This window comes from Kaistia defluvii (genome assembly GCF_026343955.1).
Classification (GTDB): Bacteria; Pseudomonadota; Alphaproteobacteria; order Rhizobiales; family Kaistiaceae; genus Kaistia; species Kaistia defluvii.
In genome coordinates, this window is record NZ_JAPKNI010000009.1 from 113,876 (window position 1) to 168,533 (window position 54,658).

At 66.4% G+C, this 54,658-nt stretch carries 58 protein-coding genes (2 of these 58 cut by a window edge); 27 read left to right on the forward strand and 31 right to left on the reverse strand.

The genetic code is table 11. The annotated features are described in order from the left end of the window. The 3 genes in view from pyrF to OSH10_RS19585 are tightly spaced (at most 58 nt apart) and all read left to right on the forward strand, a layout consistent with a single transcriptional unit that may run on beyond the window. Nucleotides 1-134: the final stretch of an orotidine-5'-phosphate decarboxylase gene (gene pyrF / locus OSH10_RS19575; protein WP_266333813.1), read on the forward strand. It extends 574 nt beyond the left edge of the window; 134 of the gene's 708 nt are visible here — the last part of the coding sequence; the start codon falls outside the window, past its left edge; its stop codon occupies nt 132-134. A gap of 58 nt (nt 135-192) precedes the next feature. Then, complete coding sequence (gene dapB, locus OSH10_RS19580) at nt 193-1,005, forward strand: 4-hydroxy-tetrahydrodipicolinate reductase (protein ID WP_266333815.1); 813 nt, start codon at nt 193-195, stop codon at nt 1,003-1,005. Between the two features lie 20 nt (nt 1,006-1,025). Continuing rightward, nucleotides 1,026-1,646, forward strand: a complete 621-nt coding sequence (locus OSH10_RS19585; protein ID WP_266333817.1) for a 2,3-bisphosphoglycerate-dependent phosphoglycerate mutase — start codon at nt 1,026-1,028, stop codon at nt 1,644-1,646. 283 nt (nt 1,647-1,929) lie between these two features. Here OSH10_RS19585 and queG read toward each other — a convergent pair whose 3' ends face one another. Further along, nucleotides 1,930-3,177 carry a tRNA epoxyqueuosine(34) reductase QueG gene (queG, locus tag OSH10_RS19590; RefSeq protein WP_266333819.1) on the reverse strand — a complete coding sequence of 416 codons (1,248 nt, stop codon included), beginning with the start codon at nt 3,175-3,177 and terminating at the stop codon, nt 1,930-1,932. Continuing rightward, entirely contained in the window at nt 3,075-3,767 is a 693-nt protein-coding gene (locus OSH10_RS19595; protein ID WP_266333821.1) for a glutathione S-transferase family protein, read from the reverse strand. The genes queG and OSH10_RS19595 overlap by 103 nt, the downstream gene beginning before the upstream one ends. 155 nt (nt 3,768-3,922) lie before the next feature. Between OSH10_RS19595 and OSH10_RS19600 the strand changes: the two genes are divergently transcribed. Continuing rightward, nucleotides 3,923-4,729 carry an undecaprenyl-diphosphate phosphatase gene (locus tag OSH10_RS19600; RefSeq protein WP_266333823.1) on the forward strand — a complete coding sequence of 269 codons (807 nt, stop codon included), beginning with the start codon at nt 3,923-3,925 and terminating at the stop codon, nt 4,727-4,729. A gap of 81 nt (nt 4,730-4,810) precedes the next feature. Here the strand turns inward: OSH10_RS19600 and OSH10_RS19605 are convergent, their stop codons facing one another. Together OSH10_RS19605 and hrcA are read right to left on the reverse strand one after the other, a co-directional pair. Further along, the gene (locus tag OSH10_RS19605) at nt 4,811-5,782 is read right to left on the reverse strand and encodes a complex I NDUFA9 subunit family protein (protein WP_266333825.1); all 972 of its coding nucleotides are present in this window, start codon (nt 5,780-5,782) and stop codon (nt 4,811-4,813) included. A 77-nt stretch (nt 5,783-5,859) separates the two neighbouring features. Continuing rightward, the gene (gene hrcA / locus OSH10_RS19610; RefSeq protein ID WP_266333827.1) at nt 5,860-6,945 is read right to left on the reverse strand and encodes a heat-inducible transcriptional repressor HrcA; all 1,086 of its coding nucleotides are present in this window, start codon (nt 6,943-6,945) and stop codon (nt 5,860-5,862) included. A gap of 134 nt (nt 6,946-7,079) precedes the next feature. On the opposite strand from hrcA, the gene rph reads away from it, so the two are divergent. From rph to hemW, 3 genes are read left to right on the forward strand one after another with little or no spacing between them, the layout of a single operon-like run. Then, nucleotides 7,080-7,796 (forward strand): ribonuclease PH, encoded by a 717-nt coding sequence (rph, locus tag OSH10_RS19615; protein ID WP_266333829.1) that lies wholly within the window; start codon nt 7,080-7,082, stop codon nt 7,794-7,796. Continuing rightward, nucleotides 7,793-8,443 carry a non-canonical purine NTP pyrophosphatase gene (locus tag OSH10_RS19620; protein WP_266333831.1) on the forward strand — a complete coding sequence of 217 codons (651 nt, stop codon included), beginning with the start codon at nt 7,793-7,795 and terminating at the stop codon, nt 8,441-8,443. Before rph ends, OSH10_RS19620 begins: the two co-directional genes overlap by 4 nt. Nucleotides 8,444-8,448: 5 nt before the next feature. Then, nucleotides 8,449-9,606, forward strand: a complete 1,158-nt coding sequence (gene hemW, locus OSH10_RS19625; RefSeq protein WP_266333833.1) for a radical SAM family heme chaperone HemW — start codon at nt 8,449-8,451, stop codon at nt 9,604-9,606. Nucleotides 9,607-9,802: 196 nt separating this feature from the next. On the opposite strand, the gene OSH10_RS19630 is transcribed toward hemW, so the two are convergent. Further along, on the reverse strand, nt 9,803-11,026 hold the full coding sequence (locus tag OSH10_RS19630) for a penicillin-binding protein activator (RefSeq protein ID WP_266333835.1): 1,224 nt from the start codon (nt 11,024-11,026) through the stop codon (nt 9,803-9,805). Between the two features lie 130 nt (nt 11,027-11,156). Between OSH10_RS19630 and rsmI the strand changes: the two genes are divergently transcribed. The 5 genes from rsmI to OSH10_RS19655 all read left to right on the forward strand — a co-directional run bounded on the left by rsmI (nt 11,157) and on the right by OSH10_RS19655 (nt 16,472). Then, nucleotides 11,157-12,152, forward strand: a complete 996-nt coding sequence (rsmI, locus tag OSH10_RS19635) for a 16S rRNA (cytidine(1402)-2'-O)-methyltransferase (RefSeq protein WP_266333837.1) — start codon at nt 11,157-11,159, stop codon at nt 12,150-12,152. Then, nucleotides 12,139-12,507, forward strand: a complete 369-nt coding sequence (locus OSH10_RS19640; RefSeq protein ID WP_266333949.1) for a YraN family protein — start codon at nt 12,139-12,141, stop codon at nt 12,505-12,507. Before rsmI ends, OSH10_RS19640 begins: the two co-directional genes overlap by 14 nt. Before the next feature lie 64 nt (nt 12,508-12,571). After that, nucleotides 12,572-13,513 (forward strand): glutathione synthase, encoded by a 942-nt coding sequence (gene gshB / locus OSH10_RS19645; RefSeq protein ID WP_266333839.1) that lies wholly within the window; start codon nt 12,572-12,574, stop codon nt 13,511-13,513. A 106-nt stretch (nt 13,514-13,619) separates the two neighbouring features. Then, on the forward strand, nt 13,620-15,152 hold the full coding sequence (locus OSH10_RS19650; protein WP_266333841.1) for a YifB family Mg chelatase-like AAA ATPase: 1,533 nt from the start codon (nt 13,620-13,622) through the stop codon (nt 15,150-15,152). 483 nt (nt 15,153-15,635) lie between these two features. Beyond that, on the forward strand, nt 15,636-16,472 hold the full coding sequence (locus tag OSH10_RS19655; protein WP_266333843.1) for a GNAT family N-acetyltransferase: 837 nt from the start codon (nt 15,636-15,638) through the stop codon (nt 16,470-16,472). 97 nt (nt 16,473-16,569) lie between these two features. On the opposite strand, the gene OSH10_RS19660 is transcribed toward OSH10_RS19655, so the two are convergent. The 10 genes from OSH10_RS19660 to hisB all read right to left on the reverse strand — a co-directional run bounded on the left by OSH10_RS19660 (nt 16,570) and on the right by hisB (nt 23,536). Beyond that, entirely contained in the window at nt 16,570-17,208 is a 639-nt protein-coding gene (locus OSH10_RS19660) for a trimeric intracellular cation channel family protein (protein WP_266333845.1), read from the reverse strand. Nucleotides 17,209-17,221: 13 nt separating this feature from the next. Further along, nucleotides 17,222-17,827: a nucleotide exchange factor GrpE gene (gene grpE / locus OSH10_RS19665; RefSeq protein WP_266333847.1), complete on the reverse strand. Its 606-nt coding sequence runs from the start codon at nt 17,825-17,827 to the stop codon at nt 17,222-17,224. Nucleotides 17,828-17,949: 122 nt separating this feature from the next. Next, a complete protein-coding gene (locus OSH10_RS19670; RefSeq protein WP_266333849.1) occupies nt 17,950-18,849 on the reverse strand; it encodes a cation diffusion facilitator family transporter in 900 nt (299 codons plus the stop codon). A 120-nt stretch (nt 18,850-18,969) separates the two neighbouring features. Beyond that, entirely contained in the window at nt 18,970-19,923 is a 954-nt protein-coding gene (gene coaA / locus OSH10_RS19675) for a type I pantothenate kinase (RefSeq protein ID WP_266333850.1), read from the reverse strand. Between the two features lie 22 nt (nt 19,924-19,945). Continuing rightward, a complete protein-coding gene (locus OSH10_RS19680; protein WP_266333852.1) occupies nt 19,946-20,269 on the reverse strand; it encodes a phosphoribosyl-ATP diphosphatase in 324 nt (107 codons plus the stop codon). Between the two features lie 12 nt (nt 20,270-20,281). Beyond that, nucleotides 20,282-21,070: an imidazole glycerol phosphate synthase subunit HisF gene (hisF, locus tag OSH10_RS19685; protein WP_266333854.1), complete on the reverse strand. Its 789-nt coding sequence runs from the start codon at nt 21,068-21,070 to the stop codon at nt 20,282-20,284. Then, nucleotides 21,070-21,810 (reverse strand): 1-(5-phosphoribosyl)-5-[(5-phosphoribosylamino)methylideneamino]imidazole-4-carboxamide isomerase, encoded by a 741-nt coding sequence (gene hisA / locus OSH10_RS19690; protein WP_266333856.1) that lies wholly within the window; start codon nt 21,808-21,810, stop codon nt 21,070-21,072. Before hisA ends, hisF begins: the two co-directional genes overlap by 1 nt. Next, on the reverse strand, nt 21,810-22,460 hold the full coding sequence (gene hisH / locus OSH10_RS19695) for an imidazole glycerol phosphate synthase subunit HisH (protein WP_266333858.1): 651 nt from the start codon (nt 22,458-22,460) through the stop codon (nt 21,810-21,812). The genes hisA and hisH overlap by 1 nt, the downstream gene beginning before the upstream one ends. After that, entirely contained in the window at nt 22,457-22,933 is a 477-nt protein-coding gene (locus tag OSH10_RS19700) for a DUF2628 domain-containing protein (RefSeq protein WP_266333860.1), read from the reverse strand. Before OSH10_RS19700 ends, hisH begins: the two co-directional genes overlap by 4 nt. 9 nt (nt 22,934-22,942) lie before the next feature. Continuing rightward, the gene (gene hisB, locus OSH10_RS19705; protein ID WP_266333862.1) at nt 22,943-23,536 is read right to left on the reverse strand and encodes an imidazoleglycerol-phosphate dehydratase HisB; all 594 of its coding nucleotides are present in this window, start codon (nt 23,534-23,536) and stop codon (nt 22,943-22,945) included. Between the two features lie 197 nt (nt 23,537-23,733). On the opposite strand from hisB, the gene hslV reads away from it, so the two are divergent. From hslV to OSH10_RS19720, 3 genes are all read left to right on the forward strand, one after another. Further along, nucleotides 23,734-24,300: an ATP-dependent protease subunit HslV gene (gene hslV / locus OSH10_RS19710; protein ID WP_266333864.1), complete on the forward strand. Its 567-nt coding sequence runs from the start codon at nt 23,734-23,736 to the stop codon at nt 24,298-24,300. 17 nt (nt 24,301-24,317) lie between these two features. Continuing rightward, the gene (gene hslU, locus OSH10_RS19715) at nt 24,318-25,622 is read left to right on the forward strand and encodes an ATP-dependent protease ATPase subunit HslU (protein WP_266333866.1); all 1,305 of its coding nucleotides are present in this window, start codon (nt 24,318-24,320) and stop codon (nt 25,620-25,622) included. 194 nt (nt 25,623-25,816) lie between these two features. Continuing rightward, nucleotides 25,817-26,764, forward strand: coding sequence for a DUF1402 family protein (locus tag OSH10_RS19720; protein ID WP_266333868.1), 948 nt, complete (start codon nt 25,817-25,819; stop codon nt 26,762-26,764). 6 nt (nt 26,765-26,770) lie between these two features. On the opposite strand, the gene OSH10_RS19725 is transcribed toward OSH10_RS19720, so the two are convergent. From OSH10_RS19725 to OSH10_RS19740, 4 genes are read right to left on the reverse strand one after another with little or no spacing between them, the layout of a single operon-like run. Next, a complete protein-coding gene (locus OSH10_RS19725; protein ID WP_266333869.1) occupies nt 26,771-27,151 on the reverse strand; it encodes a helix-turn-helix domain-containing protein in 381 nt (126 codons plus the stop codon). Next, complete coding sequence (locus tag OSH10_RS19730) at nt 27,148-27,738, reverse strand: Smr/MutS family protein (protein ID WP_266333870.1); 591 nt, start codon at nt 27,736-27,738, stop codon at nt 27,148-27,150. Before OSH10_RS19730 ends, OSH10_RS19725 begins: the two co-directional genes overlap by 4 nt. Continuing rightward, nucleotides 27,735-28,787, reverse strand: coding sequence for a murein transglycosylase A (gene mltA, locus OSH10_RS19735; RefSeq protein WP_266333950.1), 1,053 nt, complete (start codon nt 28,785-28,787; stop codon nt 27,735-27,737). Before mltA ends, OSH10_RS19730 begins: the two co-directional genes overlap by 4 nt. A 60-nt stretch (nt 28,788-28,847) precedes the next feature. Further along, on the reverse strand, nt 28,848-29,570 hold the full coding sequence (locus OSH10_RS19740) for a Tim44/TimA family putative adaptor protein (RefSeq protein WP_266333871.1): 723 nt from the start codon (nt 29,568-29,570) through the stop codon (nt 28,848-28,850). 247 nt (nt 29,571-29,817) lie between these two features. On the opposite strand from OSH10_RS19740, the gene secB reads away from it, so the two are divergent. Then, nucleotides 29,818-30,303 carry a protein-export chaperone SecB gene (gene secB, locus OSH10_RS19745; RefSeq protein WP_266333873.1) on the forward strand — a complete coding sequence of 162 codons (486 nt, stop codon included), beginning with the start codon at nt 29,818-29,820 and terminating at the stop codon, nt 30,301-30,303. An 85-nt stretch (nt 30,304-30,388) separates the two neighbouring features. Here secB and dnaQ read toward each other — a convergent pair whose 3' ends face one another. From dnaQ to OSH10_RS19770, 5 genes are all read right to left on the reverse strand, one after another. Further along, a complete protein-coding gene (gene dnaQ, locus OSH10_RS19750) occupies nt 30,389-31,108 on the reverse strand; it encodes a DNA polymerase III subunit epsilon (RefSeq protein ID WP_266333875.1) in 720 nt (239 codons plus the stop codon). A gap of 72 nt (nt 31,109-31,180) precedes the next feature. Then, the gene (gene coaE / locus OSH10_RS19755; RefSeq protein ID WP_266333877.1) at nt 31,181-31,774 is read right to left on the reverse strand and encodes a dephospho-CoA kinase; all 594 of its coding nucleotides are present in this window, start codon (nt 31,772-31,774) and stop codon (nt 31,181-31,183) included. Next, nucleotides 31,771-32,649 carry a shikimate dehydrogenase gene (locus OSH10_RS19760; RefSeq protein WP_266333879.1) on the reverse strand — a complete coding sequence of 293 codons (879 nt, stop codon included), beginning with the start codon at nt 32,647-32,649 and terminating at the stop codon, nt 31,771-31,773. The genes coaE and OSH10_RS19760 overlap by 4 nt, the downstream gene beginning before the upstream one ends. Nucleotides 32,650-32,658: 9 nt before the next feature. Then, the gene (locus tag OSH10_RS19765) at nt 32,659-33,246 is read right to left on the reverse strand and encodes a Maf family protein (protein ID WP_266333881.1); all 588 of its coding nucleotides are present in this window, start codon (nt 33,244-33,246) and stop codon (nt 32,659-32,661) included. Beyond that, a complete protein-coding gene (locus OSH10_RS19770) occupies nt 33,243-34,106 on the reverse strand; it encodes a pyruvate, water dikinase regulatory protein (protein WP_266333883.1) in 864 nt (287 codons plus the stop codon). The genes OSH10_RS19765 and OSH10_RS19770 overlap by 4 nt, the downstream gene beginning before the upstream one ends. A 434-nt stretch (nt 34,107-34,540) precedes the next feature. Between OSH10_RS19770 and hemE the strand changes: the two genes are divergently transcribed. From hemE to rho, 3 genes are all read left to right on the forward strand, one after another. Then, nucleotides 34,541-35,563 (forward strand): uroporphyrinogen decarboxylase, encoded by a 1,023-nt coding sequence (gene hemE, locus OSH10_RS19775; protein ID WP_266333885.1) that lies wholly within the window; start codon nt 34,541-34,543, stop codon nt 35,561-35,563. Nucleotides 35,564-35,577: 14 nt separating this feature from the next. Continuing rightward, nucleotides 35,578-36,006 carry a protoporphyrinogen oxidase HemJ gene (gene hemJ, locus OSH10_RS19780; RefSeq protein WP_266333887.1) on the forward strand — a complete coding sequence of 143 codons (429 nt, stop codon included), beginning with the start codon at nt 35,578-35,580 and terminating at the stop codon, nt 36,004-36,006. 231 nt (nt 36,007-36,237) lie between these two features. After that, entirely contained in the window at nt 36,238-37,494 is a 1,257-nt protein-coding gene (gene rho, locus OSH10_RS19785; RefSeq protein ID WP_266333951.1) for a transcription termination factor Rho, read from the forward strand. Nucleotides 37,495-37,597: 103 nt separating this feature from the next. On the opposite strand, the gene OSH10_RS19790 is transcribed toward rho, so the two are convergent. Beyond that, complete coding sequence (locus OSH10_RS19790; protein WP_266333889.1) at nt 37,598-39,616, reverse strand: thioredoxin domain-containing protein; 2,019 nt, start codon at nt 39,614-39,616, stop codon at nt 37,598-37,600. An 84-nt stretch (nt 39,617-39,700) separates the two neighbouring features. On the opposite strand from OSH10_RS19790, the gene mnmE reads away from it, so the two are divergent. The 5 genes from mnmE (at nt 39,701) to OSH10_RS19815 (ending at nt 45,440) form a co-directional block, all read left to right on the forward strand. Beyond that, nucleotides 39,701-41,029, forward strand: coding sequence for a tRNA uridine-5-carboxymethylaminomethyl(34) synthesis GTPase MnmE (gene mnmE, locus OSH10_RS19795; RefSeq protein WP_266333891.1), 1,329 nt, complete (start codon nt 39,701-39,703; stop codon nt 41,027-41,029). A 94-nt stretch (nt 41,030-41,123) separates the two neighbouring features. Then, the gene (gene mnmG / locus OSH10_RS19800) at nt 41,124-43,004 is read left to right on the forward strand and encodes a tRNA uridine-5-carboxymethylaminomethyl(34) synthesis enzyme MnmG (protein WP_266333893.1); all 1,881 of its coding nucleotides are present in this window, start codon (nt 41,124-41,126) and stop codon (nt 43,002-43,004) included. Beyond that, nucleotides 43,001-43,636 carry a 16S rRNA (guanine(527)-N(7))-methyltransferase RsmG gene (rsmG, locus tag OSH10_RS19805; protein ID WP_266333895.1) on the forward strand — a complete coding sequence of 212 codons (636 nt, stop codon included), beginning with the start codon at nt 43,001-43,003 and terminating at the stop codon, nt 43,634-43,636. Before mnmG ends, rsmG begins: the two co-directional genes overlap by 4 nt. Before the next feature lie 27 nt (nt 43,637-43,663). Then, nucleotides 43,664-44,512: a ParA family protein gene (locus OSH10_RS19810; RefSeq protein WP_323181638.1), complete on the forward strand. Its 849-nt coding sequence runs from the start codon at nt 43,664-43,666 to the stop codon at nt 44,510-44,512. Between the two features lie 43 nt (nt 44,513-44,555). Further along, nucleotides 44,556-45,440, forward strand: a complete 885-nt coding sequence (locus OSH10_RS19815; protein ID WP_266333897.1) for a ParB/RepB/Spo0J family partition protein — start codon at nt 44,556-44,558, stop codon at nt 45,438-45,440. 35 nt (nt 45,441-45,475) lie between these two features. Here the strand turns inward: OSH10_RS19815 and holA are convergent, their stop codons facing one another. From holA to leuS, 3 genes are all read right to left on the reverse strand, one after another. After that, a complete protein-coding gene (gene holA, locus OSH10_RS19820) occupies nt 45,476-46,507 on the reverse strand; it encodes a DNA polymerase III subunit delta (RefSeq protein WP_266333899.1) in 1,032 nt (343 codons plus the stop codon). Between the two features lie 237 nt (nt 46,508-46,744). Next, nucleotides 46,745-47,317, reverse strand: coding sequence for an LPS assembly lipoprotein LptE (lptE, locus tag OSH10_RS19825; protein WP_266333901.1), 573 nt, complete (start codon nt 47,315-47,317; stop codon nt 46,745-46,747). Beyond that, nucleotides 47,304-49,937 carry a leucine--tRNA ligase gene (leuS, locus tag OSH10_RS19830; protein ID WP_266333903.1) on the reverse strand — a complete coding sequence of 878 codons (2,634 nt, stop codon included), beginning with the start codon at nt 49,935-49,937 and terminating at the stop codon, nt 47,304-47,306. The genes lptE and leuS overlap by 14 nt, the downstream gene beginning before the upstream one ends. Nucleotides 49,938-50,133: 196 nt before the next feature. Here leuS and OSH10_RS19835 point away from each other — a divergent pair, with 196 nt between their 5' ends. Then, nucleotides 50,134-50,883, forward strand: coding sequence for a YggS family pyridoxal phosphate-dependent enzyme (locus OSH10_RS19835; protein ID WP_266333905.1), 750 nt, complete (start codon nt 50,134-50,136; stop codon nt 50,881-50,883). 102 nt (nt 50,884-50,985) lie between these two features. On the opposite strand, the gene OSH10_RS19840 is transcribed toward OSH10_RS19835, so the two are convergent. Then, nucleotides 50,986-51,537 carry a L,D-transpeptidase family protein gene (locus OSH10_RS19840; RefSeq protein WP_266333907.1) on the reverse strand — a complete coding sequence of 184 codons (552 nt, stop codon included), beginning with the start codon at nt 51,535-51,537 and terminating at the stop codon, nt 50,986-50,988. Nucleotides 51,538-51,689: 152 nt separating this feature from the next. Here OSH10_RS19840 and OSH10_RS19845 point away from each other — a divergent pair, with 152 nt between their 5' ends. Beyond that, the gene (locus OSH10_RS19845; protein ID WP_266333909.1) at nt 51,690-52,373 is read left to right on the forward strand and encodes a response regulator transcription factor; all 684 of its coding nucleotides are present in this window, start codon (nt 51,690-51,692) and stop codon (nt 52,371-52,373) included. Nucleotides 52,374-52,424: 51 nt separating this feature from the next. Continuing rightward, nucleotides 52,425-52,904, forward strand: a complete 480-nt coding sequence (locus OSH10_RS19850) for a cyclic nucleotide-binding domain-containing protein (protein WP_266333911.1) — start codon at nt 52,425-52,427, stop codon at nt 52,902-52,904. A 66-nt stretch (nt 52,905-52,970) separates the two neighbouring features. On the opposite strand, the gene xth is transcribed toward OSH10_RS19850, so the two are convergent. Both xth and OSH10_RS19860 read right to left on the reverse strand, forming a co-directional pair. Further along, nucleotides 52,971-53,774 carry an exodeoxyribonuclease III gene (xth, locus tag OSH10_RS19855; protein WP_266333913.1) on the reverse strand — a complete coding sequence of 268 codons (804 nt, stop codon included), beginning with the start codon at nt 53,772-53,774 and terminating at the stop codon, nt 52,971-52,973. A gap of 376 nt (nt 53,775-54,150) precedes the next feature. Then, a protein-coding gene (locus OSH10_RS19860) for a LolA family protein (RefSeq protein ID WP_266333915.1) crosses the window boundary here: on the reverse strand, nt 54,151-54,658 show its 3' portion. Its footprint extends 167 nt past the window's final position; the window shows 508 of its 675 coding nt (coding positions 168-675); its start codon lies beyond the right edge, outside the window; its stop codon occupies nt 54,151-54,153.

A 54,658-nucleotide genomic window follows, 5' to 3' on the forward strand; every position in this document is an offset into this window, starting at 1 on the left:
TCGCGACGCCCGCCGCCGCCATTCGCGCCGGCGCCGACCACCTTGTGGTCGCCCGCCCGATCCTGGAAGCCGCCGATCCGCGCGCCGCCGCCAAGGCCATTCTCTCCGAAATCGAGGTCGCCTCGGCGATCTAGTCTCCCGCATCGGCCACCGGCCTGCTATATGCGCTCACCAACCGGGGGGAAACTCGCCATGACCGATATGGGCCTTGTCATCGTCGGTGCCGCCGGCCGCATGGGCCGGACGCTGATCCGTCTCGTCACCGAGACCGAGGGCGTCACCGTCGCCGGCGCGATCGAACGCGAGGGCTCGCCCTTCGTCGGCCAGGATGCGGGCGTCGTCGCCGGCCTGCCGGCCCTCGGCGTCGCCATCTCGCACGACCCGCTGCCGGTCTTCGCGCAGGCGCAGGGCGTGCTCGACTTCACCTCGCCCGCCGCGACGCTGGGCTTCGCCGAAATCGCCGCCCAGGCCCGCATCGTCCACGTCATCGGCACCACCGGCCTGTCGGCCGAGGACCATGCCGCCATCGACGCGGCCGCCCGCCATGCCGCCATCGTGCAATCCGGCAATATGAGCCTCGGCGTCAACCTGCTGGCGCAGCTGGTGCGCCAGGCGGCGCGTGCGCTGGACGAGGAATTCGACATCGAGGTGCTCGAGATGCACCACCGCCACAAGGTCGACGCGCCGTCCGGCACCGCGCTGCTGCTGGGCCAGGCCGCGGCCGAGGGCCGCGAGATCGACCTCGCCGAGCACGCGGTCCGCGTGCGCGACGGCATCACCGGGCCGCGCCCGCGCGGCAGCATCGGCTTTGCCGCCTTGCGCGGCGGCAGCGTCATCGGCGACCATTCCGTGATGCTCGCCGGCGAGGGCGAGATGATCACGCTGTCGCATCACGCGTCGGACCGCGCCCTTTTCGCCCGTGGCGCCATCAAGGCGGCGCTGTGGGCCCATGGCCGCAAGCCCGGCCGCTATTCCATGGCCGACGTGCTCGGCTTCACCGACTGACCCCAAAAGGAGCCTTCCGTATGGATCGCCTTCTCGTGCTCGTGCGCCATGGCCAGAGTGACTGGAACCTGAAGAACCTCTTCACCGGCTGGCGCGACCCCGAACTGACGGAACAGGGCGTCGCCGAGGCGACCGCCGCCGGCAAGCGCCTGAAGGCACTCGACCTCTCCTTCGGACTCGCCTTCACCTCCGAGCTCAGCCGCGCCCAGAACACGCTGAAGCTCATTCTCGGTGAGCTCGGCCAGCCCGACCTGCCGACGATCCGCGACCTCGCCCTGAACGAGCGCGACTATGGCGACCTCTCCGGCCTCAACAAGGACGACGCTCGCGCCAAATGGGGCGAGGAGCAGGTCAAGATCTGGCGCCGTTCCTACGACGTGCCGCCGCCCGGCGGCGAGTCGCTCAAGGACACCGGCGCGCGCGTCTGGCCCTATTACATCTTCAACATCCTGCCGCCGGTGATGCGCGGCGAAAAGGTGATCGTGGCCGCGCATGGCAATTCGCTGCGCGCCCTGATCATGGCGCTGGAAGGCCTGACGCCGGCCGAGATCCTCGAACGCGAGCTCGAGACCGGCGTGCCGATCGTCTACCGCCTGAACGCCGACACGACCGTTGCCGAGAAGAAGGTTCTCAAGGGCTGAACCGATGAGCCGGCGGCTGGAACGCATGCGCGAGAACCCGGCCGCCGACTGGACCCTCTGAGGGTCGAAGACGACACCGGTTGGTGAAGCCGAAAGGGAAGTCCCAGCAAGCCCCTCACCCCAGCCCTCTCCCGCAAGCGGTAGGGGGTCACCTGCACCCGATCCGTCTGCCTGCGCTTAAGGGGCCGTCTCCCGGAGAGTCGCCGGCCCAAAGCCCGCTCGCGGGAGAGGGTTGGGTGAGGGTCTTGCTTGCCTTATGGCCGCGCTTTTCTTCCCGCCATCTTCAGCTGGCTGACGGATAGGCCCATTCGGCCCGCACGCTCTCGTCTGTTTCCCTCGCCATCGCGGCCAAGCGGGACGCGTCGAACTCGGCCGAAGCCAGGCGTGAGAACGCCCAGACAGCAGCGCCCCGGACGACCGGGGCCGAATCGTCCAATAGCGTCCGTACCGCCGGGAGCAGGCTGGCCTCACCGGAATTGCCGATCGCCACCAGGACGTTGCGCACGAACCGGTCGCGGCCGATGCGCTTGACCGGCGAACCGGAAAAGAACGCCCGGAACGCCGCGTCGTCGAGCGCCACGAGATCGGCGAGCCTCGGCCCCTCATATTCCGGCCGCGCCTTCAGCTTCATTTCCGAGGCGGCCTTGGCGAACTTGTTCCAGGGACAGGCAGCCAGGCAATCGTCGCAGCCATAGATGCGGTTGCCCATGGCGACGCGGAACTCGCGCGGGATCGGCCCGGCATTCTCGATCGTCAGATAGGAAATGCAGCGCCGCGCATCGATCCGGTAGGGCGAGGGGAAAGCATTTGTCGGACAGGCGTCGAGGCAGGCGCGGCACTTGCCGCAATGGTCCGTCTCGGGCGGATCGACGGGCAGTTCCAACGCCGTGAAGATCGAGCCCAGAAACAGCCAGGAGCCGAATTCGCGCGAGACGAGATTGGTGTGCTTGCCCTGCCAGCCGAGGCCGGCCGCCTCGCCGAGAGGCTTTTCCATCACCGGCGCCGTGTCGACGAAAACCTTGACCTCCGCGCCCGTGCGCGAGGCGAGCCGGCCGGCGACCTGCTTCAGCTTGCCCTTGATGATGTCGTGATAGTCGCGGTTCCTGGCATAGACGGAGATGTTGCCACGCTCGCGCGCTTCGAGCAGGGCGCGCGGATCGTCTTCCGGGCCATAATTGAGGCCCAGCATGATGACGGAGCGGACATCAGGCCAGAGAATCTTGGGATCGGCGCGCCGTGCGGCGGTCTCTTCCATCCAGGCCATCGAGCCATGGTGTCCGTCGCTCAGGAAGGCATGCAGGCGTTCCGGCGCCAGCGGGATGGCGTCCGGCCCGGTGACGCGGACGACGCTGAAGCCCTCGGCCCGCGCATCAGCGATGAGCCGCGCCTTCTCGGCCGCCCGCTGTTTCGGTGTCGACGGCGCGGGAATCAGAAATCCAGATCGACGTAATGCGGTGCCGGCAGCACGCCCCGCACCACGTCGTTCAGCAGCGGCCGGAACGACGGCCGCGACTTCACCCGCGCATACCATGCCTTCGCCGCCTCGTCCGCCTCCCATGGCACCTCGCCAAGATAGTCGATGCAGGAGATCTCGGCCGCCGCCGCGAAATCGGCCAGCGTCAGTTCGCGTCCCGCCAGCCAGTTCCGCCGCGCCGCCAGATAGCCGATATACTGGATATGATAGCGCACATTGGCGCGGGCGGCGCGGATCGCCGCCGGATCGGGCGCGGTGTTGCCTTCGCCCTGCTTCATCTGGCGCTTGTAGACCTTCTCATTGATGAGATAGCCGGTCACTTCGCCATGGAGCTTGCCGGAAAACCACTCGACCAGGCGGCGCACCTCGGCGCGATCGGCCGCATGCTCCGGCATCAGCCGGACCTCGCCCATGCGCGCACCCTTTGTCTCGACGAGATATTCGGTGATCACCGATCCGCCGGCCACCACCGTCTCGTTGTCATCGATGAAAACCGGCAGGATTCCAGCCGGATTCAGAGCCAAAAGGGCCGCATTTCGGACCCAAGGCTTCTCTTCGACGAATTCGACGGCCTCGTCATATTCCGACAGGACCAGTCGGGCATAACGCGAAGCGGCGGAAAAGGGATGATGGTGCAGAAGGGACATCGTTACGCAGGTCGAGAGGTGAAAATGCGAAGCGATTCTGCGGCGGTGAGTGCAGTTGCGAGAACGGCTCCAGCGCCCGCATATAGGCCGCGATTGTGGCGAGTATCAAGCCGATTCGCCGGTTTCGACCTTCAACGGCATTCGCAGGAGCGATGATGGATATCCCAGGTTTGCTGGATGCGCTTGTCCTCGGCTTGATCGAGGGCCTTACCGAGTTCATCCCCGTCTCCTCGACAGGACACCTGCTTTTGGCGGGGCATTTCCTCGGCTTTGACAGTCCGGGCCGGGCTTTCGAGGTGCTGATCCAGCTCGGCGCCATCCTCGCCATCCTGACGGTCTATTTCGGCCGGCTGCTGAAGATCGCGCACGACCTGCCCTCGGATCCGCGCACGCGTCGCTTCGTGCTTGGCATCCTGCTCGCCTTCCTGCCCGCCGCCGTCATCGGCGCCGCCGCGCATGGCTTCATCAAGCAGGTGCTGTTCGAAAGCCCGATGCTGATCTGCATCATGCTGATCGTCGGTGGCTTCATCCTGCTGATCGTCGACCGGCTCGATCTGAAGCCGCGCTATCACGACGCGATGGATTTCTCGCTCGGCATGTATTTCGGCATAGGCGTGGCGCAGTGCCTGGCGATGATCCCCGGCGTCTCCCGCTCGGGCTCGTCGGTCGTCGCCGCCATGCTGTTCGGCAGCGACAAGCGCGCCGCGGCGGAGTTCTCGTTCTTCCTGGCGATGCCGACCATGGCCGGCGCCTTCGCCTATGATCTCTACAAGACGCACGATCAGATCACGACGGCCGGCGCCTGGAACATCATCGTCGGCTTCATCGCCGCCTTCATCGCCGGCGTGTTCGTGGTGCGCCGGCTGCTCGATTTCGTCAGCCAACGCGGCTTCGCGCCCTTCGCCTACTGGCGGATCATCGTCGGCGCCATCGGCCTCGCCGCCGTTCTGACCTTCGGCTGACCGTCGACCCCGATGCCCATTAAAGAGGCCCGCTTCCATAGCCGGAAGCGGGCCTTTTTCATGTCGGGAAGAATCGGGCGATCAGGCCGTGCGCTTGTGGTCGAACTGACCATGCGGCTTGAAGCGCTGCAGGTAGGAGGGCAGCACGGCGAGCAGATTGCTCGGATGAATGCCGATGCCGTCCAGCGTGCGGCCCTCGGCCTCGGCGGCCGGCGAGACGACATTGTCCTGCTTCAGCACGCGAACCTGGTCGACGGTCAGGAGCGGCTTGGGCAGCCACTGCGCCACCGCCGCGCCGTAATGCGCCAGGGTCCAGGGGACCGGGACCAGCAGCGGCGAACGCTCGATCTCGGTCAGCAGCAGTTCCAGGCACTGGCGGAAGGTCTTCACTTCCGGCCCGCCGAGCTCATAGATAGTACCGCCGGACAACTGGCCCTCGACGGCGCGCGCGATCGCCTCCGCGACATCGCCGACGAAAACCGGCTGCAGCCGGGTGGCGCCGCCGCCGATCAGCGGCAGGAACGGCGAGATGCGGGCCATGTCGCCGAAGCGGTTGAAGAACTGGTCTTCCGGCCCGAACACGATCGAGGGACGCAGGATGACGGCTTCCGGCACGGTCTCGAGCACGGCCGCCTCGCCCAGCGCCTTGGTGCGGGCATAGAGCGATTCCGAATTCGCATCGGCGCCGAGCGCCGACTGGTGCACCAGCGTCTTGATGCCGGCGGCGCGGGCCGCCTCGGCCACGGCGCGGGCGCCGAAATTATGCAGGACGGAGAAGTTCTGGCGGCCGCTCTCGTTCAGCACGCCGACCAGGTTGACGACCGCGTCGGCGCCCTCGATGGCGCGGTCGACCGACCAGCGATAGCGCAGATTGGCCTGCACCGGCATGATCTGGCCGACGGAGCCGAGCGGCTGCAGGTGGCCGGCGAGATCCGGGCGACGCACCGCGACACGGATGCGCCAGCCGCGCTTCGCCAGCGCGCGCACCACATGACGGCCGATGAAGCCAGAGCCGCCGAAAACCGTGACCAGTTTGTCGGTACCCGTCGCCATGTTCTCGTCTCCATCTATCTTTGAAGCGTTCTCATATCGGCTCGCCGCGGCGCTGTACAGACGCCAGACGGTCGCGCTCAGCCGATCAGCCGCCCGACCAGCTTCGCCGTGTAATCGACCATCGGCACGATGCGCGCATAATTAAGCCGGGTCGGCCCGATCACGCCCAGCACGCCAACCACGCGGCTCTCGGAATCGCGGTAGGGCGATACCACCAGCGACGAGCCCGACAGCGAGAACAGCTTGTTCTCCGAGCCGATGAAGATGCGGACGCCGTCGCCTGCCTCGGCGCTGCCCAGGAGATGCACCAGCTCGCGCTGCGTCTCGATATCGTCGAACAGCAGGCGGATGCGCTCGAGATCCTCGGCGGCGCGCACGTCCTCGAGCAGATTGGCCTGGCCGCGGACGATCAGCGTGTCCGGCCGCACGCCGGTCGCCTCGACCCAGCTCGCGAGCCCCGCATCGATCAGGCGCGCGGTCAGCTGGTCGAGCTCGGCGCGGACCTGCCGCTGCCGCTGGTTCAGCTCGGCGCGGGCTTCCGCCAGGCTGCGGCCGCGCAGATGCGTGTTGAGATAGTTCGCCGCCTCGACCAGGCTCGACGGCGTCGTGCCGGGGTCGAGGTCGATCAGCCGGTTCTCGACCGAGCCATCCTCGCCGACCAGCACGACCAGCGCCTTGGTCGGCTCCAGGCGGACGAATTCGATGTGCTTCAGCCGCTGGTCGCTCTTCGAGGCGAGCACGACGCCGGCGCCGCGCGACAGGCCCGACAGCATGCGCCCGGCCTCGCTCAGGACGCCATCGACCGTGCGGCCGGCGCCGCCGCCGGCGACCCGGCTCTCAATGTCGCGCCGTTCGTCCGAGGTCAGGTCGCCAACTTCGAGCATCGCGTCGACGAACAGGCGCAGACCGCTTTCCGTCGGCAGCCGTCCGGCCGAAGTATGCGGCGCGTAGATCAGGCCCAGGCCTTCGAGATCGGCCATCACATTGCGGACCGAGGCGGGCGACAGCGCCATCGGCAGGATGCGGGCCAGGTTGCGCGAGCCGAGTGGCTCCCCCGTCTCCAGATAGCTGTCGACGATGCGCTTGAAGATTTCGCGCGAGCGCTGATCGAGCGCGGAAAGCGCCGACGATGCCGTCTCGGTGGCCGTGCGGTCGGCGGGCAAGACGCTGGATCCTCTCTTCGAAAGCTTCGATCTCTTTGATTAAGTGTCGATTTCGACGCCCGGTTCAAGCAGGGCTTTACGTTTTGAGCCGCCGACCTGTACAAGCGGACCAACGAAACAGCCAGGAATATCCCATGCGACCTTCGAAACGCGCCGCGGACGCCCTGCGTGCGGTAACGCTTGAACGCGGCGTTGCCAAGCACGCGGAGGGCTCTTGCCTGGTCAAGTTCGGCGACACGCACGTGCTTTGCACCGCCAGCCTCGAGGACAAGCCGCCATCCTGGCTGCGCGGGTCCGGCAAGGGCTGGGTCACCGCCGAATACGGCATGCTGCCGCGCTCGACGGGCGACCGCATGCGCCGCGAGGCCGCGACCGGCAAGCAGTCCGGCCGGACGCAGGAAATCCAGCGCCTGATCGGCCGCTCGCTGCGCGCCGTCGTCGATCTCGTCCATCTCGGCGAGAAGCAGATCACCATCGATTGCGACGTGCTGCAGGCCGATGGCGGCACCCGCACGGCCTCGGTCACCGGCGCCTGGGTGGCGCTCTATGATTGCGTCGCCTGGATGAAGTCGCGCGACATGGTCGGCCCGAAGGTGATCCGCGACCACGTCGCCGCCGTCTCGGTCGGCATGTATCGCGGCACGCCGGTGCTCGACCTCGACTATGCCGAGGATTCGGAAGCCGAGACGGATGCGAACTTCGTCATGACCGGCACCGGCGGCATCGTCGAGATCCAGGGCACCGCCGAGGGCAAGCCCTTCAACGAAGCCGAGCTGACCGCGATGCTGACGCTTGCCAAGAACGGCATCGTCGACCTGGTCGAACTGCAGAAGCTGGCCATTTCCGGATGAACGCGACCTCCCACCGCCTGACCTCCGGCGACACGCTCGTGCTCGCCTCGCATAATGGCGGCAAGCTGCGTGAGTTCGCCGGGCTGATGGCGCCGTTCGGGCTCAAGGTCGTCTCGGCCGGCGAACTCGGCCTGCCCGTGCCGGACGAGACCGGCACGACGTTCGAGGAAAACGCAGCGATCAAGGCGCATGCCGCCGCCAGGGCGTCGGGCTTCCCGGCGCTTTCGGACGATTCCGGCCTCTGCGTCGACGCGATCGGCGGCGATCCCGGCGTCTATTCGGCCGATTGGGCGGCGCCCGACGGCGATTTCGCCCGCGCCATGCGCAATGTCGAGGAGAAGCTTCAACAGGCCGGCGCCACCACGCCGGAGAGCCGCACCGGACGCTTCGTCGCCGTGCTCTGCCTCGCCTTCCCGGATGGAACAACGCGCTATTATCGCGGCGAAATCGACGGCACGCTGGTGTGGCCGCCGCGCGGCGAACTCGGCTTCGGCTACGATCCCGCCTTCCTGCCGGAAGGCCACGAGCGCACCTTCGGCGAGATGGTGGCGGAAGAGAAGCACGGCTGGTCGGCCGGCCGCACCGATGCGCTGTCGCACCGGGCGCGCGCCTTCGCGAAGTTCGCCGAAGCCGAGCTCGGGGCCTGACATCCATGGCCCCCCCGATCGAACCCGGATTTGGCGTCTATGTGCATTGGCCGTTCTGCGCGGCCAAATGCCCCTATTGCGACTTCAACTCGCATGTCCGCCACCAGGGGGTCGATCAGGAGCGGTTCGCCAAGGCGTTCGTCACCGAGATCAAGACGATGGCGGCCAAGTCCCCCGGCAGGACGGTCGAGTCGATCTTCCTCGGCGGCGGCACACCGTCGCTGATGGACCCGAAGACGGTCGGCACCATTCTCGACGCCATCGGTGCTGCATGGAACGTCGCGCCGGATGCCGAGATCTCGATGGAGGCCAACCCCTCCAGCGTCGAGGCGGAACGCTTCCGCGGCTATCGCGCCGCCGGCGTCAACCGCGTCTCGCTCGGCGTGCAGGCGCTGAACGACACAGACCTGAAGGCGCTCGGCCGTGTGCACAATGTCGAAGAGGCGATGCGCGCCATCGACATCGCCCGCGCCACGTTCCCCCGCCTGTCCTTCGACCTGATCTACGCCCGTCCGGGCCAGACGCCGGACATGTGGCGGGCCGAGCTGATGCAGGCGCTGGAACGCGCCTCCGACCACATGTCGCTCTACCAGCTCACCATCGAGCCCGGCACGATGTTCGAGAAGCTCTACCAGGCCGGCAAGCTCGCCATTCCCGACGAGGACACGGCCGCCACCTTGTTCGAGATCACGCAGGAGGTCTGCGACAAGCATGGCCGCCCGGCCTATGAGATCTCCAACCACGCGGTTCCCGGCGGCGAATGCCGGCACAATCTCGTCTATTGGCGCTATGGCGAATATGCCGGCATCGGTCCCGGCGCGCATGGCCGGCTGGTCATCGACGGCCAGCGCCACGCCACCGCGACGACGCTGCTGCCGGAAACCTGGCTCGGCCGGGTCGAATCCTGGGGCGACGGCATCGAGACCGACGACATCCTGACGCCGGAGGAATCCGGCGACGAGATGCTGCTGATGGGGCTCCGCCTGACCGAGGGCATCGATCTGCGCCGCTACAGGGCGATCGCCGGCCGCACGCTCGACCCGCGCCGGCTGGCCGATCTGATCGAGCACGGCATGGTCGAGCAGATCGACGAAAACCGCATCCGCGCCACCCGCTCCGGCTCCTTCGTGCTGGACGCGGTCGTCGCCGACCTGGCGGCCTGAGATCTTTCCTTCACCTCTCCCATGGGGAGAGGTGAAGGAAAGCCCCCCACCCCCGCCCTCTCCCGCGCGCGGGAGAGGGGGCGCCCGCGCCTGTTCGATCCGCCCGCAGGTATCCTGAAACGCCGGCCGAAAAGCCCTCGCCCGCTGGCGGGAGAGGGTGGGGTGAGGGTCTTGCTTGTCCGCGTCGATGAACCGGCTACGTCCCCGTGCGGGCAAAGGTCTGCGGGGCGCGGTCGATCATAACGGGCGTCCCGCCGCCGAGCTCGTAGACGGCCAGCTGGCGCTGGTTGGTGCCGTCGGGCAGGAAGCGGAAGGCGCCGTCAACGCCGATGAAGCCGTTCGGATTCGCCAGCGTGTCGGCCGTGAAGCGCCTGTCGCCATAGCGGGCGGCAAGCCCGGCGGCGAGGCTGGTCGCGTCATAGCCGAGCGAAGCGGTGCGCAGCGGCGGCGCGCCAAACACGCCCTGATAGCGCACCGCGAAGGCGGCATAGCCGGCGCGGTCGGGCGCCGGATACCAGCCGCCGCGAAGCGTCGGCTCGGCGGCGATGCGTGGATCGTCCCACTGGCCGGAGCCCAGGAACTTGACCTGCCCCGGCCGGATGCCGCGGGCGGAGAAGATCTGCGCCAGGAACGGCGCGGCGTCGCCGGCGTCCGGCATGAACACGGCGTCGACCTGGCCGCTCTGGATCACCGCCGCGATCGCCTCCGCCTTCTGCTGCATGGCGACCCGGTCGAGGCCGTAGCGCTCGATCGTGATGATGCGGGCGCCATTGGCGGTGGCGGCGCGCTGGACGGCCGCCTCCATTACCGTGCCATAGCCGTTATCCGGCAGCAGGGCCGCGATGGAGCGTTTTCCCTGCGAGGCGGCATAGCTGATGATCCGGTCGGCATCGGATTGCGGCAGGAAGCTCAGCAGATAGACGTTGCGGGCCGCGATGCTGGTATCGGTCGAGAAGGCGACGATCGGTACGCCGGCCGGCCTGGCGACGGAGGCCGCTGCCGCGACGGACTGGGCGAAGAGCGGCCCGATGATCAGTTCGGCGCCCTGCGAGATCGCCTCGGTCGCCGCCTCGCGCGCGCCTTCCGGCGTGCCGCGATCATCCTTGACCAGGATCTGCAGATTGGCGCCGCCCTGGAATTCGCGCAGCGCCAGATCGGCGGCATTCTTCAGATTGGCGGCGATGACGCCGGCATTGCCGGTCGCGGAAGACGGCACCAGCAGGGCGACGCGCACCGTGCCCGTGCCGAGCGTCTCGCCATGGACGGGCTGGTTGCCGGTCGCGGCCGGCGCCAGGCTGGCCGCCGCGCCGGGCCCTCCCACGGTCGAGGCGCAGGCGGCGAGCAGGCCGAGCGCGGCGACGCAGGAGGCGAACGCCCCTGCCCTGCCCGCATCCCACCGTTCGGAACGGAACCAACCCACACGCCTTCTCCTGTTCAATCGCAAGATGTAACTGTACTGGAAAGCCCATGGTTGTTCAGCGGCAAAGAGCGGCGGTTTCGGTGAATTCAGGTCTGGTGTCACATCTCCACAACGTCGGCGCGGGCGCGTCATGAGCGCTCCCGCAAGGCCGGTACCGCCGGAAGGCGCCGGCGGCGAGAGCCAGGCCGGCTATCAGATCGACGGCCAGCGCCTGCGCGCGCCGGCGATCGAGCCCGGCCTCTATATCGTCTCGACGCCGATCGGCAATCTGCGCGACATCACCATCCGCGCGCTGGCGACGCTCGCCGCCGCCGATGTGATCGCCTGCGAGGATACGCGCGTCACCCGCGTGCTGACCCGCCACTACGGCATCGAGACCGAGCTCTTCGCCTATCACGAGCACAATGCCGACCGGCAGCGCCCGAAACTGCTGGCGGCGCTCGCGGCGGGCAAGACGATCGCGCTGGTCAGCGATGCCGGCACGCCTCTGGTTTCCGATCCGGGCTTCCGGCTGGTCGGCGACGTGCTGGGCGCCGGCCATCGCGTCATCCCGATCCCCGGCGCCTCGGCGCTGCTCACCGCGCTTGTCGCGGCGGCGCTGCCGACCGACACCTTCCTGTTCGCCGGCTTCCTGCCCAACCGCACCGTCGGCCGCAAGAAGCGGCTCGCGGCGCTGGCCGACGTGCCCGGCACGCTGATCTTCTATGAATCGCCGCACCGGACGGCGGATTCGCTCGCCGACATGGCGGAAACGCTGGGCGCCGACCGCCCGGCCGTCGTGGCGCGCGAACTGACCAAGACGTTCGAAACCATCCGGCGCGGCACGCTTGGATCGCTGGCGGAGGCGTTTGGCGGCGAACCATCGCCCAAAGGCGAGATCGTCATCCTGATTGGCCCGCCGGTCGCCAGCGAGCCCGAAGCCGAGGAGATCGACTCGCTGCTCGCCCGGCTGCTGGAAAATCACCCGCTGAAGGAAGCGGCGGCGCTGGCCGCGACCGCCACCGGCATGCCGAAGCGCGATCTCTACCAGCGCGCGCTGGAACTGAAGGCGGAAGCCGCCGAGGCCGTGGAAGACGACGAAGACGATCCCGCCGAGATCGTCGACGATGAAGATGGCGCGGCCTGACCGCCGCGCCTCGGAACGCCATGGCCGTTTCGCCGAAACGGTCGCAGCACTCTATCTCAACCTGAAGGGCTATCGCACGATCGCGCGGCGCTTCCGCAGCCCGCTTGGCGAGATCGACCTCGTCATGCAGCGCGGGCGGACACTGGTCTTCGTCGAGGTCAAGGCGCGCCGGACGAAGGACGCGGCCATCCTGGCGATCACGCCGGCGGCGCGGGGGCGCCTGATCCGGGCGGCGGAGAGCTTCGTCGCCCGCCACCCGCAGGCGGCGGGTCTGACGCTTCGGTTCGACGTCGTCGCCGTCCTGCCGCGCCGGCTGCCGCACCACATCGTCGACGCTTTTGCTTCCGATCGCTGACAGCGGCATTGCCATCCGGCCCCGCCACACGACATAAGAGGCCTATTCCGCATTGGGGGCCTTCATGTCGCTTTCCGTCGCCGTCCAGATGGACCACATCGCCAAGATCAATATCCGTGGCGATTCCACCTTCGCCCTGATGCTGGAAGGCCAGCGACGCGGCCACACGCTCTATCACTACACGCCCGACCGGCTGTCGCTGAACGACGGCCGGGTCGAGGCGGCGATCGAGGCGGTCACCGTGCGCGACGTGCCGGGCGACCATTTCTCGCTCGGCGAGGCGGAGCGCACCGACCTCTCCACGCTGGACGTGGTGCTGCTGCGCCAGGATCCGCCCTTCGACATGGGCTATATCACGACGACGCACCTGCTCGAGCGCATCCATCCGAAGACGCTGGTGGTCAACGACCCCGCCGAAGTGCGCAACGCGCCGGAAAAGATCTTCGTCACCGAATATCCCAAGCTGATGCCGCCGACGCTGATCTCGCGCGATCCCGAAGAGATCCGCCGCTTCCGCCAGGAGCATGGCGACATCATCATCAAGCCGCTGTTCGGCAATGGCGGCGCCGGCGTGTTCCGCCTGTCGGAGGGCGACCAGAACCTCGCCTCGCTGCTGGAAATCTTCGCCGCCGCCTATCGCGGCGAACCCTATGTCGTGCAGCGCTACCTGCCGGCAGTGCGGGCCGGCGACAAGCGCATCATCCTGGTCGACGGCGTCGCGGTCGGCGCGATCAACCGGGTGCCGGCGGATGGCGAGTCGCGCTCCAACATGCATGTCGGCGGCCGCCCCGAGCCGATCGAGCTGACCCGGCGCGACCGCGAGATCTGCGAGGCGATCGGGCCCGATCTGAAGAAGCGCGGCTTCGTCTTCGTCGGCATCGACGTCATCGGCGACTACCTGACCGAGATCAACGTCACCTCGCCGACCGGCATCCGCGAGGTGAAGCGCTTCGGCGGCGCGGACATCGCGGCGCTGGTCTGGGACGCGATCGAATCCAAGCGCTAGGGTTAACAGGGCGCTAACAGGATCTGCCCGTCGCGACGGATGTTCACGACCTGTTCTTGACTCTCCCTGAGATTGACGTAACGTCATCATCAAAGGGGGAGCAGGCATGGTCGCGCATGTCACGACGGTGGCTTTTCAGGGCATCGAGGCGGTTCCGGTCGACGTCCAGGTGCAGATCGCGCCCGGCTTCCCCGGCATCATCATCGTCGGCCTGCCGGACAAGGCGGTGGCCGAGAGCCGCGAGCGGGTGCGCGCCGCGCTGCATGCCTCCGGCCTCGCCCTGCCGCCGAAGCGGATCATCATCAACCTGGCGCCGGCCGACCTGCCCAAGGAAGGCAGCCATTACGACCTGCCGATCGCACTCGGCCTGATGGCCGGTCTTGGCGCGCTTCCCGGCGACCAGCTGACGGATTTCGTCGTGCTCGGCGAGCTGGCGCTGGACGGCACCATCGCCACCGTGGCCGGCGTGCTGCCGGCGGCGATCGGCGCCAACGCCATGGGGCGCGGGCTGATCTGCCCGGCCGCCTGCGGGGCGGAAGCCGCCTGGGCCGGCGGCGACATGGAAATCCTCGCGCCGCGCAGCCTGATCGCCATCGCCAACCACTTCAAGGGCACGCAGGTCCTGACCCGGCCGACACCGGCGCTGCAGCGCGACGGCGCCCCCCTCCCCGATCTCGCCGATGTGCGTGGCCAGGAAAGCGCCCGCCGCGCGCTGGAGATCGCCGCCGCCGGCGGCCACAACCTGCTGATGGCCGGGCCGCCCGGCGCCGGCAAGTCGATGCTGGCGAGCCGCCTGCCCTCGATCCTGCCGCCGCTCTCGCCCAAGGAACTGCTGGAAGTCTCGATGATCGCCTCGATCGGCGGCGAGCTTTCCGGCGGCAAGCTGACAGATCGCCGGCCGTTTCGCGCGCCGCATCACTCAGCCTCGATGGCCGCCATGGTCGGCGGCGGCCTGCGCGCGCGACCGGGCGAGGCGTCGCTCGCCCATCACGGCATCCTGTTCCTCGACGAGCTGCCGGAATTCACGCCCCAGGTGCTCGATTCGCTGCGCCAGCCGCTCGAAGCCGGCGAAGTTCTGATCGCCCGCGCCAACCACCGCATCCGCTATCCCTCGCGTTTCCAGCTGATCGCCGCCATGAATCCGTGCCGATGCGGCATGGCGGGAGAACCCGGCATGAGCTGCAAGCGAGGCCCGCGCTGCGCCGCCGACTATCAGGCCCGGCTTTCCGGGCCCTTCCTCGACCGAATCGACCTGCGCATCGAGGTGCCGGCGGTGACCGCGAGCGATCTGATCGGCACGGCCCCGTCCGAAAGCAGCGCCACCGTGGCCGAGCGGGTCGCGGCGGCGCGCGCGCTACAGGCGGAACGGTTCGAGGCGCTGGGCGTCGACAACATCCGCACCAACGCCCAATGCGCCAGTTCGCTGATCGAGACGATTGCCACGCCCGACGAGGCCGGCATCAAGCTGCTCGGCGACGCAGCCGCCGCGCTGAAACTGTCCGCGCGCGGCTATCACCGCGTGCTCAAGGTGGCGCGCACCATCGCCGATCTCGACGGCGCCGAGACCGTCGGCCGCCTGCACCTCGCCGAGGCGCTGCGCTACCGCGTCGCAGGCGATCGCATCCTGGCGGCGGCCTGAACGGCTTCCGAGGGGGCAGAGGGCTGAGGAAGGACAGATCGGGGATGGGTCGCCTTCTTCGGCCGGGCGCCCGGACTGACGCGCGTGGGCAATCGGCAGGCTGGTGAGGATCGAGGGGCTCGAGCTGTCTGCTTCCCACACGCCCGGGGTTCTAGACGAGCCACGCACGTACCCGCACGCCAGCCGTCTGGAGCTGCTGCTGACCGAACCATCATGGCCGAGCCTCATGACGCGCTTTGCCGGCGAAGCGGCAACAGCGGCCGGACAAGCCCCGGAAGAGCTTCGTCACCAAACTGTCGGAGAGATGTGATCTCTTCGCCGGGTAGCCCCGTGATCCCGGCATGAGCCGGTCGGGCGGAGCCGGAGAACAGTGTGATGGTGAAGCGCGTGAACGCCGCGTCCCAGCAGGTCCAGCGTGTATCGGCGGCGATCATTGCTTTGCCGGCACTATCGCAGCGCGTATTCGGCGGTATAAGACTTCCGATGCCGAAAGCCCTTCGCCCTGCCCTGCCCCTGCCTGAGTCGCTCGGACGAATCGGAGCGCTGGAAGTCCGGCTCGCCGTCACCCCGCGCGAGGTGAAAAAGGCGCAGAAGCTGCGCTACAAGGTCTTCTACGAGGAAATGTCGGCCATTCCGGACGTGCAGGCACAGCTGTCGCGCCGCGATCGCGACGGCTTCGACCGGATCTGCGACCATCTCCTCGTCATCGACCATGATACCCGGACCGCCGCCGGCGAAGCGGCGATCGTCGGCACGTACCGCCTGTTGCGCCAGGAGGTGGCAAGCCGGCATACCGGATTCTATTCGGCGAGCGAGTTCGACATCGGCCCCCTGCTGGAGCGCCACGACGCGCTGAATTTCCTCGAGCTCGGCCGCTCCTGCGTCCTCAAGCCCTATCGCACCAAGCGCACGGTCGAACTGCTCTGGCACGGCATCTGGAGCTATGTCCGCAGCCATGGCATCGACGTGATGGTCGGCTGTGCGTCGCTCGAAGGCACCAATCCCGACGCCCTGGCGCTGCCGCTTTCCTTCCTGCACCACCATGCCCGCGCGCCGGCCGAATGGTCGGTAAGCGCGCTGCCGCATCGTCGTGTCGCCATGGACCGGCTGCCGGAAGGGGCGATCGACATGAAGGCGGCGCTGAAGACGCTGCCGCCGCTGATCAAGGGCTATCTGCGCCTCGGCGCCTATATCGGCGACGGCGCCGTGGTCGACCGCCAGTTCGGCACGACGGATGTGTTGATCGTGCTGCCCGTGGCCTCGATCAACGAGCGCTATGTCAACCACTACGGCGTCGACGCGACCCGCTACGCGGCCTAGCGCGTTGTCGAGCGAAGGGGTACCGGTTCGCGTGAAGAAAACGCAACCCCACAAGGCGTTAGAGCCTTTCTCCGTTTCAGAGAGACGATGAAAGGGTCTAGCGCGGCGGGAAGGCACGACCGGCGCGCGAGCGGTAGGTCGGCAGCGTCCAGCCGAAGATAAGCGCGCCAGCGCGCACGATGAAGGCGCTGATCGCGCCGAGGAACGCCGCCGGCCAGAACGGCAGGCCGAGATCGCTCGCCAGCACGAACAGCGCGGCGCCGACCACCGTGGCCGTGACGTAGATTTCCTTGCGCAGCAGCACCGAGGGCTCGCCCGTGACGATATCGCGGATGATGCCGCCGAAGGTGGCGGTGACGACGCCCATCACCACCGCGCCAAACGGGCTGGCACCGGCATCGAGCGCCCGGGCCGCGCCCATGACGCAATAGCCGGAGATGCCGATCGCATCGGCCCAGAGCAGCAGCCGGTAGCGATATTCGATGAAGGGCGCCAGGAAGAAGACAATGACGCCGGTCAGGGCGCAGAGCACGACCGGCGCCGGCTGGGTGATCCAGAAGACCGGAGTCGCTCCCAGGATCACGTCGCGGATCGTGCCGCCCCCGACGCCCGTCATGGCGGCGAGGAAGACAAAGCCGACGAGATCAAGCTGCCGCCTGGACGCGGCGAGCGCCCCCGTGACGGCAAAGACGAAAACCCCGATGAGGTCGAGGCTGTAGAGCAGGGCAGCGTCCACAGCCTCCCCCGCCTCAGGCCGAACGCGGCGTCGAATCGTCCGCTGCGGTCTTCACTTCCTTCGGCTTGGGCGCGCCCTTGGCGACGCCGACCATGGCCGGGCGCAGCACCCGATCCCCGATCACATAGCCGGACTGCATGACCTGCATGACGGTGCCGGCCGGCTGCTCGGTGGTCGGGATCTCGAACACTGCCTGGTGCATGTGCGGATCGAACTTCTGGCCGAGCGGATCGAGCTTGCGGACGCCGTGCTTCTCCAGCGAGTTGACCAGATCGCGTTCGGTCATCTCGACGCCGTCGATGAGAAGGTTCAGTGCCTCGCTGCTGCTGCGGGCTTCGTCCGGCACCGCTTCGATCGCGCGGGCGAGATTGTCGCCGGCGGTCAGCATGTCGCGGGCGAAAGCGGCGATCGCATATTGGCGGGCATCGGCGACTTCGCGCTCGGTACGGCGGCGAAGATTTTCCATCTCGGCGATGGTTCGCAGCACGCGATCCTTCAACTCGGCCGATTCGGCTTCCAAAGCCGCGATGCGAGCCGCCGCGACGTCGCCGTCCACGGCCGCGGCTGCCGCTTCGGCGGCTGCTTCGGTGGGGGATACGGGCTGGGTATCGTCAGACATGGCGAACTCTCTTTTGATCAGAACCAAAGGTAGGCCCGATATCATGAGTTTAGGGCAGAAAATCAAGCGCTGCGCCAGCCCGCCATCGGTCATGGCGCCGGCAGGACGCCTCCAAGGCGCCGCTAGAGGACAATCACGCCGTGATGCAGCGCCTCGGCCTCGGGTTCGACATGGATCAGCACCTCAGACCCCGGGATGGCCTTGTTGAGCGCCGCCTCGATCCGGTCGCAGATGACGTGGCCGGCGGCGACCGTCATCGAACCCGGCACGACGAGATGGAATTCGATGAAGATGACGCGGCCGGCATTGCGGGTCCGGAGGTCATGCACCTCGATGGCGCCCGTCGCCTCGGTCGAGATGATCGCGCGGATCTCGCCGTCGACCTCGCTGGAGACCGCATGATCCATGAGGCCGCCGACGGAATCGCGGATGACGCGCCAGCCCGACCAGAGGATGTTGACGGCGACGATCACCGCCAGCAGCGGATCAAGCACGATCCAGCCCGTCAGCGCAACCAGCACCAGGCCACAGAAGACGCCGATGGAACTGATGACGTCGCTGGTCAGATGCCAGGCTTCGGCGATGAAGGCGGGCGAGCGGCGGCGGCGGCCGAAACGGAACAGGTACATCGCCCAGGCCCCGTTGATGGCGGTCGCCAGCAGATTGATCGACAGGCCGACGCTGGTGTTTTCCAGCGCGTGCTGCGCTTCGTAGCTGATCCAGGCCTCGCGCAGGATCAGAAGCGCCGCGACGACGATCAGGACGCCTTCCAGCACGGCGGAGAAATACTCGGCCTTGTGATGGCCGAACTGGTGGTCGCTATCGGCCGGCTTGTGGCTGACCCGGATGGCCCAGAAGGCGGCGACGGCGGTGACGAGATTGACGATGCTCTCGAGCGCGTCCGAATAAAGCGCGACGCTGCCGGTCTGCAGATAGGCGGCATATTTCAGCGCCATCACGACCAGCGCGATGACGATCGAGCTGAGCGCGACAAGCGTGATCCTGTCGTTCCATTTCGGCATGATCGTCCTCGGCATATCGGCGGTTTCGGCGCATTAGCACCGCCCCGAGGAGGCTTCAACGGCTATCTTCGCAACTGCGAACGAGTGGCAATCGAACCTGCCAGAAACCCAGCAAACGCCTCAAAGACGGCGCAGCGCGACCTGTTCGATCAAATGACTTTCCCCTTTGCTGAGGATAAGATCGGCGCGCGGCCGGGTCGGTCGGATGTTCTCGTCGAGATTGACCCGGTTGATGCGCGACCACAGCCGCTCGGCGATCGCCAGCGCCTCGTCGTCCGGGACCATCGCATAGCGGTGGAAGTAGGAATTGGGGTCCTGGAAGGCGGTCTCGCGCAGGCGCTGGAAGCGCTCGACATACCAGCGCCGGATATCCGCCTCGTCGGCATCGATATAGATCGAGAAATCGAAGAAGTCGGAGACGAAGGGCACGGCCGTGCCGTCGCGCGGCAGGCGCGGCGCCTGCAGCACGTTGATGCCCTCGACGATCAGGATGTCGGGGCGGTCGATGGTGATCCGCTCGCTCGGCACGATGTCGTAGACGAGATGCGAATAGACCGGCGCGGAGACGCTGCCGAGGCCCGCCTTGATGTCGGAAAGGAAGGCGAGCAGCGCCGGCAGGTCATAGCTCTCCGGAAAGCCCTTGCGCTCCATCAGCCCTTCGCGCTCGAGCACGGCGTTGGGATAGAGGAAGCCGTCCGTGGTGATGAGGTCGACCTTCGGCGTGTTGGTCCAGCGGGCGAGCAGTGCCTTCAGCACGCGCGCCGTGGTCGACTTGCCGACGGCGACCGACCCGCCAATGCCGATGATGAAGGGCGTCTTGCCCTCATTGGCGCCGAGGAAGGTGCGGGTCGCGTTGTAGAGGCCCTGGGTGGCGGCGACATAGAGGCTGAGCAGCCGCGACAGCGGCAGGTAGATCGTCACGACCTCGTCGATCGAGATCGGGTCGTTCAGGCTGCGCAGGCGGGAAAGGTCGTCCTCGGTCAAGGTCAGCGGCATATCGGCCCGGAGGCTTGCCCATTCCTTGCGGCCGAAGATGCGATGCGGGGCGTGCTCGATCCGCGCAGACTTGTCCATGGTCATTCTCCCGGGCCGCGGATCACTCCGCCGGCCGCGACGCCTTTTCCTGCAGCCCGGTCTGCCGGGTGCGGCCTTCAAGCTCCGCCATGACGGCATCGAGCGGCACTTCGGACGCCTCGAGCATCACCAGCAGATGATAGAGCACGTCGGCAGCCTCCGCCGTCAGTTCCGCGCCATTGCGCTCGGTCGCGGCGATGACGGCCTCGACCGCCTCCTCGCCGAATTTCTTGGCGCAGCGCGAAGGGCCCTTGGCCACCAGCTTGGCGGTGTAGGAGCCGGGATCGCCGGAATGGGCGCGGTCCCGGATGATGGCGGCGAGATCGGAAAGCGTGAAATCGGACATGCCCTGCCCTCCTCAGCCGTCGAGCCGGACGGGAATGCCGGCCGCTGCCATGTGCGACTTGACCTCGCCAATGGTGAACTGGCCGAAGTGGAACACGGATGCCGCCAGAACGGCGCTGGCATGGCCCTCGATCACGCCATCGACGAAATGATCGAGCGCGCCGACGCCGCCCGATGCGATCACGGGGATCGGCACCGCATCGGCGATGGCGCGGGTGAGCGCGAGGTCGAAGCCGTCGCGCGTGCCGTCTCGGTCCATCGAGGTCAGAAGGATCTCGCCGGCGCCGAGCGCCGCGACCTCGATCGCATATTCGATCGCGTCGATGCCGGTCGCCTTGCGGCCGCCATGGGTGAAAATCTCCCAGCGGTCGTGGTCGGCGCCATCCACGCCGCGCCGCCTGGTCTGCTTGGCGTCGATAGCGACGACAATCGCCTGGGCGCCGAACTTTTCCGCCGCGCGGGCGACGATCCTGCGGTCCGTCACGGCGGCGGAGTTGATCGCCACCTTGTCGGCGCCGGCCAGCATCAGGGCGCGGATGTCTTCCACCGCGCGGACGCCGCCGCCGACCGTCACCGGCATGAAGCAGGCTTCCGCCGTGCGCGCCACGACATCCAGGATGGTGCCGCGGTTTTCGTGCGTCGCGGTGATGTCGAGGAAGCAAAGCTCGTCGGCACCGGCCGCATCATAGGCTTTTGCCGCCTCGACGGGATCGCCGGCATCGATCAGGTCGACGAACTGCACGCCCTTGACGACGCGGCCGTCATGCACGTCGAGGCAGGGAATGACACGGGTCTTCAGCATCAGGCGGTCTCCCGCGCTTCGCGGATCAGCTTCAGCGCCTCGGCCGGGTCGAGCCGGCCATCATAGAGCGCACGGCCGGAGATCGCGCCTTCGAGGATGGCGCAATCGGGCTCAAGCAGGCGCTTGACGTCGTCGAGCGAGGCGAGGCCGCCCGAGGCGATCACCGGGATCTCGACGGCGCGGGCGAGCGCCAGGGTCGATTCGATGTTGAGGCCCTTCAGCACGCCGTCGCGGTCGATGTCGGTGAAGACGATGGCCGCGACGCCGGCATCCTCGAACCGGCGCGCCAGCTCGATGGTGGTCAGCTCGGATGTCTCGGCCCAGCCTTCGACGGCGACCTTGCCGCCGCGCGCGTCGATGCCGACGGCGACCTGGCCCGGATGCGCCTTGCAGGCCTCGCGCACGAGGTCGGGATCGCGCACCGCGATGGTGCCGAGAATGACGCGGGCAATGCCCTTGTCGAGCCAGGCTTCGACGCCGGCGCGGTCGCGGATGCCGCCACCGAGTTGGACCGGCATCTTGACGGCCTTGAGGATCGCCTCGACCGCCGCGCCATTGACCGGCTGGCCGGCAAAGGCGCCGTTGAGGTCGACGACGTGCAGATACTCAAAACCCTGCGTCTCGAATTCATGCGCCTGGGCGCCGGGATCGGTGTTGAACACCGTCGCCTGCTCCATGTCGCCGAGCTTCAGGCGGACACAGGCGCCGTCCTTCAAATCGATGGCCGGGAAAAGGATCATCAGGGCTTCCACTTCAGGAAGTTGGCGAGAAGGGCGAGACCGAGCTTCTGGCTCTTCTCGGGATGAAACTGCGTGCCGGCGATGTTGCCGGTGGTGACGATCGCGGTGATCGGGCCGCCATAATCGGCCGTCGCCACGACGTCGCCGGCGTGCTCGGCATAGAACTGATAGCCATGCAGGAAATAGGCGTGCCAGCCATCGTCGCCCAGCGCGATGCCATCGAGCAGCGGGTGCGGTCCCGAGGCATTGAGCGTGTTCCAGCCCATATGCGGGATCTTCAGGCGCGGATCGCTCGGCTCGATGCGGCGGACCTCGCCCTGGATGCGGCCGAGGCCCTGGGTCACGCCATATTCGATGCCGCGCGTGGCGAGCAGCTGCATGCCGACGCAGATGCCGAGGAACGGCCGGCCGCGCGCGTCGATCGCCTCGTTGATCGCCCCGATCATGCCGTCGACGCTGTCGAGGCTGGTGCGACAATCGGCAAACGCGCCGTCGCCGGGCAGCACGATGTGATCGGCCCTGGCGACGACCTCCGGATCGGCGGTGACGACGACGGGCGCCGTCGAGCCGGTGCGCGAAGCGGCAAGCTCCAGCGCCTTGGCGGCCGAGCGAAGATTGCCGGCGCCGTAGTCAATGATGGCAATGGTCATCGGGTCGTCCCCGGGCTCGGAAAGAGGCCGACAATGTCGGTCGAGAAACTGGGTCTGGCGGCAGGGCCGGCGACGACATTGTCGGCCTCGGCCGGCGTGCCTGCCGGACGATGGAAGAAGCGGATCTCCGCCTCCGCGATCGAATGTCCATCGACCACGGCGCGCTCGGCAAATCCGCGCCGCGCCAGCGTCCAGCGCCGCAACGTGTTGCCTTCGACACCGAGATAGAGCGCGCCGAGAATGCCGAGCGCGGTCGCCGTCGGCGCGCCGAGAAAGCGGCCGGCGAGCTCGATCGCGACCGCGAACAGGGCATAGAAGCACAGCACGATCCACATGCGGCGATACAGCATCCAGATCACCGGGATGACCAAGGCGGGCCAGCAGAAGCCGTCCTTGACGAAGATCATCCGGTCGGCCTCGCTCGCTCCGCCGGTCGCGGAAACAGGCGGTGCGTGAACGGTATAGGTCGTCATGACGCCCTCTCAGTCGCCCAGCTTGCCCTTGGTCGACGGCACGCGATCGGCCTGGCGCGGGTCGATCGACGCGGCCACCCGAAGCGTCCGCGCGACCGCCTTGAAGCAGGTCTCGGCGATATGGTGGTTGTTGTCACCATAGAGATTTTCGATGTGCAGCGTGATGCCGGCGTTCTGGGCGAAGGCCTGGAAGAATTCCTTGAACAGCTCGGTGTCGAAATCGCCGACCTTGTCGCGCGAGAACTCGACCTTCCAGACCAAGTAGGGCCGGCCGGACACATCGATGGCGCAGCGGGTCAGCGCCTCGTCCATGGCGAGGTGCGTGTCGGCATAGCGGGTGATGCCGCGCATCTCGCCCAGCGCCTTCCTGAGCGCCTGGCCGATGGCGATGCCGACATCCTCCACCGTGTGATGCTGGTCGATATGCAGGTCGCCCTTGCACCGGATGGTGAGGTCCATCAGGCCATGGCGGGCCAACTGATCGAGCATATGGTCGAAGAAGCCGACGCCCGTGGCGATGTCGGCGCGGCCGGTGCCGTCGAGATCCAGCGTCACCGCGATCTCGGTTTCCTTCGTCTTGCGCTCGATCGTGGCGCTACGCATATCTGCTTTCCTTCTTAGTCCCGCTCGGCCCAATTCAGCCCAGGACAGCCGGCTTTTATCAGGCGTTTCCTTGTAACGCCATAAGGTTGAGCAAGCCTTTGCATCGCCGGGCAGCGCGCCTACATATGACCCTCTAGCCAAACAGGGATCGCCGCGGGGCCTCCAGGGACCAACGCGATCCGCCACGAAAGCAGATCATGACACATTCCCAGAATGACAGCCCCTATGCGGCTTGGCACGGGACGACGATCATCACCGTTCGCAAGGGCGACAAGGTGGTCATCGCCGGCGACGGCCAGGTGTCGCTCGGACAGACGGTGATCAAGCACACCGCCCGCAAGGTCCGCCCGCTCGGCAAGGGTGGCGTCATCGCCGGTTTCGCCGGCTCGACCGCCGACGCCTTCACCCTGTTCGAGCGGCTGGAGGCCAAGCTTGAGCAATATCCGGGACAATTGACGCGTGCCTGCGTCGAACTCGCCAAGGACTGGCGTACCGACCGCTATCTGCGCCATCTCGAGGCGATGATGCTGGTCGCCGACAGCAGCACCAGCCTTGTCCTCACCGGCAATGGCGACGTGCTGGAGCCGGAGGGCGGCGTGATGGGCATCGGCTCCGGCGGCAACTACGCGCTCGCCGCCGCCCGCGCCCTGATGGACAGCGACTTGACCGCCGAGCAGATCGCCCGCAAGGCGATGGCGATCGCCGCCGACATCTGCGTCTACACCAACACCAGTGTCACGCTCGAGCAGCTCGACGCAGCCTAGGGCGGACAGGAAACCTCATGACCAATTTCTCTCCCCGCGAGATCGTCTCCGAGCTCGACCGCTACATCATCGGCCAGAACGACGCCAAGCGCGCCGTCGCCATCGCGCTGCGCAACCGCTGGCGCCGCCAGCAGCTGGAAGGCCAGATGCGCGAGGAGGTTCTGCCGAAGAACATCCTGATGATCGGGCCGACCGGCGTCGGCAAGACGGAGATCTCGCGCCGCCTGGCGAGGCTCGCCGGCGCGCCCTTCCTCAAGGTCGAGGCGACCAAGTTCACCGAAGTCGGCTATGTCGGCCGCGACGTCGAGCAGATCATCCGCGACCTGGTCGAGATCGGCATCGGCCTGACCCGCGAGAAGAAGCGCAAGGATGTCGAGGCCAGGGCGCATCTCTCGGCCGAGGAACGCGTGCTGAACGCGCTCGTCGGTGAATCCGCCAGCCCCGCGACGCGCGAAAGCTTCCGCAAGAAGCTGCGCGCCAACGAGCTGGACGACAAGGAAATCGAGATCCAGGTGCGCGATCAGTCGGGCGGCATGCCGCAGTTCGACGTTCCCGGCATGCCCGGCGCCTCGATCGGCGTGATGAACATCGGCGACATGCTCGGCAAGGCCTTTGGCGGCAAGACCAAGACGCGCCGCGTCACGGTCAAGGACAGCTACAAGGTGCTGATCGACGAGGAATCCGACAAGCTGCTCGACGACGATGCGCTGACGGCCGAGGCGATCCGCGTCGTTGAGAATGACGGCATCGTCTTCCTGGACGAGATCGACAAGATCTGCGCCCGCGAAGGCCGCTCCGGCGACGTGTCCCGCGAGGGCGTGCAGCGCGACCTGCTGCCGCTGATCGAGGGCACGACGGTGGCGACCAAATACGGGCCGGTGAAGACGGACCATATCCTGTTCATCGCGTCCGGCGCCTTCCACATCGCCAAGCCATCGGACCTGCTGCCGGAATTGCAGGGCCGCCTGCCGATCCGCGTCGAGCTTCAGGCCCTGACCCAGTCCGATTTCCGCCAGATTCTGACGGAGCCGGAGTCGAGCCTGATCAAGCAGTATGTCGCGCTGATGCAGACGGAAGGCGTCAACCTCGTCATCGCCGAGGACGGCATCGACGCGATCGCCCGCATCGCCGTCGAGGTCAACAGCTCGGTCGAGAACATCGGCGCGCGCCGGCTCCAGACGGTGATGGAGCGTATCCTCGACGACATCAGCTTCGCGGCTCCCGATCGCTCCGGCGAGACGGTGACCATCGACGCAGCCTATATCGAGGCGCATATCGGCGATCTCTCGCGCAACATCGACCTGTCGCGCTACATCCTCTGATCGCCCTGCCCTGACAGGCCTGACCGGCCCCGCCGACTTGACCGTCGGCGGGGCCGGCTTGCCATCGAGGGGCTTTCTCCGGCCAGTGTGGCAGGGATGCCGTTTTCGAGCCCGGTTTTCCGATGCTATAAGGCGCGGATCGGCCGATCCGTGACGGGGTGCGGTCATTCGATCGACCGAGCGACGGATCCCCCATGCGTCTTCTGCGCAGTGCCCTGCTTGCTTCCATCATCGTTGCGACGATCCTGCCCGCCTGGGCGCTCGTCGCCGTGCCGCCGGGCAACCGGTCGAAGGAACAGCCGGCGATCGACATGAGCTCGATCAAGCGCGCCGGCGAAACCCGAGAGAGCTTCGAGGCCAAGTACAATCGCATCTATGCGCTGCTGAAGCGCGACAAGAGCCTGATGCGGTCGATCAAGCGCGCCGCCGCCACCTATGGCGTCGACCCGGTGCACCTGATCGGCGCCATTGTCGGCGAGCACACCTACAATGTCGGCGGCCTCGACAGCGCCCAGTCCTATTACGTCAAGGCGCTGGCCTATCTCGGCACCACCGACCTCGCCTTCGGATACCAGGGCGAATCCGTCACCCAGTTCGTATCGCGGCCGCAATTCGACGCCTGTGACGGGCTCAAATCCGCCTATGACCTGTGGACCTGCCGCGAAGACGTCTGGGACAAGGACTTCCGCGGCAAGAAGGTCGACGGCAAGTCGTTCCCGCGCGACCGCTTCTCGAAGGTCTTCTTCCAGCCGCTCTATGCCGGCCAGACCTTCGGCCTCGGGCAGATCAATCCGCTGACCGCGCTGACGGTGACCGACATCGTGCACCGCAAGAGCGGCCTGCCGCTGCTGGACGCCGAGCGCGCGCCGCAGCTCTACCAGGCGATCATGGATCCCAACATGTCGCTCGACTACATGGCGGCGATCATCCGCCTGTCGATCGATGTCTATCGCGACACGGCCGGCGTCGACATTTCCAACAATCCCGGCATCACCGCGACGCTGTACAATGTCGGCGACGTCAAGGTGCGGGCCCGCGTTCTCGCCGCCGAGCGCAAGCGCAACAAGAACGCCATGCCCCAGGAAAACTACTATGGCTGGCTGGTGAACGACCGGATCGACGATCTGCGCAAGCTGCTCTGAGGGCGCTCAGGCGCCGTCGACATGATCGCGCGCCGCCGCGTCGCGAACCGCTTTCTTGAGATCCCTCAGGGATTTGGCGCTGAGGCCGCCGATCTTCGCCGCCAGTAGATGCGCCAGCTCGGTCGCCGCCGGATCGAGGCCGGCCGTGTCGACGGTGACGCGCGGATGCGAGGTTTCGGCCAGCCGCTGCAGTTCCTCGGCCTCGTCCCAGATCACGTTGAAATAGGCGATGATGCGCTGGACCATGAACCAGCTCGGACTGCCGCGCCGGCCGTGCTCCAGAGCCGAGAGATAGGAACTGGAAACGCCCAGAGCCTCGGCCATCGTCTTCAGCGAAAGGCCGCGCTCGTCGCGCATGGCGCGCAGACGCTGGCCGAACGGCGTCACGCCCCGCCCGCCTTGTGCGCGGTCCGCTTCTTGCGGATCCGGACATAGAGCGCGCCGCCACCGCCATGGCTGCGATGCGCTTCCTCGAAACCGAGGACGATGTTGCGCAGGCCCGGCTCCGCCAGCCATTGCGGCACGCGACGGCGCAGGACGCCGCGCTCGTTCATGCCAAACGGGTCGTCGCCGCCGACCTTGCCCTTGCCGGTAATCACGATCACCAGCTTGGAACCGCGCGACTGGGCGTCATGCAGGAAGCCCCGCAGCCGGTCGTGCGCGTCCAGCTGGGTGAGCCCGTGCAGATCGATGCGGCCGTCGATCTCGATGGTGCCGCGCGCGACACGGGTCAGCGTGCGGCGCTCGATCGGGTGCAGCGGCGGAGGCGGAGGCGGCACGGCCTTGCCCAGCTTGCCGGCCTTGGCAGGCATGCCCGTCCCTTTGGCCACCGCCGAGACGGCGATCGGCGTCTCGGCCGCCGGAGGCGGCGGAGGCGGGACGGTGTCTTCCGGACGGAGCGGCGCGACGGTGCGGGCGACGGTGGCCCAGAGCGTCCGTTCTTCGCCGGAGAGGCTTCGCTTGCGGCGCGTCATGGAGCGCTCCGCGGCGCCAGGACGACAAAGCCGCCGGCAGCCTGCATGCGCCCCGCGATCCGGCCGGCTTCATCGCCCGAGCCGAAGAAGATATCCCCGCGCGCCGGACCGAGAATGGCCGAGCCGGTATCCTGCGCCATCATCAGGCGACGGAAGGCGCCCGCCCCCTCGGCCTCCGGCAGCACGGTGTCGATCCAGACCGGCGCGTGAAACGTGTGCAGCGTGCGGTCGACGGCGAGGCTGCGCCCGGCCGTCAGCGGCACCTTGGCGGCGGCGATCGGACCCAGCGCCGGATCCTGCACCGCCGCCTCGCGGAAGAAGATGTAGGAGCGGTTCTGCCAGATCACCTCGGAGGCCTGCTCCGGGTGGTCGGCGAGCCAGGCGCGGATCGACTGCATGCTGACACCGCCCTTGGGCAGGGCCTGCCGATCGAGCAGGACCTTGCCGACCGACGTATAGGCGTGGCCCGACTTCGCGGCATAGGTGACGCGCAGCATCTCGCCATCCTGCAGGCGCAGGCGCGCGGCACCCTGGATGTGAACGAACAGCGCGTCGACGCGATCGGCGAGAAATGCGAGCTCCAGCCCTCGCCCGGCGAGCGCGCCCCGCTCGATCTCGCCCCGGTCGAAGAACGGTTCGAATACGCCTTCCGTCCGGCGCGCGAAGCGCATGCCGGGCTCGAGACCGGGTGGCGGATTGTGCTCGTCGACCTCGACCAGTTCGGCCGGCGGCGCCAAAAGCGGCACGGTAAAGCCGTCAGTCCGCGTCCGTGATGCGGCGACTTCCGGCTCGTAGAAGCCCGTGAAGAAGCCGCGCGCAGGCTCGGCGACGACTTTCATCGGCTGAAAATGCGTCTCGAAGAACGCCCTGGCGTCGTCGCGGCCGAGCTCGGCCGGCATGGCGGCGGCGATCCGGGCGATACGGGCGAGGGCGGCCCCGTCTATGCCAAGTGCGCGGGTCTTCGGTTCGTGTTCGGCGGCGTAGACGGCGCTCAGACGATAGGCGCGCCAGGCCTCGGCATGATCATCGTCATGCCAGCCATCGAGCATGCCAAACGGCACGGGCACAGGCCGGGCGGTTCCATCCGTCGACACGAGCGATTTTCCCGGTCATTCAACGGTTTCGGTGGCGACCAGCAACCAGTTCGGATCGCGGGACGCAACATCGCGCGCGAAGGTCCAGATATCCGTGACATCGGCGATATGCACGGGATCGCCGTCGACGATCTCGCCGGCCTTGTCGCGCGTCGCCGAGATCAGCTTGGAGACGAACTTGACCGAGACCTGAGCATTGCCGCCCTTCAGGGCCGCATCGACCATCTCGACCTTCTCGAAGCCGACGAAGTTGAACTCGACCGTCTCGCCGCGCGATTCGCGCTCGCTGATGGCGCTGGAGAACCCGTCGAACACTTCACGGCCAAGCAGCGGCTTCAGGGCCTTCTGGTCGCCCTTGGCGAAGGACGTGACAATCATCTCGTAGGCCGTGCGGGCCCCATCGATGAATTGCTGCGGGTCAAAGCTGCGATCGGCGGCCATGATCTGGCCGACCGCGGCGGCGAGCGGCGTGCCCGGGGTCGCGACCGCCGAGATGCGGTGATCGACGTCCTGCGCGGCGATCGTCGCGGCCGAGACATCTTCGCTGGGGCGACGGGGCAGGGTGACGACCTTGCCATCATTCGCCGCTTCCGGCTCATCCGCCTTGCGGCGCGTGAACGGATCAAAAGGGGGACGCTCGCTGCCGGTACGCTGACCAAGAACGCCGCGCAGCTTGAAGAAGATCACCACCGCGAGGACGAGGAAGATCAGCGTATAGATATCGACGAAGCCGTTCATGCCGAAGGCGTCCTGTCCTATTCTGGGGTGTCCATGAAGCCGATTGCGCACGTTCGAGCGATCATAGACCCAATGTGGTAATCGTTGGGCGTCGATCCAAGTCCGTCAAGGACACAATGCCAGGCGTGGCGCGCGCATGTCTCCGACGAGCTTGGTCCAGCCGCTTGTATCACCGAGACGGAAGTGTTAGCGAGCCCACTTGTTAAGATCAGGCCATTCGGCCGATTGTTCCAGGGGAGCCGCCTTCATGGCCGATGACAACGAAAACGGCGCGGGCCAACTCGCCCAGCCGAACCTTTCGATCCTGTTGCAATATGTGAAGGATCTGTCCTTCGAAAACCCGGGCGCCCCGCGCTCGCTGGGTCCGCGCCGCGCCGCGCCGCAGATCAACATCGGCATCAATGTCGGCGCCAATCCGCTGGAAGGCGACGACTACGAGATCGAGCTGCGTCTCGAAGGCCGCGCGACGGACGGCGACCAGACCCTGTTCGTCGCCGAACTGGTCTATGCCGGCGTCTTCCGCGTCTCCAACGTGCCGCAGGAAAACCTGGCGCCGATCCTGATGATCGAATGCCCGCGCCTGCTGTTCCCCTTCGCGCGCCAGATCCTGGCCGACATGACCCGCAATGGCGGCTTCCCGCCGCTGCTGGTCGATCCCGTCGATTTTACCCAGCTCTACCGTCAGCGCCTGATGGAAATGGCCGCCGCCCAGCAGGGTTCGCGTCCAAGCTGATCTCATCCGCGACCGCTTGCCTGAAAAAAGCTCCTGAACCGCCGGTTCAGGAGCTTTTTTATTGGTGCGACGCCTCGAGCTGAATTCAGGCCGGTTCGGACTCCTGCGGCAGATAGGCGTTCCAGAGCGCGCTCTCGCCCATCTTGCCGATGAAGGCGCGATGCGCGGCCTGCTCTTCCGGCGTGACGCGGAACACGCGCGGCACCGGACGCTGCTGCGGCGGCGCCACGATGATCAAGCCGCCATCGTCATTGACCTCGGCGACCGCATCGGGAACCAGCACCAGATCCGGCTGCCGCCCTCCGATCAGTTCGAGATAGACATCGGCCAGCAGCACCGAGTCGATGAGACCGCCATGCACGGTGCGCGAGCTGGTATCGACGCCGTAGCGCGAGCAGAGCGCGTCGAGCGTATTGGCGGCTTTGGGATGCTTGCGCCGCGCCAGGGCGAGCGTATCGATCACCCGGTCGGGCGGGATCGGTGGCTTGCCGAGGCGGGCAAACTCGGCGTTCAGGAAGCCGATGTCGAAATTGGCGTTATGGGCGATCAGGGTCGCGTCGCCGATGAAATCGATGAATTCGTCGACGACGGCGCTGAACAGAGGCTTGTCGGCGAGAAACTCGGTCGACAGCCCGTGCACGCGAAACGCCTCGTCCGGCATCGAGCGTTCGGGATTGATGTAGACGTGATAATGGCGACCGGTCGGCAGATGGTTGAACAGTTCGACCGCGCCGATTTCCACCAGCCGGTCGCCCTTGAGCGGCTCAAGTCCGGTCGTTTCCGTATCGAAGACGATTTCGCGCAAAGATCTGCTCCCGTTCGTTCCGCTTCTATCGCGGCGCGGGCCGGCGGCGCAAGAATTTCACCACCGGAGACGTCAGGTGGCGGCCTTCGCCGCCAACGCCCGCACGATGTCGGCCACGGCATGCGCGGCCGCTTGCTTGCTGCCGCCGGTATCGACGATGAAATGCGCCCGCCGCCGCTTTTCCGCGTCCGGCATCTGCCGCGCCAGGATCGCCTCGAGCCGCGCCGGCGTCATGCCGGGACGCTCCAGCACCCGCGCTGCCTGGATCTCGGCCGGGGCGCTGGCGACGACGACCACGTCGACGCGCCGTTCGGCCCCGGTTTCGAGCAGAAGCGGCACGTCGACAACGAACATCGCGCGCCCCTCGCGCCGCGCCGCTTCCATCCGCTCTGCCTCGACGGCCTGCACCATCGGATGCACGATCGCCTCCAGCGCCGCGAGACCGGTCGGATCGGCGGCTAGCAGGGCGGAGAGCCGACCGCGGTCGACCACGTCGTCAAGGATCGCATCGGGAAACCGCTCGGCCACCCGCGGCACGGCGGCCCCGCGATAGAGCGCATGCACGACGGCGTCGGCATCATGCAGAACCGCGCCATGCGCGGCGAACAGTCGGGCGGTTGTCGACTTGCCCATGCCGATCGAGCCGGTGACGCCGATGACGATCACGCCGCCGCACCCGTTTCCGTAATGCCCATATCGGCCAGGATCAGGCGGCGCAGTCCGGGCGTGACGACCGGCCGGCGGCCGAACCAGCGTTCAAAGCCCGGAACCGCCTGGTGCAGCAGCATGCCGAGCCCGTCGACCGTCCGCAGCCCGCGCGACCGCGCCGCCTTCAGCAGCGGCGTTTCGAGCGGGATGTAGACGATATCGGTGACGAGCAGGTCATCGCGCGCCATAGCGAGGTCGATGGTCAGCGGCGGCTGGCCTTCCATGCCGAGCGAGGTGGTGTTCACCAGCAATCCCGCTTGCGGCAGCAGGGCAGGGAGGTCGTCCCAGCCGGCTGGCCGGATATCGGGACCGAAACGCTCGGCCATCGCCTCGGCGCGGTCGCGGGTGCGGTTGACGACATGGATCGGCGCAAAGCCGCGCGCCTGCAGGGCCCAGATCACGGCCCTCGCGGCGCCGCCCGCCCCCAGCACGATCGCCGCGCCCGGATTGGCGTCGAAGCCCGGCGCCCACTGATCGAGATTGGCAATGAAGCCCTCGGCGTCGGTGTTGGAGCCCATCAACCGGCCGTCTTCGAGCCAGACCGTGTTCACCGCGCCCAACGCAGTGGCGACGACATCGGCATGTGCGACCGAAGCAAAGGCCACTTCCTTGTGCGGGACGGTGACGTTGCAGCCGATGAAGGGTCCGCCGGCGAAATTCGCGAAAAAATCCGCGGCATGCTCCGGCTCGACGGGATGGCGCACATAATCGCCGATCAGGCCAAGCTCCGAGATCCAGTGGCGATGGATAATCGGCGAACGCGAATGCTTGACCGGCCAGCCAATGACGCAGGCGGTGGGCACAGCGGAAACCTGGAGCAAAGAAGGGGTCATGGCGCCTCGTCAGGACGGAAGGACGCCGCGCTGGCGCAGGATTTCGAGAAGCGGCAGCAGCGGCAGGCCGAGAATGCTGAAATAATCGCCCTCGATAGCCGAGAACAACTGGATTCCGACGCCTTCCAGCAGATAAGCGCCGACGGACCACAGTGCCGAGTCTCCGGCCGCGTCGAGATAGCGTTCGATGTCTTCGTCATCGAGCGGCCGCATGGTCAGGCTGGCCGTTGTGACGAGTTCCCAGACAATCTCGCCTGCTTCCGCCAGTACGACTGCTGTCCGCAGCCGATGCGTCTTGCCGGCCAGCCGGGCAATCTGGCGCGCGGCGTCGGCGCGATCGGCCGGCTTGACGAAACGCTCGCCATCGAGATCGAGAACCTGGTCGCCGCCCAGCACGAGCGCGCCGGGGCCATTGATCGCCAAAGCCTTGGCACGCGCGAGGGCCAGTGCGATCTCCGCTGGCGATGCCCCGGCCGCCAGCAACGGCGTTTCCAGCGCGCGTTCATCGACTTGAGGCGAAATCGCCTCGAAATCGATGCCGGCATTGCGAAGCAGAGCGATGCGGGTCGAACTGGTTGAAGCGAGAATCAGCCTCATAGGATCGAGCCGTCCCTGGCGAGCGCGTCCTTGGCGCCGCCGGCCTGCTTGTTGCGCAGCGCCAGAATGGCGGCGGCGGTCTCCTCGATCGAGCGACGGGTCACATCGATGACGGGCCAGCCATTGCGCGCGCAGATCTTGCGCGTCGAGGCGATCTCGTTGGCCACCGCGGCGCGATCCACATAAGGATCGTCCTCGCCGAAGCTCGCATTGGAAAGAACGCGGTTCTCGCGCATCTGCACGATCCGGTCCGGCGTGGCGACAAGCGCGACGATCAACGGCTTCGTCGCTGCTTCCAGCTCGGCCGGCAGGCCAATACCCGGTACGATCGGAATATTGGCGGTGCGCACGCCACGATTGGCAAGGTAGATGCTGGTCGGCGTCTTCGAGGTCCGGCTGACGCCGATGATCACGATCTCGGCAAGATCGAGATCCTCCGGCAACTGGCCATCATCATGCATCATGGTGAAGGTCAGCGCTTCGATCCGCCGGAAATAATCGCCGTCCAGGGAATGCTGCGCGCCGACCCGAGCCTGGCTGGGAGCGCCGAGATAGGACTGGAACACCTGAAGCACGGGATCGAGTACGGAGAAACACGGCACGCCGATGTCGCGGCAGCCCTGCTCCAGCATCATGGCCATCGATCGGTCGACCAGCGTGAACAGGACGATGCCGGGCTCCTGGCCAATTTCGGCGACCAGCCTCTCGATCTGCTTGGGCGCGCGGACCATGGAATGCATGTGCTCGATGACTTCGACGCCCGGATACTGGGCGGAAGCTGCGCGGCCCACGGTCAGAAGCGTCTCGCCCGTCGCATCGGATATCAGATGAAGGTGCAGGTGTCGGGCCTCGTTTTTCACACTGTCATCCCCAGGGCTGTGGACAGGACGGGGATAAACTCCCGGTCCGGTCGCGAGCGCCCGCCTTGTCCCCGATGGCCGGAAAATCATCAACAGCGGCTGGGCCTGGGGACAAAGATTCAGGGCTGTCGAGGGAATTGCGCGTTAAGAAGTTATTAACCAATACCTTAACGACATATGAACAGCCGAATCCAGATAGCGAAGATTGTAGGCATCGAAAAAATCGAAAATGACTCAAGGGGATAGTGCGAAACGATCGCTGTTGCTCCCCAAATGGATTCACAGCCGGCTGGAATCGGGCCTGTTAGCAGCCGGCGTCTCGGTCGCATTGTGGACAGCGCTGAATGACGGTAATCCACCGTCTAAAAGAAGAAGAAACTACAGATAGATCTCTTTCTTTGGTGATGGTGGTGCAGAACAGTTCGACGGCATTGATGACGAAGGCGCGCCTGCTGCGCGTGCTGGATGGCGAAGCCATCGCCCAGCCGCCCATGTGGCTGATGCGGCAAGCGGGGCGCTATCTGCCGGAATATCGCGCGCTGCGGACCAAGGCCGGATCCTTCCTCGATCTCTGCTACACGCCGGAACTGGCGACGGAAGTCACGCTGCAGCCGATCCGACGCTTCGGCTTCGATGCGGCGATCCTGTTCTCCGACATTCTTGTGATCCCGCATGCGCTCGGCCGCGACGTCCGCTTCGTCGAAGGCGAGGGTCCGCGCCTGGATCCCATCGACATCGCCGATATCGAGCAACTCACGACCCATGCCGTCCTTGAACGATTGGCGCCCGTGCTGGAGACCGTGAGCGCAGTTCGACGCGAGCTGGCTCCGGACAAGGCCCTGATCGGCTTCTGCGGGGCTCCGTGGACCGTTGCGACCTACATGATCGCCGGCAGGGGGACTCCGGACCAGGCGCCCTCGCGTCTTCTGGCGGCACGCGACCCGCAGGCGCTGGACCGGCTGATCGACAAGCTGGTGCAGGCCTCGATCGTCTATCTGGTGGCGCAGCTTCGGGCCGGCGCCGATGCGGTGCAGGTCTTCGACAGCTGGTCGCGCGTGCTTTCGCCCGCCGCCTTCGAGCGCTGGTCGGCCGGGCCGATCGCGCGGATCGTCGCCGGCGTTCGCGCCGAAATCCCGGGTGCGCGCTTCATCGGTTTTCCCAAGGGCGCGGATCGCGGCCTCGTCTCGTTCGTCGAAACCACGGGGGTCAACGCGGTGGGGGTCGACTGGACCGTGCCGCTGGCGACCGTCCGCCAGGAAATCGCCGATCGCGCAGCTATCCAGGGCAATCTGGATCCGATGGTCCTGGTTGCCGGCGGAACCCAGCTCGATGATGCCGTCGATGAAATTCTTGACGCGATGCGCGGCGCAAGACTGATTTTCAACCTGGGTCACGGAATCGTGCCCCAAACGCCGATCGAGCATGTCGAGCGTCTCGTTGAACGCGTGCGACGCTAGGGCAGGGGAAGCACATGGCCTATTACGACTGGATCAAGGCGCTGCATGTCATTTCGGTGATTGCATGGATGGCGGGGATCTTCTATCTGCCGCGCCTTTTCGTCTATCATACCGGCGCGGCGGTTGGCTCCGACAAGTCCGAGACGTTCAAGGTGATGGAAGCCAAGCTGCTGCGGCTGATCATGAATCCGGCGATGATCCTGACCTGGATCACCGGCCTCACCATCGTGCGTCTCGGCGGCTGGGAACAGCAGCCCTGGTTCATGGCGAAATTCGTGCTTGTCGTCGCCATGTCGGCTTTCCACATGTGGCTGGCCTCGTGCCGAAAGGCCTTCGCAGCGGACCGGAACACTCGCTCGGAGCGGGCTTTTCGCCTCGCCAACGAGATTCCGACGGTGCTGATGGTGCTGATCGTCATCCTTGTTGTGGTCAAGCCGTTCTAGGTTTCTGCGAAATTGCGACGTTCCTGCCGCTTGCCGTGGAACCGGCGAGCGATTATGGTGCGCCATCTTGTCGAAGCAGACGGATGCCGGTTGACCTGCCAGGGACGACCGAAGCATCGCGCCGGTGGGCATAGCTCCCGCCAGGCTGAAGTTCTGCCAATCCCCTTTTTCGATACCCTTCGATCCATCCTTTCCTGAATCCCAACGAGATTCACAAAACCCATGCGTGAAATGAAACTACAGGACCTCAAGGCGAAGTCCCCGACGGAGCTGCTGGCCTTCGCCGAGGAACTTGAGGTCGAGAATGCGAGCACCCTGCGCAAGCAGGAACTGATGTTCGCGATCCTCAAGCAGCTGGCCGACAACGACGTCGAGATCGTCGGGCAAGGCGTTGTCGAAGTGCTGCAGGATGGCTTCGGCTTCCTGCGCTCGCCCGACGCCAACTATCTCGCCGGACCCGACGATATCTATGTCTCTCCCTCGCAGATTCGCCGCTTCTCGCTGCGGACGGGCGATACGGTCGAGGGCTATATCCGCAGTCCCAAGGATGGCGAGCGCTATTTCGCCCTGCTCAAGGTCTCGACGATCAATTTCGAGGACCCGGACAAGGCGCGCCACAAGGTTCACTTCGACAATCTGACGCCGCTCTACCCGAACGAGCGCTTCAGGATGGAGCTCGAGGTTCAGCACGGCAAGGACATGACGCCCCGGATCATCGATCTGGTCGCGCCGCTCGGCAAAGGCCAGCGCGCGCTCGTCACCGCGCCGCCGCGCACCGGTAAGACGGTGTTCCTGCAGAACATCGCCCATTCGATCGCCGAAAATCATCCCGAGTGCTATCTCATCGTGCTGCTGATCGATGAGCGTCCGGAAGAAGTGACGGACATGCAGCGTTCGGTGAAGGGCGAGGTCATTTCCTCGACCTTCGACGAGCCGGCCACCCGCCACGTCGCCGTCGCCGAAATGGTCATCGAAAAGGCCAAGCGCCTGGTCGAACATGGCCGAGACGTCGTCATCCTGCTCGATTCGATCACCCGCCTCGGCCGCGCCTACAACACCGTGGTGCCGTCCTCCGGCAAGGTGCTGACCGGTGGTGTCGACGCCAATGCGCTGCAGCGGCCGAAGCGCTTCTTCGGCGCAGCGCGCAACATCGAGGAAGGCGGCTCGCTGACCATCATCGCGACCGCGCTGATCGATACCGGCAGCCGTATGGACGAAGTCATCTTCGAAGAGTTCAAGGGCACCGGTAACTCGGAAATCATCCTGGACCGCAAGGTGGCCGACAAGCGGACCTTCCCGGCGATCGACATCACCCGCTCGGGTACGCGCAAGGAAGAGCTGCTGGTTCCGCCGGACGTGCTCAAGAAGATGTATGTGCTGCGCCGCATCCTCATGCCGATGGGCACGGTCGACGCGATCGAGTTCCTGCTCGACAAGCTCAAGCAGACGAAACACAACTCCGATTTCTTCGACCAGATGAACACCTGATCGATCTTTTCGCGGCTCTTCGGAGCGCGCCTGCGACGCGAAAATGGCCGGGCTTTTGCCCGGCCATTTTCGTTTGGGCTGTTAGCACCGCGGTAACGATTCGTTAGCCATCCGCGCGAAGCAGGGCGATCAGCGCGTCCCGTTCGGTGACGGGAAGCGAGCAGCTGCCTTCCCGACAGACATAGGCGGTCGCTTTTCCATCGGTCGTCGTCTTGCCATGCGCCGGGTGGCTGGCGGGCAGGGCGCGATCCCCGGACCGGACATCGAGCACGAAGGTCGGTCGCCAGTGGTCGATCACGGCGTGCCGGAGACTCGCGCCATCGTCGTCGGGGGAGGTCAGGATGACGATGGTTCGCACCGCGAGGCGAAGGTCGAGGCCGGATAGCAGGCTCGCCGTGCCGAAGACGTTGCGGTTGATAAAGGGCGAGGCGGCTTCGAGCACCGCGTCGGCGCGGTCGCGGTAGCGATCCTCGCCTGTCAGCGCCCAGAGCCGCGCCAGGCTGTCGACGGCGAGGCCATGCGGATTGGGGGCTGCGTCGTCGATCCGATCGGCCTTGCGCAGGATCAGCGCCTCGGCGTCGGCGGCGGTGAAGAAATAGCCGCCCTCGCCGTCGCCGTGATGCGCCTCCAGCTGATCCAGGAAGTGGATCGCCGGGTCGAGCCAGGCAGGATCCTGCGTCGCCTGATGCAGTGCGATCGCCGCCTTGGCCATGGACGCGAGATCGGACGAGAAGCCGGGGAATACCATTTGTCCGTGGCGCGCCGCGTGGCCGAGCCGACCCTCGTGCGAAACCGATTCGGCTATGAAACGAAATGCCCGCGCCGCGAGGTCGATCCAGTCCGGCCGGTGCATCAGCATGCCCGCCGTGGCGAGGCCGGCGATGGCATAGCCGTTCCAGTCGACCAGGATCTTGTCGTCGAGGCCCGGCCGGACCCGACTTGCGCGCCGTTCGAGCATGCGGCCGAGCAGCTTGTCCAGGCGAGCTTGCTGCGCGACATCCAGCGGCTCGGGGCTGCGCAGTCGATTCGGGATCGAAACGCCTTCCCAATTGCCTTCCGGCCGGATGTCATAGTGCGCAGCGACGAAGGCCGCGTCATCGCGACCCAGCAATTCGTCCAGCTCGCCGCGGCTCCAGACATAGAACCGGCCCTCATGTCCCTCGCTGTCGGCGTCGAGGCTTGCTGAAAAGGCGCCGCCGGCGGTCAGCATCTCGCGCTGCAGCCAGCCGATCGTCGTCTCGACCCGGCTGCGATAGATCGCGCCGGCGCCGCTGATGCCGGAGAGCAGGCTCAATTGCTCGATCAGCAGGCCATTGTCGGACAGCATCTTCTCGAAATGCGGCACCAGCCAGTCCGCATCCGTGCTGTAGCGGGCGAAGCCGCCGCCGACGTGATCGAAGATGCCGCCGTTGCTCATACCGAGCAGGGCAGCGTCCACGGCGCGGGCCAGATTGCCATTGCCGGTGCGATGCGCGCTGCGAGCCAAGAAATCGAGCGCGGCGGTGTTGGGAAATTTCGGCGCGCCCTTGGTGCCGCCGCGCTCCAGATCCATGATCGACAGGATCGATCGCGCCGCCTCGTCGAGCAGCGTCCGGTCGAGAGCGGGACCGGCGCTCTCCCGGCGCGGCTGCAGATGCGCCGCGATGCGGTCGGCCTGGGCCAGGATTTGTTCCCGGTCGTCGGCATAGAAGGCCGAGATCTGGGTCAGCACGTCGGTGAAGCCGGGACGGCCATAGCGCGATGTCTTGGGAAAATAGGTGCCGCCCCAGATCGGCTTGCCCTCCGGCGTCAGGAACATCGTCAGCGGCCAGCCGCCCTGATCGCTCAGGGCATGCAGCGCGGCCATGTAGATCTGGTCGATGTCAGGCCGTTCCTCGCGATCGACCTTGATGTTGACGAATAGACGGTTCATCACCGCGGCCGTCGCCGGATCCTCGAACGATTCATGCGCCATGACATGGCACCAGTGACAGGCGGCATAGCCGATCGACAGCAGGATCGGCACATCGCGGTCGCGGGCTTCCTGCAAGGCGGCTGCGTTCCAGCCGCGCCAGTGCACGGGATTGTCCTGATGCTGCAGCAGATAGGGGCTTGTCTCGAAGCGCAGCAGGTTTTCGGTCATGAGGCTCTCTGGCTTTTCGGGCTTCGGGGCTTCTAGGGTAGGACGGTGCGCGCGGCGCGCCTAGGGTAACGAAACGGATTGACCATGAGCTCCGCACGCGACGACACCATCTTTGCCTTGTCCAGCGGTGCGGCCCCATCGGGGGTGGCGGTGATCCGCCTGTCCGGCAAAGGCGTTCGATTCGGACTCGAAACATTGCTCGGCGGGGTGACGCCGGCCCGCCTGGCGACGCTGCGCACGCTGCGCGCTCCGGATACGGCGGAAATCCTCGATCGCGGACTCGTTCTGTTCTTCGCCGGGCCCGCGAGCTTCACCGGCGAGGATGTCGCGGAACTGCAGGTGCATGGCGGCCGCGCGGTGATCGCGAGCGTCCTCAAGGCGCTGGGTTCCCTGCCGGGATATCGCCATGCCGAGGCTGGCGAGTTCACCCGCCGCGCCTTCGAGAATGGCCGTGCGGATCTGACCGAGATCGAGGGATTGGCGGATCTGGTCGCCGCCGAGACGGAGATGCAGCGCCGCCTGGCGATTCGCCAGGCCGATGGCGGCCTGCGTATGCTCTATGAGACGTGGCGGCACCGGCTGATCCGCGCCCGCGCGCTGATCGAGGCCGGGCTCGACTTCGTCGACGAGGAAGACGTGCCGGACGATGTGATGGCGCCGGCCTGGTCCGAGGCGGCGGGTGTGGCGCGCGAAATGGCGGGGCATCTGGACGACCAGCATTTTGGCGAGCGGGTGCGCGACGGTTTCGAGGTCGTACTGCTGGGGCCGCCCAATGCCGGCAAGTCGAGCCTGATGAATGCGCTGGTCCGGCGGGAGGCCGCGATCGTGACGGCCGAACCCGGCACGACCCGCGACCTGATCGAGGTTTCGCTGGATATCGCCGGGCATGCGGTGACGCTGGTCGATACGGCGGGATTGCGCGATACCGAAAGCGTGGTCGAACGGGAAGGGATCGCCCGGGCCCGGCGACGGGCGGGAACCGCTGACCTGGTTCTGGCGCTTTCCGATAACGACTCCTGGTCCGAAACGATTCCCGAGGGTCCCGCGTCCCTGCGGGTGCGCACCAAGATCGACCTCCTCGATTCGGACGCGAAACGAGTCCTGGAGGCTGCGGACATAGGCGTTTCGGCGCGCGATGGCACCGGCCTGGACAGGCTTGTCGCGGCGATTGGCGACGCCCTGGACCTTGCCCGGCCGATGCCGACAGCCCTAATCACCCGCTCGCGCCAACGGGATGGAATCACCCGTTCCCTCGGCTTCCTGCAGGAACTGGCGCGGGATGGCGACCGGGCGATCGAGGTCAAGGCGGAACTGCTGCGCGGCGCCGCCGATGCGCTTGGCCGCGTCACCGGAAAGGTCGATGTCGAGGACCTGCTGGATGTGATCTTCGCCGAATTCTGCATCGGCAAATAGGATCGTTTCGGAGGCGTGTTCCACGTGAAACAGTTTTCGCTTTGACGTGGTTCCGGTGAGCGATTACGAAGACCCGATCAACAGGATCGGAACCATGACTCCCGCAGCAGATGCGAGCTTTGATGTCGTCGTGATTGGCGGCGGCCATGCCGGAACCGAAGCGGCGGCCGCTTCGGCGCGGCTCGGCGCGCGAACCGCACTCGTTACCCATTCGCGCGCCACCATCGGCGTCATGTCCTGCAACCCGGCCATTGGCGGGCTCGGCAAGGGTCATCTCGTCCGCGAGGTTGATGCGCTGGATGGCCTGATGGGCCGGGTGGCCGACGCCGGCGGCATCCAGTTCCGCATGCTGAATCGGCGCAAGGGTCCGGCGGTGCGCGGCCCCCGCGCCCAGGCGGATCGCAAGCTCTATCGCGAAGCGATGCAAACCGAGATTGCGTCGACCCCCGGCCTCACCGTGGTGGAAGGCGAGGCGGATGACCTGACCGTGGTCGACGGCCGCATCGTCGGAATCGTGCTGGCCGACGGCCGACGGATTGCCTGCGGCGCCGTGGTCATCACCACCGGGACCTTCCTGCGCGGCCTGATTCATATTGGCGAGACCAAGATCCCGGCCGGTCGGGTTGGCGAGAAGCCGGCCATGGGGCTTTCCGCCGCGCTCGAGCGGCACGCCTTCAGCCTGGCACGGTTGAAAACCGGCACGCCGGCGCGACTGGATGGCCGGACGATCAACTTCTCCATCCTCGAACGCCAGCCGGGTGATGACCAGCCGGAGCCGTTCTCGACGCTGACGGCGAAGATCGAGCGGCAGCAGGTCGATTGCTTCATCACGCGGACGACCGAGGCAACGCGCGACGTGATCCGCGCCAATCTGCATCGCTCGCCCATGTATTCCGGTCAGATCGAAAGCCGCGGTCCGCGCTATTGCCCGAGCATCGAGGACAAGATCGTGCGCTTCGCCGATCGCGAATCACATCAGATCTTCCTGGAGCCGGAAGGCCTGGACGACCCGACGATCTATCCGAACGGCATATCGACCTCGCTGCCGGAGGATGTGCAGAAGGCGTTGATCGCGACGATTCCCGGGCTGGAGAATGCCGTGATCCTGCGTCCGGGCTATGCGATCGAATATGACCATGTCGATCCGCGCGAACTGACTGCGTCGCTTGAGACCAAGAAGGTCGAGGGCCTGTTCCTGGCCGGTCAGGTCAACGGCACCACCGGCTATGAAGAAGCTGCGGCGCAGGGTGTTGTCGCCGGTCTGAACGCGGCGCGGCGCGCCGGCGGCCAGGATGGCGTCGCCTTCAGCCGCTCCGACAGCTATATCGGCGTAATGATCGATGACCTGATCACGCGCGGCGTCACCGAACCCTATCGCATGTTTACCTCGCGCGCCGAATATCGGCTGTCGCTCCGGGCGGACAATGCCGATCAGCGCCTGACGCCGTTCGGCCTTGCTCTTGGCGCGGTTGGCGCGCGGCGCGAGGCCGCTTTCACGGCCAAGCTCGAACAACTGTCCGAAGCGCGCCGGGCTTTCGCCGAGCGCACGCTGACCCCGAACGAGGCGGTGAAGGTCGGTCTGGGCGTCAATCAGGACGGCGTGCGGCGGTCCGCCTTCGACCTGCTGGCCTATCCGGATATCGACGCGGCTCGTTTGGTGCAGGTCTGGCCGGAACTCGGCGGCTTCGCACCGTCCATTCTCGACCAGATCGAGGCGGACGCGAAATATGCCGTCTATTTGAATCGGCAGCAAAACGATATCGACTCGGTCAAGCGCGACGAGGCCGTTGGGCTGGACGATGTCGACTACGCCAGCATTGACGGCCTCTCCAACGAATTGCGCCAGCGGCTGATTCTGGTTCGCCCGGCCACGCTCGGCCAGGCCGGCCGTATCGAGGGCATGACTCCGGCGGCGCTTGCTCTGCTTCTCACGACGGCGCGTCGTCGCCCTCAAGCCTTCCGGACCGTTGCATGACCGATACGATCGCGGCCGTCGAGGCCATTCTGCCCGTTTCACGTGAAACACGGGAACGGCTGGAGCGCTATGTGGCGCTGCTGCGCAAGTGGCAGCCGGCGCAGAATCTCGTCTCGCCGAATACGCTGGGTCAGATCTGGACGCGGCATGTCGCAGACTGCGCGCAACTGGTGGCGATGTTTCCGGATACGCGCAAGTGGCTGGATCTGGGCAGCGGCGCGGGCCTGCCAGGCCTGATCACCGGTATCCTGCTGGCCGATCAGGAGGGCGCCGTCGTCCACTGCGTCGAGGCGAATCAGCGCAAATGCGCGTTCCTCCGCACGGTGATTCGCGAGACCGGCGCCAAGGCCGTGGTGCATGAAGGGCGGATCGAATCGGTTCTGAAACAATGGAGCGAGCCGGTCGAGCGCATCAGCGCCCGCGCGCTTGCCTCGTTGACGGCGCTGCTCGATCTATCGGCGCCGGTTCTGGCCGCCGGTGCCACAGGAACCTTTCATAAAGGTGAAGATTTCGAGGGGGAACTGGCCGAAGCCTCTAAATCTTGGTCCCTCGATCTGATAAGACACAAGAGCATGATCGATGATCGCAGTTCGATCGTCGAGATTTGCCGGGCAGAGCGCCGGACCGTCTGATCGCGCGCTCCATCGAAGAGGCTGTCCATGTCCTACGCCGACACGTTTTCGCCGCCGTCGCTGCTGCCACCCTTGCCGCGTGTCATCGCGCTGGCCAACCAGAAGGGCGGCGTCGGCAAGACGACGACGGCGATCAATCTCGGCACGGCGCTGGCCGCGATCGGCGAGGAAGTGCTGATCGTCGATTTGGATCCGCAGGGCAACGCCTCGACCGGCCTCGGCATCGACCGCAAGAGCCGGTTGCGCTCGACCTATGATGTGCTGGTCGGCGAATCCTCGCTGGCCGAGATCGTCATGGAGACGGCGGTGCCGCGTCTGTCGGTGGCGCCCTCGACCATGGATCTGCTCGGCGTCGAGCTCGAAATCGCCGGCCGGTCCGATCGGGCGTTCAAGTTGCGCCGGGCGATCGCCAGCCATATGCAGCGGCCGGAATCGATTCGAGTCCGAAACTACACCTATGTGCTGGTCGACTGTCCGCCCTCGCTCAATCTGCTGACCATCAACGCGCTGTCGGCGGCCCATTCGATCCTCGTGCCGCTGCAATGCGAGTTCTTCGCGCTGGAGGGTTTGAGCCAGCTGTTGCAGACGGTGGACCAGGTCAAGCATGCCCTGAACCCGGAACTGTCGATCCATGGTATCGTTCTGACCATGTTCGACAGCCGCAACAACCTCGCCAGCCAGGTCGTGGCCGATGTGCGCGCGCATATGGGCGATGCCGTCTATGACACGGTGATCCCGCGCAATGTCCGCATTTCGGAAGCGCCGTCGCATGGCAAGCCCGTGCTGCTCTACGATTTCAAGAGCACCGGCAGCCAGGCCTATCTCCGGCTCGCCTCGGAAATCATTCAACGTGAGAAGCGCCTGCGCGCAGCCTGATTTTGGCGCGGCGGCGGTTATTGGATTTGCAGGAGTGGACGCTATGAGCATGGAAGACGGATCGCGCCGCAGGCTGGGGCGTGGACTGGCCGCTCTGATCGGCGATGTCGGCCAGGAAAGCGTGATCCCGGACCGCTCGCGCAATTCGCGCCGGGTGCCCATCGAATTCCTGCGGCCCAATCCGCGCAACCCGCGCAAGGCGTTCGAGGAAGACGATCTGGCGGATCTCACCGCCTCGGTGCGCGAGAAGGGGATCATGCAGCCGATCCTCGTCCGCCCGGTTCCCGGTGGCCCGGCCGACGCCTATGAGATCATCGCCGGCGAGCGGCGCTGGCGCGCGGCGCAGCGCGCGGCGCTGCACGACGTGCCGATCATCATCCACGACGTCAACGACAAGGAAGCGCTCGAGCTCGCCATCATCGAGAACGTGCAGCGCGCCGATCTCAATGCGCTCGAGGAAGCGCTGGGTTACCAGCAGCTGATCGACGAATTCGACTATAGCCAGACGGCGCTCGCCGACGTTATCGGCAAGAGCCGGCCGCATGTCGCCAACACGCTGCGACTGCTGAAGCTGCCGCCGGCGGTGCAGACCTATCTGCGCGACGGCAAGCTGACGGCCGGCCACGCCCGCGCGCTCGTCACGGTCGATAATCCGGAAGCCGTGGCGCAGCGCATCGTCGATATGGGCCTGACGGTCCGCGACGCCGAGGCGCTGACGCAGAACGAGCCGAAGAAGGGGGGCGCCCAGCGCGCCGCCAGCAAGGCCGAGAAGGACGCCGACACGCGGGCGCTGGAAAAGCTGCTCGGCGACAGCCTCGGCCTGATGGTGACGATCGACCACAAGTCGAATGGCAGCGGCGAGTTGAAGATCCGCTACAAATCGCTCGAACAGCTCGATGAAATCTGCCGGCTGCTGAAGCGCGAGTAGGGCACGCCCGCCCAGAACGATTAGACGGCGCAGTATTATCGCCGGACGCGGGCCATCATGGCGACGGAAAGCAAGGCCTGGCCCATGACTTCGTCGGCTATGTTTGCCTTGCGCCGGCTATCGAAAATCGCGCGGTCGAGGCGGTCGAGGGCAGCCATCAGCCGGTCGGCCGGCCAGATGCGGAGCTGCTGCTCCAGCTTGCCCTTGCGCTGGAAGAAGATGCCGCCGGCATTGCGCTCGATCGCGGTGGAGGCGGGAACGCCGTCCTCGATCGCCGTTTTGATCCGGTGCAGCAGCTGGAAATGGCGCAAAGCCGCGTTGGCGACGACGAAGGCCGCCGTGCCCGAACCCAGGATGCGGCGAAACGCCTTGTCGAGCCCGTTGGCATCGCCCAGCGCCGCGGCATCCACCGCCTCGTCGGTCGCCGAGGCGCCGGCATCGCCCACGACGGCGCGCACCGCGTCGACGTCGATCGAGGCCTCTCCCAGCGCATAGAGGCAGAGCTTGGCCACCTCCGAGCGGCTGGCGAGCCGGTCGGCGCCGAGCAGGCTGCGCACCAGCGTGCGGGCATCCGGATCCATCTTGAGGCCGGTCGATTGCAGCTCGGAATCGATCATGCGATCGAGCGCCGCGTCATTGTCGGCATAGCAGGCGAGCGCCGCCGCGCCGCGCGCATTCTCGCAGAGCTTGCGCAGCCCCACGCCCTTCTTGATGTCGCCGGCCTCCAGGATGATCCAGGCATCCTGCGGCGGATTGGCGAGCACGGCTTCGACGGCGGCCTGGATCGGGCGGTTGCCGGCGACCTTGACCCAGATGGCGCGGGTGCCGCCGAACAGCGCGATGGTGTTGGCCTCGTCGGCCAGGCGGCCGGTGTCGGATGCGATCTCGGCCGAATCGAGCCGGACCAGCGCGAAGGGATCGTCGCTCTTGCCCAGAATCGTCTTGGCGAATGCGCTGGCGCGCTCGGAGATGAGGCCGGTATCGCTGCCGTGCAGCAGGACGACGCGGATGCCCGGATCCGGCTTGCTGAGGAAGCGGTCGGCGTCCTGGGGCTTGATCTGGACCATGGTGTTGCCGTCCGGGTGGATTGCGGTGGCGCCAGATCCGACTGGCTAGAATCCGGCTTTCACCTCTCCCGGCGGGAGAGGTCTACGAGAAGCGACGGGAGGAGGATGAGGGACCATCCGGATTCGGCGTAAACCCTCACCCGCCGGCCTGCGGCCGTTAACCTCTCCCTCAGGGAGAGGTGAAGAGATGGCGCCCGCTGCAGGAAGCTCGCCGCCTGCAGCGGGCCGACCTTTGCCTCAGCTCGACTTGCCGCTGGCGAGTGCCGCGGCGAGGCGGAGCTGGATGTCGTCGGCGACCGATTGCGCGGCGCGGTTCTCGGCGTCGATCTTGGCCCGCTGGTTGGCGAAGGCCTGGTTCGAGCGGTCATAGGAGGCGACGCCGCGGTTGAGCGAACGCAGGATGACCTTGCCGGTCGCGATTTCCCTGAGCTCATAGGCGACGGTGACGGTGACCGAATAGGCCGGCGCCGTCTCGTCGCGCTCGAAGCCGAGGCGGGCATCGGCGGAGGTGACCCGCAGCGACAGTTCGTAGCGCGGCGGCGCCGGGTTGCCGCCGCCGGTGAAGCCGAAGATCAGGTTGTTGCGGACTTCCTGGCCGACGCGGTCGCTGACGTCCTCGACCTGGACGGCCGAGAGGTCGGCCGCGACATTGGGGCCGTTGGCGATGGTCATGTAGACCGGCTGGATGGTGCAGGCGGAGGCCAGCACGCCGAGCGACAGGGCGACGAGGCCGCCCCGCACCAGCCGCGACAGGCGCCCGGCGCCCGCCGAGGCGCGCGCCCAATCCAGTCCGCGATCAGACGACGACATTGACGATCCTCTTCGGCACGATGACGATCTTGCGGGGTGCGCGGCCTTCGAGCGCCTTGATGACGCCGTCGAGCGCCAAAGCAGCCGCTTCGATCTCAGTTTCCGACGCCGTCGCCGAGATTGTCAATTCGGCGCGCTTCTTGCCGTTGATCTGGATCGGCAGGACGAGCTGGTCCTCGACCAGCAGCGCCGGATCGACGGCCGGCCAGGGAGCCTCGGCGGCGAGGCCTTCGCGGCCGAGCACGACCCAGAGTTCCTCGGCAAGATGGGGGATCATCGGGCCGATGGCCGCGACCAGGAACTCGGCCGCCTCGCGCAGCGCGAAGGCGAGATCCGCCGCCGGCTTGCCGCTGCCGCTTTCAACCGCCTTGCGCGCCGTGCCGATGGCTTCGGCGAAGACGTTGGCGAAGCCGTGGATGCGGGCTACGGCGACGTTGAAGCGCAGCCGGTCGATGTCGTCCTCGACATGCGCAGCCAGCTTGTGCGTGGCGCGGCGCAGCGCATCGGCTCCGGGGCCGAAGGTGTCGGGCCGGGCGAGATCGCCTGCCGAAAGCTCGACCGCCTCGCCGACTAGGCGCCAGAGGCGCTGGGTGAAGCGCCAGGCGCCCTCGATGCCGGCTTCGGTCCATTCGCTGTCGCGCTCGGGCGGGGTGTCGGAGAGCATGAACCAGCGGGCGCAGTCGACGCCATAAGTGTCGGCGACGATCTCCGGCGGCACCACGTTCTTCTTCGACTTCGACATCTTCTCCGGCGGGCCGACCGTCACCGGCTCATCGGTGCCGACCTTGACGGACGTGCCGTCGGCGCGCTTCTCGACCTCTTCCGGGAACAGCCACTTGCCGTTCTGGTCCTTGTAGGTCTCGTGGACGATCATGCCCTGGGTGAAGAGGCCGGCGAAGGGCTCCTTCACCGAGACGCGGCCGGTGTGCTCGAGGGCGCGGGTGAAGAAGCGCGAATAGAGCAGGTGCAGGATCGCGTGCTCGATGCCGCCAATATACTGGTCGACCGGGAGCCAGTGATCGGCCGCTTCCTTGGAAAGCGGCGCCTCGCCGGGCGCGCTCGCGAAGCGGGCGAAATACCAGGACGAATCGACGAACGTATCCATCGTGTCCGTCTCGCGCGTCGCCGCCCCGCCGCATTGCGGGCAGGTGACGTGCTTCCAGGTCGGATGGCGATCGAGCGGATTGCCGGGCTGGTCGAAGGTGACGTCGTCCGGCAGCTTGACCGGGAGATCTTCTTTCGGAACCGCGACCGGTCCGCAGCTTGGGCAATGGATGATCGGGATCGGGCAGCCCCAATAGCGCTGGCGAGAAATGCCCCAGTCGCGCAGGCGGAAATTGACCTGGCGCTTGGCCTGCGGCGCGTTGCCGAGCACCTGGCTCTCCAGCCGCTGCGCCACGGCTTCCTTCGCCTCGGGGATCGTCATGCCGTTCATGAAATCGGAACGGAACAGCGTGCCGTCATCGGTATAGGCGACGTCGCCGACCTCGAAGGCGAGCGCATCCGCGCCTTCCGGCAGGACGACGGCCTTGACCGGCAGGTCGTATTTGCGGGCGAAGTCGAGATCGCGCTGATCATGCGCCGGGCAGCCGAAGACGGCGCCGGTGCCATAATCCATCAGGATGAAGTTGGCGACATAGACGGGCAGGTACCAGCCCGGCACTAGCGGGTGCTTGGCGCGGATGCCGGTATCGAAGCCCTTCTTCTCCTGCGTTTCGATCGCCTCGGCCGAAGTGCCGGTTCGACCGCATTCGACGATGAAATCGGCGAGCGCCGGATTGGTCTCGGCCACCTTGGCGGCAAGCGGATGGTTGGCCGCGATGGCGACGAAGGAGGCGCCATAGAGCGTGTCCGGACGGGTCGTGTAGACCTCGATCTCGGTCTCGCCGGTCGGGGCGGAAATGGCGTCGAGGCCGAAGCGGACCATCAGGCCCTCGGAACGGCCGATCCAGTTCTTCTGCATCAGCCGGACCTTGTCCGGCCAGCGGTCGAGCTCGTCCAGCGCGCCGAGCAGTTCGTCACCGAACTGGGTGATCTTGAAGAACCACTGCGACAGCTTGCGCCGCTCGACCAGGGCGCCCGAGCGCCAGCCGCGCCCGTCGATCACCTGCTCGTTGGCGAGCACGGTGTTGTCGATCGGGTCCCAGTTGACCTCGCTCTCCTTGCGGTAAACGAGATTGGCCGCGAAGAAGTCGGTGAAGATGCGCTGCTGTTCGGCGTAATAGGAGGGATCGCAGGTGGCGATCTCGCGGCTCCAGTCGAGCGAAAGGCCGAGCAGCTTCAGCTGCGCCTTCATCGTCTCGATGTTTTCATACGTCCAGATCTTCGGGTGGCTGTTGCGCTCGATGGCGGCGTTCTCGGCCGGCAGGCCGAAGGCGTCCCAGCCCATCGGATGCAGGACGTTGAAGCCCTTCATGCGCTTGAAACGGGCCACCACGTCGCCCATCACATAATTGCGGCCATGGCCGATATGGATGCGTCCCGACGGGTAGGGGAACATTTCGAGCACGTAGTATTTCGGACGCGGATCGTCGTTCTTCGTCTCGAAAATGCTCTGTTCGGCCCAGGCACGCTGCCAGCGCGGTTCGGCATCACGAGGGTTGTAGCGTTCTATGGCCATGGTCCGTCGTCGAAAAGAGTGGGAAAAGGGCAGCTTCATGCCGCCGGAACAGGGTGCGACCTTCACCAGAAACGCGCCGCCCGGTCAACCGCTATCGGCGACGCAGGCACGATCCCGAGGCTTCGCGCCCGCTTCGCTCGGTTGAGCGCCACCGCCGGCCATGCTAGGCGCAGCATCTATCTGCTCCGGAGGCGACATGCCCGTTCCCAAGACCGACGATGTCCAATCCCGCCTGGCTTCCGTCCTGGCCCGCATTGCGGCGAAAGAGGAACAGTCCGGCCGCGCGCCCGGCTCGGCCAAGCTCATCGCCGTCTCCAAGACCTTCGATGTCGACGAGATCCGCCCCGTGATCGCCGCCGGCCAGCGCCGCTTCGGCGAAAACCGGGTGCAGGAGGCGCAGGCCAAGTGGCCGCTGCTGCGCGAGATGGCCGGCGATATCGAGCTGCATCTGATCGGGCCGCTGCAATCCAACAAGGCGAAGGAGGCTGTCGCGCTGTTCGACGCGATCCATACCGTCGATCGCGACAAGATCGCCGGCGCGCTTGCCGGCGAAATCCAGAAGCAGGGACGCACGCCGCAGCTCTTCGTTCAGGTCAATACCGGGCTCGAGCCGCAAAAGGCCGGCATCGCGCCGCGCGAGGCGGCCGAATTTGTCGAGCGCTGCCGCACGGTGCATGGGCTCACGATTGGTGGGCTGATGTGCATTCCCCCGGCCGGCGAGGCGGCGGGGCCGCATTTCGCGCTGCTCGCCAAGATGGCGGCCGAGATCGGCGTCGAAAATCTCTCCATGGGGATGAGCGGGGATTTCGAAACCGCGATCGCCTTCGGCGCGACGCATGTGCGCGTGGGCGGCGCGATCTTCGGTTCCCGCCCGCCGATCGTGGCGGCGGCGGAGCCGGAAGTGCCGGCGGTGGCTGGGCCCGAAGGGCCGGGCGAGACGGGTTGAGGATTGCAGGTTCTTCCCAGGAGGCGCCGACCGCCCGCTTTCCCTCACCTCTCCCTCAGGGAGAAGTGAAAGACCGCCATCCACCGCCCCTTCAACACGAATCTACCGCACCTCGATCGCGGCGCCGGGCTTCAGCCGCTGCAGAAGCTTCCGCATGTCCGACAGACGGACGGCGACGCAGCCTTCCGTCGGCAGGAAGCCGGGGCGGGCGAGGTGGAAGAAGATGGCGCTGCCGCGGCCCTGGCTGCGGCGTGTCACGTTGCAGTCGAGAATGACCACGACATCATAGAGGCCGTCGTCGCGCCACATCGTTTCGGCGTTCCTGGGATAAGGCATCCGCACCGGGCGGTTGTAGTTGCGGTCGCCGACGGCATCGCACCAGCCATCGCCCGGGCGTGATCGCCGCAGGGGCAGGCGGGTCGCGGGACGGGGAATGCGGTCGGCGCGGTATCGGATGTCGAGAATGGCGAAGCGGCCCGCGGGGGTGGCGCCGTCGCCCTCGCGCTTGTTGCGGGTGACGCCGGCTCGGCCGAGCGCGCAGGGGAAGCGACGATCGCCGAGACGGAGAATTCCCTTCGTCGGCGCGCCGGGACGCGGCTGGACGATCACCGTCTGGCGGTTGTGCTGCGATCCGTGACGACTAAGCTTCGGCATCCCTATTTTCCGTAGACCGATGCGTGGATTTGGCGATGCGGGGCCTGCCTTGCATCTCGCCATGATTGAGGTCTAAACCTTACGCCAGCGATGCAGAAGCGTACTTCGGCTGTTCATGCAGAAACCGAAGAAACCGTCAGGGGGCGAGCGCCATGGCCGCACGGCGAATTCTGGTTGTGGATGATGACGATCTGTTGCGCGAAAGCCTCGTGGAGCAATTGTCGCTCTATGAAGAGTTCGAACTGATGGACGAGGCGACGGCGACCAAGGGCGTCCAGCGCGCCCGGGCCGAGCCGACCGATCTGCTGATCATGGATGTCGGCCTGCCGGACATGGACGGCCGCGAGGCGGTGAAGCTGCTGCGCAAGGGCGGCTTCAAGGGCCCGATCATCATGCTGACGGGACAGGATTCCGAGTCGGACACCATTCTGGGCCTCGAGGCCGGCGCCAACGACTATGTGACGAAACCCTTCCGCTTCGCCGTGCTGCTGGCGCGCATCCGCGCGCAATTGCGCCAGTTCGAGCAGAGCGAGGACGCCACCTTCTCGATCGGCCGCTACACCTTCCGCCCGAGCGCCAAGCTGATGCTGGACGAGCGCGGGCAGAAGATCCGGCTGACCGAGAAAGAAACGTCGATCCTCAAATTCCTCTATCGAGCCGGCGAGAAGGTGGTCGGCCGCGATATCCTGCTGCATGAAGTCTGGGGATATAATTCCGGGGTCACGACGCACACGCTGGAAACCCATATCTATCGTCTCAGGCAGAAGATCGAGCGCGAACCGTCGATTGCGGAGCTGCTTGTCACGGAAGCGGGCGGATACAAGCTGGTTCCGTGATAGAGTTGCCGCAAGGCTGCTTCGTTCGCGGCCAGGGGCAGGGACATCGGCGTGACGCTTGAACAGGATATCGCTCTTCTCTCGACGGTGCCGCTCTTCACGGCGCTTTCGCCAGACCATCTGCGCCTGATCGCGTTCAGCGCGACGCGGCTGGAACTGCCGGCCGGGCGCGTGCTGTTTCGCGCCGACAGCAAGGCGCTGTCCGGCTTCGTCGTGATGTCGGGCGAGATCGAGATGGCCGATGGCCATGGCGAGAACCACAGGCGGCTCGGCCTGTTCGGCCCGGGCACGCTGCTGGGCGAAGTGGCGCTGTTCATCGAGACGCGCCGGCCGGCGACGGCGACGGCCACCGGCGACACGCTGGTGATCGAGATCGACCGCACGCTGATGCGGCGCATCCTGACGGAATATCCCGATGTGGCGGCGCGGATGCACACCCGCATTGCCGACCAGCTGATGGAAACCGTGGGCGCGCTCGGCAGCCTGGAAAACCGGTTCGAGGGCGACCGCTTTTCCGCGACGGGCCGGTAATCCAGGGGACGCGTCTCCCGGCGACGCGGGCTTCGGTTCGTGGTGCAGAAGACGCGAACCGGGCCCTCAGACGGCCAGGCGGGCGATGACCGGCACGTGGTCGGACGGCTTGTTCCAGCCGCGCGCCTCGGTGATGACCTCGATGCCCTGAAGCCGCGCGCGCAGCGGCGGCGTCACCCAGACATGGTCGAGGCGGCGGCCGCGATTGGACGTCTCCCAATCCTTGGCGCGGTAGCTCCACCAAGTGTAGAGCTTTTCGTCCATCGGCACGAACTGACGCATCGCATCGATCCAGCCGCCGGCCTCGCGCACCTCTTCCAGCAGCTTCGTCTCGACCGGGGTATGGCTGACGACGTTCAGCAGCTGCTTGTGCGACCAGACATCGTGCTCATAGGGGGCGATGTTGAGATCGCCGACGAGGATCGCCGGACCGCTGGTCTCGGCGCCGGTCAGCCAGGTCTTCATCTCCTCGAGAAAACCGAGCTTGTGGGCGAATTTCTCGTTGATCGCGGGATCGGGCTCGTCGCCGCCGGCCGGAATGTAGAAATTGTGCAGCGTGATCGGCAGGTCGCGGTCGGTCAGCGTCACGGAGATGTGCCGCGCATCTTCCTTGCCGAAGAAGCCGCGCCGCTTGGTTTCGATGAAGGGCTTGCGCGAGACGGTGGCGACGCCGTGATAGCCCTTCTGGCCGTGCACGGCCTGGTGGACATAGCCGAGCTTGCGGAACGCGCTCGCCGGGAAATTGTCCTCGATGCACTTGATCTCCTGCAGGCAGAGCACGTCGGGACGGTGCGCCTCCAGGAAGGCGGTGACGAGGTCGATCCGGAGACGGACCGAATTGATGTTCCAGGTCGCGATGCTGATGGTCATGTGAGGCCCCGGCGGCAGGAGAACCGCGGCGCCCGCAATACGCAATCACGCCGGATATCGCCAACGAAAAATCGCGGGGGCGCGGCGCGGCAAGGCCGGCGTGGCCCTGGCGATACACCCGAGGCACCATGATGGAATGCAGGAGGACTGTCCCAAAAAGGAACGCCCAGCTCCGGGGGGGAAGCTGGGCGTTGCGCTTTGCAGCGCCTTGCGCCCGTCTATGACGCGGCGCTTCGCGGGACCATCTTCGGCGAGACGGGGGGCACTACCGATCGATGGAATGGCCCGCTGTCTATAGATTTGGTGCGCCCTGGAGCGAATTCAAGTTGGCGTGCCATTTCCATCGCACCGGCGCGTTCACAAGCGCGCGATCGGCCTATCTCAGGCTCTTGTTCGGCAGGTAGTAGTTGATCTTGAAGTTCTTCGGATCGGCCGGTTTGCCGATCTCGACGTCGTAGACGGCGACCGACGTGTCGAGACCCTGCGAATCCGTCACGACCCATTGGCGCAGTTCATAGGTGCGCGTGTCGAAGATCAGCTTCAGGCTGCCGCCGCCGAAGCTCGACCCCTGTTCCAGCACCAGCGAGATCAGGTCCGGCTCCTCGATCAGCTTGCGCACGATGTTGGAGGAGGTCAGGTCCATCTGGTCGGCCAGAAGATAGCGCAGCGGCGTCTTCTTCAGCGGATACAGGTCCTGCGTCATCATCTTGTTGTCGCGGATCGCGACCTGGTTGCCGTCGGCGACGACGTCCATCTTCACCGGCGGGCTGTAGTTGAAGCGGATCTTGCCGGGACGGGCGAGGAAGAACACGCCTTCCGACTGCTCGCCGCTCGGGCCGAACTGGATGAAGCGGCCCTGCATGGTGCGGATCGAGTTGAAATAG

Excerpts from the sequence above, each read along its gene's own strand:
- mnmG (WP_266333893.1), top strand. The coding sequence starts at position 41,124 with ATGACTCCCGCAGCAGATGCGAGCTTTGATGTCGTCGTGATTGGCGGC.
- holA (WP_266333899.1), bottom strand. The coding sequence starts at position 46,507 with ATGGTCCAGATCAAGCCCCAGGACGCCGACCGCTTCCTCAGCAAGCCG.
- lptE (WP_266333901.1), bottom strand. The coding sequence starts at position 47,317 with ATGTCGTCGTCTGATCGCGGACTGGATTGGGCGCGCGCCTCGGCGGGC.
- xth (WP_266333913.1), bottom strand. The coding sequence starts at position 53,774 with ATGACCATCAGCATCGCGACCTGGAACATCAATTCGGTCCGTCTCCGG.
- queG (WP_266333819.1), bottom strand. The coding sequence starts at position 3,177 with ATGGTATGCGCGGGTGAAGTCGCGGCCGTCGTTCCGGCCGCTGCTGAA.
- OSH10_RS19600 (WP_266333823.1), top strand. The coding sequence starts at position 3,923 with ATGGATATCCCAGGTTTGCTGGATGCGCTTGTCCTCGGCTTGATCGAG.
- OSH10_RS19760 (WP_266333879.1), bottom strand. The coding sequence starts at position 32,649 with ATGACCCCTTCTTTGCTCCAGGTTTCCGCTGTGCCCACCGCCTGCGTC.
- hisA (WP_266333856.1), bottom strand. The coding sequence starts at position 21,810 with ATGATCCTTTTCCCGGCCATCGATTTGAAGGACGGCGCCTGTGTCCGC.
- rsmI (WP_266333837.1), top strand. The coding sequence starts at position 11,157 with ATGAGCGCTCCCGCAAGGCCGGTACCGCCGGAAGGCGCCGGCGGCGAG.
- OSH10_RS19650 (WP_266333841.1), top strand. The coding sequence starts at position 13,620 with ATGGTCGCGCATGTCACGACGGTGGCTTTTCAGGGCATCGAGGCGGTT.
- OSH10_RS19810 (WP_323181638.1), top strand. The coding sequence starts at position 43,664 with ATGTCCTACGCCGACACGTTTTCGCCGCCGTCGCTGCTGCCACCCTTG.
- OSH10_RS19840 (WP_266333907.1), bottom strand. The coding sequence starts at position 51,537 with ATGCCGAAGCTTAGTCGTCACGGATCGCAGCACAACCGCCAGACGGTG.
- hemW (WP_266333833.1), top strand. The coding sequence starts at position 8,449 with ATGGCCCCCCCGATCGAACCCGGATTTGGCGTCTATGTGCATTGGCCG.
- hslU (WP_266333866.1), top strand. The coding sequence starts at position 24,318 with ATGACCAATTTCTCTCCCCGCGAGATCGTCTCCGAGCTCGACCGCTAC.
- OSH10_RS19620 (WP_266333831.1), top strand. The coding sequence starts at position 7,793 with ATGAACGCGACCTCCCACCGCCTGACCTCCGGCGACACGCTCGTGCTC.
- rho (WP_266333951.1), top strand. The coding sequence starts at position 36,238 with ATGAAACTACAGGACCTCAAGGCGAAGTCCCCGACGGAGCTGCTGGCC.
- OSH10_RS19585 (WP_266333817.1), top strand. The coding sequence starts at position 1,026 with ATGGATCGCCTTCTCGTGCTCGTGCGCCATGGCCAGAGTGACTGGAAC.
- OSH10_RS19605 (WP_266333825.1), bottom strand. The coding sequence starts at position 5,782 with ATGGCGACGGGTACCGACAAACTGGTCACGGTTTTCGGCGGCTCTGGC.
- rph (WP_266333829.1), top strand. The coding sequence starts at position 7,080 with ATGCGACCTTCGAAACGCGCCGCGGACGCCCTGCGTGCGGTAACGCTT.
- OSH10_RS19790 (WP_266333889.1), bottom strand. The coding sequence starts at position 39,616 with ATGACCGAAAACCTGCTGCGCTTCGAGACAAGCCCCTATCTGCTGCAG.
- dapB (WP_266333815.1), top strand. The coding sequence starts at position 193 with ATGACCGATATGGGCCTTGTCATCGTCGGTGCCGCCGGCCGCATGGGC.
- OSH10_RS19845 (WP_266333909.1), top strand. The coding sequence starts at position 51,690 with ATGGCCGCACGGCGAATTCTGGTTGTGGATGATGACGATCTGTTGCGC.
- hisH (WP_266333858.1), bottom strand. The coding sequence starts at position 22,460 with ATGACCATTGCCATCATTGACTACGGCGCCGGCAATCTTCGCTCGGCC.
- OSH10_RS19670 (WP_266333849.1), bottom strand. The coding sequence starts at position 18,849 with ATGCCGAAATGGAACGACAGGATCACGCTTGTCGCGCTCAGCTCGATC.
- hemE (WP_266333885.1), top strand. The coding sequence starts at position 34,541 with ATGACGAAGGCGCGCCTGCTGCGCGTGCTGGATGGCGAAGCCATCGCC.
- OSH10_RS19720 (WP_266333868.1), top strand. The coding sequence starts at position 25,817 with ATGCGTCTTCTGCGCAGTGCCCTGCTTGCTTCCATCATCGTTGCGACG.
- coaA (WP_266333850.1), bottom strand. The coding sequence starts at position 19,923 with ATGGACAAGTCTGCGCGGATCGAGCACGCCCCGCATCGCATCTTCGGC.
- gshB (WP_266333839.1), top strand. The coding sequence starts at position 12,572 with ATGTCGCTTTCCGTCGCCGTCCAGATGGACCACATCGCCAAGATCAAT.
- OSH10_RS19595 (WP_266333821.1), bottom strand. The coding sequence starts at position 3,767 with ATGTCCCTTCTGCACCATCATCCCTTTTCCGCCGCTTCGCGTTATGCC.
- OSH10_RS19765 (WP_266333881.1), bottom strand. The coding sequence starts at position 33,246 with ATGAGGCTGATTCTCGCTTCAACCAGTTCGACCCGCATCGCTCTGCTT.
- OSH10_RS19835 (WP_266333905.1), top strand. The coding sequence starts at position 50,134 with ATGCCCGTTCCCAAGACCGACGATGTCCAATCCCGCCTGGCTTCCGTC.
- grpE (WP_266333847.1), bottom strand. The coding sequence starts at position 17,827 with ATGTCTGACGATACCCAGCCCGTATCCCCCACCGAAGCAGCCGCCGAA.
- OSH10_RS19740 (WP_266333871.1), bottom strand. The coding sequence starts at position 29,570 with ATGAACGGCTTCGTCGATATCTATACGCTGATCTTCCTCGTCCTCGCG.
- hisB (WP_266333862.1), bottom strand. The coding sequence starts at position 23,536 with ATGCGTAGCGCCACGATCGAGCGCAAGACGAAGGAAACCGAGATCGCG.
- leuS (WP_266333903.1), bottom strand. The coding sequence starts at position 49,937 with ATGGCCATAGAACGCTACAACCCTCGTGATGCCGAACCGCGCTGGCAG.
- rsmG (WP_266333895.1), top strand. The coding sequence starts at position 43,001 with ATGACCGATACGATCGCGGCCGTCGAGGCCATTCTGCCCGTTTCACGT.
- mltA (WP_266333950.1), bottom strand. The coding sequence starts at position 28,787 with ATGCTCGATGGCTGGCATGACGATGATCATGCCGAGGCCTGGCGCGCC.
- hslV (WP_266333864.1), top strand. The coding sequence starts at position 23,734 with ATGACACATTCCCAGAATGACAGCCCCTATGCGGCTTGGCACGGGACG.
- hisF (WP_266333854.1), bottom strand. The coding sequence starts at position 21,070 with ATGCTGAAGACCCGTGTCATTCCCTGCCTCGACGTGCATGACGGCCGC.
- OSH10_RS19730 (WP_266333870.1), bottom strand. The coding sequence starts at position 27,738 with ATGACGCGCCGCAAGCGAAGCCTCTCCGGCGAAGAACGGACGCTCTGG.
- OSH10_RS19680 (WP_266333852.1), bottom strand. The coding sequence starts at position 20,269 with ATGTCCGATTTCACGCTTTCCGATCTCGCCGCCATCATCCGGGACCGC.
- OSH10_RS19640 (WP_266333949.1), top strand. The coding sequence starts at position 12,139 with ATGGCGCGGCCTGACCGCCGCGCCTCGGAACGCCATGGCCGTTTCGCC.
- mnmE (WP_266333891.1), top strand. The coding sequence starts at position 39,701 with ATGAGCTCCGCACGCGACGACACCATCTTTGCCTTGTCCAGCGGTGCG.
- OSH10_RS19700 (WP_266333860.1), bottom strand. The coding sequence starts at position 22,933 with ATGACGACCTATACCGTTCACGCACCGCCTGTTTCCGCGACCGGCGGA.
- OSH10_RS19655 (WP_266333843.1), top strand. The coding sequence starts at position 15,636 with ATGCCGAAAGCCCTTCGCCCTGCCCTGCCCCTGCCTGAGTCGCTCGGA.
- secB (WP_266333873.1), top strand. The coding sequence starts at position 29,818 with ATGGCCGATGACAACGAAAACGGCGCGGGCCAACTCGCCCAGCCGAAC.
- OSH10_RS19815 (WP_266333897.1), top strand. The coding sequence starts at position 44,556 with ATGAGCATGGAAGACGGATCGCGCCGCAGGCTGGGGCGTGGACTGGCC.
- hemJ (WP_266333887.1), top strand. The coding sequence starts at position 35,578 with ATGGCCTATTACGACTGGATCAAGGCGCTGCATGTCATTTCGGTGATT.